This window comes from Glycocaulis albus, assembly GCF_014639075.1.
Lineage (GTDB): Bacteria > Pseudomonadota > Alphaproteobacteria > Caulobacterales > Maricaulaceae > Glycocaulis > Glycocaulis albus.
Window position 1 is genome coordinate 1 of record NZ_BMFS01000008.1, and the last position, 52229, is coordinate 52229.

The window sequence follows — 52229 nt, forward strand, 5'->3', positions numbered from 1 at the left end:
GACTGGTCGGCCAGAGCATTGAAAACATTCACCCATACCCCCGCCTTGGCCCACCGGTTGAAGCGGTTATAGACCGTCGTGTACGGGCCGTAGCGCTCCGGCAGATCGCGCCAGGGCGATCCCGTCCGCAAAATATAGAAAATCCCGTTCAGCACACGCCGGTCGTCCGTGCGCGGCACGCCGCGCGGCTTGTTCGGCAGGAGCGGCATGATGATCGACCACTCCGCATCACTCAAATCAAATCGGGCCATGATCAAACTCCCTTCAAGGAGCTTGAATCACGACCCAGCTGATTTGGGAATCCCGTTTATGGGTACAGAACCTAGACGCGCTCCGCAGCGCCGAAGGCCAGCAGGCGCTCGACCGCCTCGCGGGCCTTGTCCTTGCCCAGGGCGGCGAAATCGGCCTGCGAGACGCTCTGCCCGTCGATGAACGCCTCGAGCGCGGACAGGGCCGGCTCATCAAAGCTGATATCTCCGCCTGCCATGACCAGCGCAATGTGATGGCCGTCAGCGGCCAGGCGCATGGGCGTCAGTGCCCGGCGGCGGATCTGCGTTTCAGCGGTCACGGGCGCTCCGGCGATGCCGCCTGAAAGGTCCGGCTGGCGGGTGCGCAGGAAAGTGTCGATGAAGAGGTCCAGCACGCTGTCGAGATCGGCCTTCTGCCGGGCTTCGTCCATGGCGGTGTCGAACAGGGCTCGCAGGCCTTCCCGGTCGAAATCATCGCGGTGAAAGCCTGGCGGCATGGAGCGCCGCAAATGCGGGGAGTGCAGGCTGGCCTCGGCCACAGCTTCCAGCAGGAAGTCGGCCAGCGTCTTCACGATAATGCCGGTGGTGATGTGCAGGGAATGCGAGCCCGCTTCGCTGACCGCATCGTGCATCAGACCGCGCGGCACGTAGAGCATGTCGCCCGGTTCCAGAACGAACTCGGCCACCGGTTCACCGGCGGCAAACTTGCCGGGCGTGAACTGCTCGCCCCGGAAGGGCGTTCCGGCGGGCGTGTCGTAAAGGCGCCAGCGCTTGCGCCCCTCCACCTGGCAGACGAAGACGCAATGATTGTCGTAATGGGTGTGAAAGCCCTGCGCGCCAGCGGGCGTCAGATAGATATTTGTCTGCACATGGGCGGAAAACACGCCTTCCAGCTGGCGGCAGAATTGCGCCAGCGGCGTGTGGCGGCGTTCCAGATGCGGCAGGATGATGGTGGCGCCCTGTTGCCAGAGGCGCATCACTGCGCCGCGGTCGATCTCGCCATTGTCCAACACATAATCGCCCGGCGGGATGCGGGGCTCGGAGCGTGCCAGTGACAGCTCACCTTCGCGGAAGCGCTGACCGGAGATGATGGCGTCTATGGCGGGCGAGGACAGCAGCGGCGCGAAGCGGTCCTGTCCTCCTGCCCCTTTCGCCCTGCAATGCAGGGTCTTGCGTTCCCAGTATTCACGCAGGAAACGGTCTTCACCCACCGGCGCGGTGAGCTGATCGAGTGACAGGCGGCCCGGCAATTGTGTGTCTAGCACCGGCGGCCCTGATAGGCCGGGTCGGCGTAAGGTCCGCTATCGGAATCCGAGCAGGCACGGGGCCCGCCGCGCCCGCCGCCTACCGGATCGGCGTATGGGCCGGTGTCATTGTCGGTATAGCCAGTCTGCGGGCGTCCGCCCCGGCCGTTACCGGCGGGGTCGGCGTAGGGCCCGCGATCATTGTCTGTGTAGCCGGACTGCGGAGGGCGCCCGCCGCCACGTCCGCCGCCCACCGGGTCCGCGTAGGGGCCTGTATCACTGTCGGTATAACCGGACTGCGGAGGACGCCCGCCCCCGCGTCCACCGCCCACCGGGTCGGCATAGGCACCGGTATCGTTGTCGGTATAGCCAGTCTGGTGCTGGCAGGAGCGGCCCTGATTGGCCGGATCGGCATAGGGGCCTGCATCGGAGTCGGTGCAGCCGCGATAGCCGCCGCGCACGCCGTAACCGGCTGCGTCGGCATACATGCCAGCATCGGTATCGGTCACGCCGGTATAGACTGCGCCGGCAGTTGCGCACCCGCCAACCCCCAGTATCGTCGCGCCCCCGGCAACTTGCGCCAGGAAGGACCGCCGCGAAAGCGGGCGCAGGCCCTTTTTCGGTTTGCCGGAATTATCGTCGGACATTGGCGCTACCTCCCCAGGCTGCCAATCCTCATGTGCGTATGACGATATTAAGTAAATTGCTCTCCCGCCAGCGAAAAATGGTAACTGGCCGGCAGTTCGTGCCGACGGGTACTGAACCGCGATGGGGGCGTGCAGGCTTTGCCCAAGCAGGGCTATGCTCTCGCGATGAGCCAGACGATTCGCATTCTAGGGATTGATCCGGGCCTTGCCGCGACGGGCTGGGGCGTGATCGACCAGACCGGCACGCGCCTGTCTCTGGTTGCCCACGGCGTCATCAAGGCGCCCGCCAAAGCACCCCTGCCGGAGCGTCTGGAAGCCATCTTTGCTGCCGTGGAGGCGCTGTTGGGAGAATACGGGCCTCATGAAGCGGCGGTCGAAGACCAGTTCGTCAGCGCGAATGCCGGTACGGCTCTTAAACTCGGGCAGGCGCGCGCTGCCGCCATCCTGCCTGCCGCACGGGCAGGTCTTAGCGTTGCCGAATACGCGCCGCGTCTGGTGAAGAAGTCCGTGGTCGGTACCGGTGCGGCGGAGAAGGGACAGGTGGCGGCCATGATCGCCGTCATCCTGCCGGGCAGCCGCGCGACGGCGGACGCTGCTGACGCGCTGGCGGTGGCAGTCTGCCACGCGCATCATCGCGGCATCAGAACAAGGCTCAGCGCATGATCGGGATGCTCAAAGGTGTGGTCGTGGCGCTGGGCGATGAGGACGCCGTCATCGATGTGGGCGGGGTGGGCTATCTGGTCTCGCTCGGCACGCGCGCGCGTTCGCGGCTCGAAATCGGCACCGGCATTACCCTGCATATCGAGACCTATGTGCGCGAAGATGCGTTTCGCCTGTTCGGTTTCCTCACCGAAGCCGAGCGGGCCTGGTTTGTCCGCCTGCAGGGTGTGCAGGGCGTGGGCGCAAAGCACGCCCTGGCCCTTCTGGACGCGGTTTCGGCTTCGGGGATCGAGACGGCAGCGGCGCTGGGCGATGCCTCGGCGTTCGAACGCGCCAAGGGGGTAGGCAGGAAGCTCGCTGAACGCATTGCGATGGAACTCAAAGGGAAGGCGCCCCCCGCGCGCCGGCGCTCCCAGAAGGGCTCTGAGAGCCTTGTGGAGGCCTTGTCGGATGGTGAGGCTCCGGCGGTGGTCAGCGCGCCTGTAGCCGCCCCTGAAACCGAAGGTGATGATGACGCCCGTGAGGTGGCGATAAGCGCCCTCATCAATCTCGGCTATGGCGAGAGCGAGGCGCGCCACGCGGTGGCGCTCGCCATCACCGCCAATCCGCAAGCTGGCGAGACCATGCTGATCCGCGCCGCGCTGAAGGAGCTGGCCCGGTGAGCGAAGCAGACCGCATCATCTCAACCGAACCCGTGGCCGGGGACGGGCGCGACAAGGCGCTGCGGCCCTTGAGCTTTGACGAGTTCGTCGGCCAGCGCGCGGCGATCGATAATCTCAAAGTCTTCGTCAGCGCCGCTGCCAGCCGGGGCGAAGCGCTCGATCACGTATTGCTCTCCGGCCCGCCGGGCCTTGGCAAGACCACGCTGGCGCAGATCGTGGCGCGCGAGCTCGGCGTGAATTTCCGCGCCACCTCCGGGCCTGTCATTGCCCGCGCGGGCGATCTGGCTGCGATCCTGACCAATCTCGAAGAGCGCGACGTGCTCTTCATCGACGAGATTCACCGCCTGCTGCCGGTGGTGGAGGAAATCCTCTATCCCGCCATGGAGGATTTCGCGCTCGATCTCGTGATCGGGGAGGGGCCGAGCGCGCGCACTGTGCGCATCGATCTGCCGCCCTTCACGCTCGTTGGCGCGACCACGCGGGCGGGCCTGCTGGCGACGCCCTTGCGCGACCGCTTCGGTGTGCCGGTTAGGCTGGAATTCTATGGCGAAAAGGAGCTGACCAGCATTGTTGCGCGCGCCGCCGGAAAGCTGGGCGCCGCCATAGAGCCTGATGGCGCGCGCGAGATTGCCCGCCGGGCGCGGGGCACGCCGCGCGTGGCAGGCCGCCTCCTGCGCCGGGTGCGCGATTTTGCCGAAGCCGATGGCGAGACAACGATTTCGGAACTGGTGGCTGACCGCGCGCTCAAGCGCCTTGAGGTGGACGAGGTGGGCCTCGACAGTCTCGACCGGCGATATTTGCGTGTCCTCATCGAGGGATTTGCCGGCGGGCCTGCGGGTGTCGAAACGCTGGCGGCTGCGTGCGCCGAGGCGCGCGATGCGCTCGAAGAGGTGGTGGAGCCCTTCCTGATCCAGCAGGGCTTCATTCAGCGCACGCCAAGAGGCCGCATTGCTGCCCCGCGCGCCTGGACGCATATGGGGCTGGAGCCGCCGCGCACCGGGCCGGACCTGTTTGGAGATGGTAAATGAGTGAGGCGCAGCCAGAGGCCGGACGCTGGCAGGGCGGGGCGCACCATCTGCCTGTACGGGTTTATTACGAGGACACGGACTTTACCGGCATCGTCTATTACGCGAACTATCTCAAATTCTTCGAGCGCGGACGGACGGATGCCCTGCGAACCGCGGGTCTCAGCCATGCAGAGCTCCTGAAGTCAGACCCGCCGCTGGGCTTTGCCGTGCGCAAGGTGACGGTGGAATACCACGCAGCCGCCCGCATCGATGACGCGCTGATGGTCGAGACCCGCTTCGCCAGCCTCTCCGGTGTGCGCATGCAGATCAAGCAGGCGATCACCCGCGATGGGGCCTTGCTCGCAAGCGCCGAGGTGGAGGCGGTCTGCATCGACATGGATGGCCGGCCCAAACGCCTGCCTTCGGGCCTGAAAGAGGCGTTGGGGAGGATGGCGGGACCTTTCTGATTGTCATAGTGCCGCTGTATATTTACCTTCGTTAACTGCAAGCATGCGGGGGTGGGGGGAGATGAACGCTGCAGACTTTCAGCCTGTGATTGAAGCTCTGACTTCTGAAGCCGCTATTCGGGTATATGTGCTGGTGGGCATTGCGGTCGCACTCTTTGCGTCGGGTTACAGCGCGTTCAGGTCCGCGTCCTCGTTGAGGGCTTTTCTCGCTACTGCCCCGGAATTCCATGTACATGGAAACGTCAGGAAGCGAGCCACGATAGAAGCTAAAATAAAAGAACTGGAATACCTGATAGAAAAGCGGCTGCACTCGTCGATAAAGCAGATTTTCTTGATTTCAACTTTTGCAGTTGTTGTTCCCGGCGCTATTTTGGTGTCGATGGTTTGCATGTCAGAATTCTTGTTTGCAGGTAGCCCGCCACCGCTGGAAATTGATCGGTCAGCGGCGCCTGGATTGAAGGAGCTCATAGTGTTTGTCGCGGATCAGGCATTGCGAGGTGGCCTGAGCGACACATTCGAGGTCTTTGACATCAGCGTGTCATCCGTGACCCACAACCCCGATAACGTGCTGTTCTCCCTGTCCCTGCTCGCTTACAGGACATTGTCGGGCATTGCGGGCGCGGCGATTGCTTTTGTCGCGCTCAGCTTCCTGTTCGGAGGTGGCGCCTTCAAAGACCTGAAAAGTGATCTGGAACGCCGGTTGGAAGCCGCCTGATCCGTGATTGCACTGACACCTGCACCATCCCGTCCACTGCAAATCCAAACGCGTCCTTAACCCTTCCTCCTTCAAATCGCCCCAATCGGATCAGAGAAAGCCTGCCGGGAACAGATGAGGGCGGGTTTTGAGTATGCCGGGCTTGGCGAGAGCGCAGCTCGCAGCTAAGCAACGCGCTCATCCGTTTGCCGGGAGTGTGAGGGAGCCGTCATGGACAGCGTTGCCGTAGAGCTGGCCCAGCCAGCGCAGGAACTGACAATTTTCTACCTTTTCATGCGCGCCGACATCATCGTGAAGGCGGTGATGGGCATCTTGCTGTTCATGTCGGTCTGGTCGTGGGCCGTAGCCATCGAGAAATTCCTGCAGTTCCGCAAGGCCGCCTCCCAGGCGGCCCGGTTCGAGGATGATTTCTGGGCCGGCGGTTCGATCGATGATCTTGCCAACCGCTATGCGCGCAACCCGAAGGATCCGTTCAGCCGGGTGCTGGCTGCTGCGCTGCGTGACTGGGACAGCTTCTCGGTCTCGCGTTCGGGCGGCGCCGAAGCCAACCGGGAGCTGACCCGCATGGAGCAGGGGCTGGGCATTCTGGCGATTGTGGGCTCATCTGCGCCCTTTATCGGTCTGTTCGGTACGGTCTGGGGGATCATGAACTCCTTCCGCTCTATCGCGGCGTCGCGCGACACCAATCTGGCCGTGGTGGCGCCGGGTATTGCCGAGGCGCTGTTTGCAACCGGTCTGGGCCTGGTCGCGGCCATTCCGGCGGTGATCTTCTTCAACGCCCTTTCTTCCCAGCTCGCCAAGTACGCGGTCCGGCTTGAAGGGTTTGTGGACGATCTTTCCGCGCTTGCTGCCCGGGAGGGTTAGATGGCCGGCAATGTGGACATGGGCGGCCGCAGGACCGGCCGCCGCTGGAAGCCCAAGGCCGAAATCAACATCGTTCCTTATGTGGACGTGATGCTGGTGCTGCTCATCGTGTTCATGGTGGCCGCGCCGCTGCTGACGGTCGGTGTGGACGTGAACCTGCCCGATACCGAGGCGCGGGCGATGACCACCTCGGAGGAACCGCTGACCATCACCATCCAGGCTGATGGCGCGATCTTCCTGCAGGAAACGCGCGTCAGCTTCGAGGAGCTGGTACCGCGTCTTGAGGCGATCTCGCGTACGGGATCCGAGGCACGCGTCTATATCCGCGCCGATGAGGCGGTGGGCTATGGCGAGGTCATGCGCGTGATGGCGCGGGTGTCATCGGCCGGTTATGCCAATATCGGTCTGGTGACCGATCCGTTGAACCAGTAGCAGGGAAACGGTCTTCAGCTCCATGCGCTCGTTTGCCAGCTTCATCCTATCGCTGGTACTGCACCTCTCGCTGTTTGCGAGTGCGTTCATCTATTTTCCGCGTTCTGCCAGCCAGCTCGACAGTGAAAGCGTGCTGGTCCCGATCGAGCTGGTCACGCTGGCCGACACCACCAATATCCGCGCCGCGGCGCCTGATCCGGTGCCAGAACCGGAACCTGAAGTGATCGAGCGTCCGCAGCCGGTAGCGCCGGAGCCGGAGCCCGAGCCGCAGGTTTCCGAACCTGAACCCATTCCGCTGCCGCCGTCCGAGGACAATCAGCCCGAACCAGAGCCTGAGCCCGAACCCGAGCCTGAACCCGATCCTGTCCCGCCACAGCCGGAACCCGAGCCCGAGCCGGAGCGCCCGCAGCCGCGTCCCCAGCCGCAACAGCAGCAGGGCCTGGATCTGGATGCGCTTTCCACGCTGGTCGACCGTTCGCGCCAGCAAAGCGCGCAGAATCGTCCCGCAGAGGAAGGCGAGACCCGTCAGGGCGCCGGGGCAGGCACGGCGATGACGGCGACGATGGCCGATCTGTTCCGCAGCCAGACCTCGCGCTGCTGGCGTGAACCGTCTGATGCGCCCGATCCGGCATCCTTGCGCGTCTCGGTAGAGGTGCAGCTGGAGCGTGATGGCAGTCTTAGTGCGCCGCCGCGTCTTGTTGACGCCAACCGCGTGCTGGGCTCGCCCAACCCTTATATGCGCCTTGCAGGCGAGCGCGCGGTGCGCGCCGTGATCGAATGCGCGCCCTATACCATGCCCGCTGGCCAGTATCAGCAATGGCGCCGCATTACGGTCAATTTCGAGCCGTCAAATCGATAGTGTGATACAACCCGCCTGAACGACAGGAGCATACAGATGCGTTTTCTGGCCCGCCTTGCCGCCATGTTCACCATGATAGCAGCGCTTGCGGCGCCTGCGCTTGCCCAGTCAGGCAGCCCGCTCGTGGTTACCGTCACGGACGGCAATGTCGATCCGTTCCCGATAGCGATCACCGACTTCATTGCCGAGGATGCGCAAAGCGCCGAGACGGGCGCCGATATCGCCCGGGTGGTGACGAATAATCTGGCCAATTCCGGCCTCTTCGCGCCGGTCTCCCAGGATGCCTTCATCGAGGATATCACCAATATCGATCTGCGCCCCCGGTTTGCCGACTGGCGTATCATCAACGCGTCGGCCCTTCTGGTGGGCCGGGTCAGCATTGACGAGCAGGGCCGGCTGCTGGTCGCGTTCCGCCTGTGGGATACGGCCGCAGAGCAGCAGCTTCTGGGCATGCAGTTCACGTCCGTGCCGGAGAACTGGCGCCGTCTGGCCCACAAGGTCTCTGATGCGATCTATGAGCGGCTGACAGGCGAGAGCGGGTTTTTTGATACACGCATAGTGTATGTGTCGGAGGGTGAGGGCCCCAATGGCGAGCCGACGCGCCGTCTGGTCATCATGGACCAGGATGGTGCGAACCCCTCCTTCCTGACCGACCGTTCCTACATGGCGCTTCTGCCGAACTATTCGCCGACGAACCAGCAGATCACCTATGTCTCGTTCCGCGACCTGCAGGCGACCAGCTATCTCTACGATCTGCAGACGGGACGCCAGGAAGCGCTGTTTGACAGCAGCAACGCCGCGATCACCGGCGGCGGGCAGTCTCTCTCGGCGCGCTTCCATCCCAATGGACGCGAGCTGGTGATGTCGGTAGAGCGGCGCGGGCGCCACGATCTCTACGGATTTGACCTGCGAACGCGCGCATTGCGCCAGCTGACCAGTAATCCGTCCGACGATACCGAGCCGACCTATTCGCCGGATGGCCGCCAGATCGCCTTCGCGTCCAACCGTTCCGGACAGCCGCAGATTTACGTGATGAATGCCGACGGCACGGACCAGCGCCGGATCAGCTTCGGTCCCGGCCGCTATACCAGCCCGGTCTGGTCACCGCGTGGCGATCTCATCGCCTTCATCAAGCAGCAGGGCTCGATGTTCTCGCTGGGCGTGATGCGCGCTGACGGCACCGGCGAGGAACGAATTCTCTATGACGGGTATTTTGTAGATACACCGGCCTGGTCCCCGAACGGGCGCATGTTGCTGTTCACACGGGGAGACTATTCCGCCACGGGCACGCGCTACTCGATCTGGAGCGTGGATCTGGGCGGGTTCAATTTGCGCCGCCTGCCGACTCAGGGCGCCGCGTCCGACGCTGCATGGTCGCCTCTTCTGGACTGAAGCAGTGACGGAAAATAGTTCGCGCACCCATATCGATTCACCGTCGAATGTGGTGTATGGAGAAGCGGGCCGTGCAGGCGTGCTGCGCGGCTATTATTGAGGGACTTTGCTCCGATGAAACTAGCTCCGTTCGCTGCCCTGGCAGCGTGCAGCCTTCTCGTAACCGCCTGCGCCAGCCGCCCGGATGAAACTCCGGTCGTTCAGGAAACGCGCACGGATAATGTCGTAACCGATACCCGCCCGACAGGTCCGGTTCCCGGTTCGATTGCAGACTTCGAACAAAATGCGGGCGACCGCGTTTTCTTCGGTCTGGACCGCTTCGATCTGGACAACGCGTCGCGCGAAACCCTGCGCCGTCAGGCCGCCTGGCTCGCCCAGTATCCCGGCACGCGCATCCTGATCGCCGGCAATGCCGACGAGCGTGGCACCCGTGAATACAACCTGGCGCTCGGTGCGCGCCGCGCAAACTCGGTGCGGGACTTCCTGGTCAGCCAGGGTGTTGATGCCTCGCGCATCTCGACCGTCTCCTACGGCAAAGAGCGTCCGACCTGCACCCAGTCCACGGAATCGTGCTGGGCCCAGAACCGGAACGGCATCACTGTCGTGACGTCTGGCGCGGTTTCCTAGTCAACGGGCTTTCCCGTTGCTACTGCGGAGCTTGAAGGCTCGCCGGCATGATCATCTGGTCGTGCCGGCGAGCCTTTGTTTTTTCCGGGCCGGCGATACGGCGGGGGCGTAGACGGCGATGGCCTGCAAGTGCTGCCGCAATTTCGCCCCTTGCGTTCGCCACGCTCGCCCCTTGACCGCGCGCGGCGGACGCGCGATCCCGGTTGCTACAGGTTTTTTTGTTTTCAGAGGTGATGGCATGCGCTGGCTCGTTTCTCTCCTGATAGGCCTTGGTCTGCTGGCTGGGACCGCCCAGGCCCAGTCCAGCCGCGCACTGACAATGCGCATGGATGCCATAGAGGCACGCCTTAACCAGATGGAGCAGCAATCGCTGGCGGGCGACCCGGTGGCCGAGAGCCTGCTGATGCGGGTCGAGGCGCTGGAGCGCGAGCAGCGCGCCCTGACGGGCGAGCTTGAAACGCTGACCTTCGAGAACCGCCGCCTGCGCCAGGAAATCGACCGCCTGAATACCGCCATGCGGCGCGTGCTGGCGGGCGAGGCGGGCAATCTGGCAGTGACAGATCCTGACGACCCTCACGCCGACGCCCGTGCTGCGGCAACGCGGCCAATGAGCCTGCAGGGCAATAATCTGCCGACCGAACCGCTGGACGGGGACGGCGGCGGTGGTGCCGGTACATCCGCTTCGTCAGGCAGCGCAGGCGCGGCATCGGCGCCGTCCGATCCCGATGAGGCGTTTGCCAGCGCGCGCGCGCGGCTGCTGGACGGTGATTTTGCCGGGGCGCAGGAACGCTTTGCCGGTTTTGTGCAGACCCATGACGGCCATCCGATGACGGGCCAGGCCTGGTACTGGCTTGGTGAAACCCATTTCGCGCAAGGCAATTACCAGGATGCGGCCGATGCGTATATGGCGTCCTTGCGTGCCGACCGGCGCGGTGAGCGCGGGCCGGACGCATTGGTGCGCTTGGGCGCCTCGCTGTATGCGATGGAACAGGGTGCCGCAGCGTGCAATGTGCTGGGCTCGTTCGGTCAGGAATACCCCAATGCCAGCGCCGAGGCTCGCCAGCGTGCCGAGCGTGAGCGCAGCCGTGCCGGGTGCCGCTAGATCCTGATCTGGCAGCCGCCGCACGGGCGGCCGGGCGCCTGTGCCCGTCCGGACCGCTGGTTCTGGCGCTGTCGGGCGGCGGCGATTCCATGGCTCTTGCCTGCCTTCTCGCCGATGAGGCAGCGCGTACGGGGCGGCCCCTGCACACCCTGATAGTCGATCATCGCCTGCGCCCGGAAAGTGCAAGCGAGGCTGATCTTACAGCCCGACGCGCCGAAGCGCTGGGCGCCAGGGCGCATATTCTTGTCTGGACATCGCCCGCGACAGGGCAGGCCGCGGCCCGGCGCGCACGCCATGCCCTTCTCGCCGATGCCGCGCGCGATCTGGGCGCGAACCGGCTGTTTCTGGCTCACACGGCCGATGATGTCATCGAAACCCTGCTGATGCGCCTGTCGCGCAAGGGCGCAAGCTGGCGCTCGCTCGCGGCGATGGGAGCGTTGAGCGCCAGCCCAGCCTGGCCGGAGGGACGTGGCATTGTGCTCGCGCGTCCGCTGGTGCGAGTGGCGCGCAGCGGGCTGAGGCAGTTCCTGCGCCAGCGCGGGCAGCGCTGGGTGGAGGATCGGTCCAACACCAACCGTGCCTTTGAACGTGTTCGGGTACGCTCTGGCGCGCCCGCACCCGCGAGCCGGACGGGCAGGCGCCTGCTGGCTCTCAATGATGCAGCATTGGCGGTGGATGACCGCGTGAGACAGCTGGCGCGCCTGAGGATCAGGGCGGGTGCGCAAATCCTGCCCTGGGGCGCAGTCCGCGTCGATGCCGCCGCGTTTGCCGGACGGTCACGCGAGGTGGGTATGCGGGCCTGCGAAGCACTGATGCTGGCGGTTGGCGGGGACGCTGCCCTGCCGGGGCCGGACAGTGTCTCCGCCCTGCATGATGCCCTGCTGGCAGGTATGCCGTTCAGCGCTGCCGGCGTGCTGCTGACGCGCGATGGCATTATCGGGCGTGATCCGGGTGCAGCGGCAGGCCGTGCTGACGGACATGGCGGTGTTGCTGAACTGCGCGTCGGGCCGGGTGACTGTGCCGTGTTTGATGGCCGGATGCTGATATGCGCAGGGTCAGAGCCGCTGACCGTGCAGCCCTTGCGCGTGCAGAACCGGCCAGTCCCCGAAGTGCCTGCCCGATTGCGGCCATCTCTTGCGGTTATCAGCGGCGGTGGCCAAAGCGTGATTGCCGGACTGGATACGCCGCCGGGTGATGGCGCGGCTGGCGCGCTCATTGCAGAACGCCTCGATGGATTGCTGGGTGTGTCCGCATACGGCACGGCGGGCGAAAACACTGTATGATGTGCGGCAGCTGGCCGCGCAGGGCTGGCGAAACGGCGTGCGCCGTCCAATATTGAAGACGAGGTTGCCTGCCCGATGCCGAATAGCCGAGGGCCGGGGCTGACAGGACTTGAAGCGGGTGTGTTAGCCCGGCGGAAGGATAAGTAGATGAATTTGCGTAATATTCTGGTCTGGGCAATCCTTCTGGTGCTGCTGGCTGCCCTGTTCAACATCCTCCAGGGTCCGCGCCCGGCGGCGCAGACCAACGAGATGACCTACACGCAGTTCATGGACAATGTGGAGGCGGGGCGCGTCAGCGAAGTGACGATTGAGGGCCAGTCCATCACCGGCGAGCTCAGCGGTGGGCAGGCTTTCCGCACCGAGGTTCCGGCTGATGCGCGCGTTACCGACGCGCTGCGCGAGAATAATGTACAGATCACCGCGCGCGCGCCGTCGGAAGGCGGGATGAATCTGTTTGGCATTCTGCTCAGCTGGTTCCCGATGCTGCTGCTGATCGGTGTGTGGATTTTCTTCATGCGCCAGATGCAGGGCGGCGGCAAAGGCGCGATGGGCTTTGGCAAGTCCAAGGCCAAGCTGCTGACCGAAAAGACAGGCCGCGTCACGTTTGACGATGTGGCCGGGATCGACGAGGCCAAGGAAGAGCTTTCCGAGATTGTCGAGTTCCTCAAAGACCCCTCCAAGTTCCAGCGTCTGGGCGGCAAGATTCCCAAAGGCGCGCTGCTGATCGGCCCTCCCGGTACGGGTAAGACGCTGACCGCGCGCGCCGTGGCGGGTGAGGCGGGCGTGCCCTTCTTCACCATTTCCGGTTCGGACTTTGTGGAGATGTTCGTCGGCGTCGGTGCGAGCCGCGTGCGCGACATGTTCGAGCAGGCCAAGAAGAATGCGCCCTGCATCATCTTTATCGACGAGATCGATGCGGTGGGCCGTTCGCGCGGTGCCGGCCTTGGCGGCGGCAATGATGAGCGCGAGCAGACACTGAACCAGCTCCTCGTGGAGATGGACGGGTTCGAGGCCAATGAGGGCATCATCCTCATCGCGGCCACCAACCGGCCGGACGTTCTGGACCCGGCGCTGCTGCGTCCGGGCCGGTTCGACCGTCAGGTTGTTGTGCCGAACCCGGATATCACGGGCCGCGAGAAAATCCTTAAAGTGCATATGCGCAACGTGCCGCTGGCCGCTGATGTGGACCCGAAGGTCATCGCGCGCGGCACGCCGGGCTTTTCCGGCGCGGACCTGGCCAACCTGGTCAATGAGGCAGCCCTGCTGGCGGCGCGCCGCAATCGCCGCCTTGTCTCAATGGCCGAGTTTGAAGAGGCCAAGGACAAGGTGATGATGGGGCCGGAGCGCCGCTCCATGGTCATGGGCGAGAAGGAAAAGACGCTGACCGCCTATCACGAGGCGGGTCACGCCATCGTGGCGCTGAAAGTGCCGGCGGCTGACCCGGTCCACAAGGCGACGATCATTCCGCGCGGCCGTGCGCTCGGCATGGTCATGCAGCTGCCTGAAGGCGACAAGCTGTCCATGACCCATCAGGAGATGACGAGCCGGCTTGCCATCATGATGGGCGGACGCGTTGCCGAGGAGATCAAGTTCGGCAAGGAGAATGTCACCTCCGGGGCTGCCAGCGACATCCAGCAGGCCACGCGTCTTGCGCGCGCCATGGTGACGCAATGGGGCTTCTCCGAGGAGCTTGGCCCCATCGACTATGCGGACAATCAGGGCGATGTGTTCCTCGGCCAGCAACTGGTGCAGCAATCGCGCACCGTGTCAGCCGAGACCGCGGCCAAGATCGAGCGCGAAGTGAAAGGTCTGGTGGAAGGTGGCCTCAACGAGGCGCGCCGCATCCTCACCGACTACAACAAGGACTGGGAAGCCATTGCACAGGGGCTTCTCGAGTATGAAACCCTGTCGGGCGAGGAGATCACCGATCTGCTCAATGGCAAGCCGCCAGTGCGCAATACCGACATCCCTGCCAAGGGAGAAGGCCCGTCATCGCCGGATAGCGCCGTGCCGGTCATCGATGACGAGGATGAGGACGAGGTGACCGCGCCCGGCGGGATGGAGCCAAAGCCCGGCCCGGCCTGAGGCTCTTGACCGCGAACTGGATAAGTGACGAAGGCGAAGGAGCGATCCTTCGCCTTCGTGTTACGCCCAAAGCCTCAGTCGATGCCGTCGAAGGCGTGGAAACCGGCGCTGACGGGCTGGCCCACCTTAAAATCCGCGTGCGGGCCGTGCCGGACAAGGGAGCGGCCAATGCCGCCGTTCTGAAACTGCTGGCAAAAGCGCTGGGCGTGCCGAAATCGGCGCTGGAACTGGTGTCAGGGCAGACCTCACGGGTGAAGATGGTGCGCATTGCCGGTCTTTCCGGCGGCGAGGTTGGCAAGCGGCTCGGCCTCATGCCCTGACGGTCAGATGCGGGCTGTGTAGCGCTCACCAATCCGTTTGCATTGCCGGCGCGTATAGAGCGCATGACATCCTCTCATAGCCGGGAATAGCCCATGCCCGATATGTCCTTGCCCTGGATGCTGGCTGCAACTGCCTCTGCAATCGGCGCCCTGATGGGGCTGATGAGTCTCGCCGTGCCACGCTGGGGCGCGAACGTCGTCCGCCTCGCACCCGCACCGGACATGAAGGGGGGGTGGGCGGAGTTCCGCTCCAGTTATGGCGGCGCTTTGGTGCTTGCCCATGGCGCGGTGCTCCTGACCCTTTCCATGAGCGGTCAGGCCGGGTCCGGCGCGGTGATGGGCGCAAGCTTTGCTGTCGGGCTTTATTGGCTGGGCATGGCGATAGGCCGGGCCATCTCGATGGCGGCCGATGCCGATCGGGGCACGCGCACGCGCTATAACGCTGCCGCGATCGGGTTTGAAACGCTGTTGGGGCTAGCGCTGTGTGCGCCCTTCATCGCCCATCTGGGCGGATAGGGTTCAGGCGCTCTGATTGACCGCGATCGCACCGATCTGTGTCGAGCGGGCCGATTGCGGGCCATAGCCTGCACTCTGCGCCTTCTGGCGGACGGCCTCGTCGGCGATAGACTTGACCAGCCCTTCGGTAATGTCCTTAAGCGCCTCGACGACGACACCATTGCGCTGCACGGCAGCGTCCAGCTTTTCGACATTTGCCCGCAAGGACGCCTTCACGGATGGCTCCAGCCCTGCCAGCCGTTCCGGGTCGGCAGCGGCGAGCTGCGTCTCGCGCCGGTAGATATTGGCCAGCTGCATCTTTTCGTCCTGCAGGTCGAAGGCCTTGTGCGGCTGGCGGGCCTCGAAATGCACGGTTTCGGTGTCGAACAGCTGGGTCAGACGCGCGGTCAGGCGTATCAACGCGGCGGCGCGTTCAGCGGGAGTTTTCGCTGCCAGTTCACTCATGAACGCTCAGCTCCCTCCTGCATGCGCAGGATTTCGCGGGCCAGATCATCGGCGAGGCCAATACCCCCTGCGCGCGCCATCACCTTGGCGTACTCCTCATTGAGCATGCCCCGGAAGGCGCTTTCGCCGGGACCGCCGCCGAACATCTCGCTCTGCGTGGTCTCGCCCATCATCTGTTCCATCAGCTGGGCAAGGAATACCGCCTCGAATTCCTCGGCGACGCGGCGCGCCTGTTCGGCATTGGTTACATTGCCTGCGCCGGGCAGGGCGGGCTCGCGGGTCCGGAAGGCGTTCTGGACCTGGCTGGCCAGGATATCATCCATCACAGCACCTCGATCTCGGCCTGCAGCGCACCGGCTGCCTTGATGGTCTGGAGAATGGTGATCATGTCGCGCGGAGAGACGCCCAGCGCGTTGAGCCCGTCGACCAGCTCGCGCAAGGAGACCGTTCCCTGAAGCACGCCCAGCTGCATGGCGTCCTCCTCGGCGGTGACCTGGGTGCGTGGCAGCACGACCGTCTCGCCCTCCGAAAAGGCGCCGGGCTGGCTGGCGATCGGGGTCTCGCTGACCGTGATGGTGAGATTACCTTGCGCGATCGCTACCGTGGACACGCGCACATTCTCGCCCATCACGATGGTGCCTGTGCTTTCATCGATCACTACGCGGGCGCGCATGTCGGCAGCAACGCGCAGCTGTTCCACGTCGGCGACAAGGCTGACCATGTCGCCGGCAAAGCTGGCAGGGCGGCTGACGACGACTGTTGCCGGGTCGCTGGCATGGGCGGTGCCGGTGCCGATATAGGCGTTGATGGCATCGGCCATGCGCCGCGCTGTGGTAAAGTCCGGATTGCGCAGGGCCAGACGGATCTCGTCTCGGCTGGCGAGGTCAAAGCGCAGCTCGCGCTCGATGATCGCGCCATTCGAGATACGGCCATTCGTCGGCACGCCGCGCGTGATGCTGGCGCCCGCGCCCTGGGCGGAAAACCCGCCAACCGCGATGGAGCCTTGCGCGACAGCGTAGACCTGCCCGTCCGCGCCCATGAGCGGTGTGGCGATCAATACCCCGCCCTGCAGGCTGCTGGCATCGCCCATGGCCGACACGGTGACATCCATGCGCGAGCCTTGCGTGGCGAAAGGCGGCAGGTGTGCGGTGACCAGCACGGCCGCGACATTCCCGGTGCGCAGATCGGCATCGCGGATATTGACGTTGAAGCGCTCCATGAGCGAGTTCAGGGACTGGCGGGTAAAGGCAGAATTGCGCAGCGTGTCGCCAGAACCGTCGAGACCCACCACAAGGCCGTAGCCAACCAGCTGGTTGTCCCGGACGCCCTCAATGTCGGCGATGTCCTTGATGCGCGGATTGGCATGAGCGGGCGCCATAAGCGCCAGACACAAGGCGGTGGCAATCAAAATCCGGATCAGCATTGCGCGCGGTTCTCCGCATGAGGGTGTGTTCGCCCGTTAACCATGCGAATTTCATGCCAATGAGGTCTGCTCTAACTTATTGATAAATATGAAAGCGGCAGTGCGAGCCTGACGGCAAAACACGCGCTCGGCGCGTGCTGCCGGGAAGATTTTGCCGGGGCGGCGAAGCGGTTTAAGGCTCTGTTAAGCAAGCTTAAGCACTTTGCATTCCATCAACCTGTCGAAGAGGCACGACCGATGAAGATCACCGGTCCTGGCGGCACCCAGAGCACCAGCGCTCCCAAACGTACCAGCCGCACCACCAGTGGCTCGGGCAGCTTTGCGCCCGCCTCACCGCCGTCTGCTCCGGCGTCGTCCAGCGTTGCCGGCGCAGGCCCGGTTGCATCGGTCGGCTCGGTCGAGGCGCTGCTGGCGCTGCAGGGTGATTATGACGAGGCAGGTGCCCGCCAGCGCGCTACGCAGCGCGCCTTTACCCTGCTTGATGTGCTCGACGATCTGAAGATTGCGCTTCTGGAGGGCGGTGTTCCGCGCTCCAAGCTGGTCCGCCTCATGGACGTGCTGAAGGCCCGGCGCGAATCTGTATCGGACCCGCGTCTGGAAGCGATGCTGGACGAAGTTGAGACGCGCGCGGCGGTCGAACTGGCCAAATATGACGCCTGAATGACGAAAGGGTATCTGTCTACCCCTTGAAAGTCTTGATCTAATCGAATTGGCATCAAACTTGCGCCATAACGGTCATGCGTCGTTGACTTGATGAGTTGCGCCGATATTCTCCGCCGCGCTCATGGGCAGGGGCGTGAGCGTCATGGAGGCGGTCGTATGAGCGCATTTGAATCCAAGATCGAGCTGCCTGAGGGGTATCGTCCCAGCGAGGACGAGGACTTTATGAATCCGCGGCAGAAAGAGTATTTCCGCCGCAAGCTGCTTGCCTGGAAAGACGAGATTCTGCGTGAGAGCAAGACCACGCTCTACGCCCTGCAGGAAGATATCGGCGCGCTGCCGGATTTGGCTGACCGCGCTTCCACCGAAACGGATCGTTCCCTGGAGCTTCGCGCCCGCGACCGCCAGCGCAAGCTGATCTCCAAGATCGAGTCGGCGCTGCGCCGGATCGAGGAAGACACCTACGGCTATTGCGACGAGACAGGCGAGCCGATTTCGCTGGCCCGTCTTGATGCCCGGCCGGTGGCGACTCTCAGCCTCGAAGCCCAGGAGCGCCACGAGCGTTCCGAGCGCGTGCACCGCGACGACTGATTATCAGGCGATGCCGCGCGCGAAGCGCTCCGCATCGTCCCAGTTGCCAAACGCGCGTGCCTGAAAGCCCGCCTTGAACAGCATTTTCGTCATGTAGGCGGCGTGCATCATGTTGGATGGGCCGTAGACATAGCTCATGCGCACGTGCACCGGCATGTGGCGGGCGAAAACCTCTCCCACCTTCATGAATTCTTCCAGCTTGTGTTCCAGCTTGCACTGGCTGTAGTCGAGAATGATCGCGTCTCGCTCTTCGCGGACTACGCGCTCAGCCAGGCGCTCGGCGTTCGCAAGACTGTCCTTGACACGGTTGATGCCGATCAGCCGGGCGCAGAACACGTTTGCGCCTTCAAGCTCGAACTTCTCGACGATCAGATCAGGACTGTCAGGCGCTGCGGGCATGGATATTCAGGCCTTCGCGGCGGGCATCGGCGGCCAGCTGGGCCACGGCGATCTGTTGGCGTGCCCAAGCAATGGCCGGGCGGTGGGTCGCGAAGGGCTCGGTGATGATGCCCTTGCGTGTGAGAGTGCGCATCAGGGTCACGACGAAGCCTGCATGCTGCCGGGTGAGCACGTAGGCCACCGGGAAACCCGCTGGCAGGCGGCTGGCCACCCGGCCCGCGAGCGTGCCGATCTGAAAGGTGTCGTGTGTGTAGAGCATGCGCCGGTAATCGAAGATCACGGCGTTGATGCCGCCTTTTGCCACCCGGTCGAGCAACATGCCGCCGCGGTCCCGGCTGAGGTCAGGCCGGCTCACGCCAAAGACGCGCACATACATCACGCCTTCGGGCTGCAGGATGCGTGTAATGTATGAGAAACGCCCGGTCATTCAGCCCCCTTCGAGCTCGCGCCCGGACGTTATCCTAGGGGCTGAATGATGAGCAAAGCGTTAGCGCGTGACCTTTAGAACGGCCACAAAAGGTTGTAGATTTCCTGGCCGACCGGCGGGCGCTGCATTTCGGAAATGTGGCCGCGGCCACCATAGGAAATGCGGGCTTCGGCAATCTTCGTGTGGTCGATCGTGTTGTCCGAGGCAATGTCCTGCGGGCGCACTATGCCGGAGATGAGAAGTTCGCGCACCTCGTTGTTGATGCGCACTTCCTGGCGGCCGTGCACGATCATGTTCCCGTTCCACAGCACGTCCACCACGATGGCCGCGGCGGTCAGGCGGATGGTCTCGGAACGATTGACCGAGCCATTGCCGCGCGTGGAGCTGTTGGACCCCATGTTCACAAGGTTTTCCGGGTCAACGGCATCATTGAAGAAATTGCCGAGTGCTGCCTCGCCGCCGAAGAAATTGGGTATGCCGGTGCTTTCGGATGTCACACGGGAGCGGTTGGTCTGGTTATTCACCTGGGCACGGTCGGCGATATTGATGTTGACGGTGAGAATGTCACCGACGCGCGCCGCGCGCGGATCACCAAAAAAGGTGGATGAATTGGACCGCCAGAGCGAGTTCAGATTGCCGGAGTCGTTCTGACGCGCGGCGATTGCCGCCTGCAGGGCCTCCATCTGGCGCTCGCCGGACGCGCCGTATTGTTCGGTAATGCCGACACCGCGTATCGCAGCGTCTGCAGAGATCGGCGACAGGGGCGGCGGCTGGCCGATATAGCTGGCGCGGTCACGTACCGCGCACGCGCTCATCGCCGTCAGGGCCAGCGCACAGACGCCAAGGCGGGCAAGGCGTGTCAGGTGTGAATGAGGCATGGTCGTCATCTCCTGGCGGTTAGAAGATACGGCTAAAAGATATTGCTGGTGGCGCCGGTTACGCGTGCGCGGCCCGGTCCCTCGACCACACCTTCGACGGTGCGGTTCGATTGCAGGTTTACAAAGCGGGTGGTCTGACCCAGCGCGGCGTTCTCAAGGGCACGGGCGCGGGCGGTGAGTGTCAGCGGGCCGGACTGGAAGACCAGCGCTACCGTTTCGCCGCGGGTTATCGCGGCCGGCTCACGCAGATCGTAGCCGCGAAGCGCCTCGCCTGAACGCAGGGAACGGCGGGCTTCCTGACCGATAAGCGCTGTCTCGCTGGTGATGGCATCGGCCCGGATGCGGTCGGCGCGCATGCGGACCCATTCGATATCGCCAGCTTCGATGATCTCGCCGCGCGCCATCGGACGGGCAAGGACCGGGACGTCCAGCACGGGGTCGGCGCGTCCGGTGACGGTTACAGCATCACCGCCGTCATGGGTACGGATATCAGCGCGGAACGGGCCGGTGCGGCCATCCAGCTCCAGACGGACGATTTCCGGCGAGCCGGATGCGTCGACCGGCGCGTGGATGGACAGCAGGCGGTTGGAGAGCGTGACCTCATGACTGCGCCCGGTTTCCCGGTACATGTGCGCGGCAATCATGTCGGCGATCTCGCCGGCTGACAGGCTTTGCGAGGCGCGTTCAACCGCCACGCGTTCAATGCCGGTCGCGTTCGCCCATTCCAGCCCGTTCCGGCTGGCCTGACGGCTGACCCAGGCCGGGTCCAGAAAGGTGCGCGAGCCCGGCTGCGGCGCGCGTGCGAGAGTCACGCTCGCGGCTTCGCCTTCCACGCCGTCGAAGAGATCGCCCAGCGTGACGGTGGCGCCCTCGACCACGACGTGCTCGCGCAGGAACACGCTCTGCTGGGCCGAGGCAAAGGCCGTACCGGCAAGGGCGAGGAGGGTGGCAGTGGCGATAACGCGCAGCATGTTGAAGACCCCTATCAGCGCAGATTGGCAGAAGCGGCGAGCATTTCGTCGGCGGCGCTGATGACGCGGGCATTCATCTCGTAGGCCCGCTGGGCACGGATCAGCGCCGTGATCTCGGTGACCGCATCGACATTGGAGGTTTCCACGAAACCCTGGCGGATAATGCCAAAGCCCGGCTGGCCGGGTACGCCGACATTGGCCGCTCCGGAGGCTGCCGTTTCGAGGTAGAGATTGTCGCCTGCCGCCTCGAGGCCAGCCTCGTTGGCGAAGGTGATGAGTTCCAGCTGGCCGAGAATTTGTGCTTCTGCATCACCATCAAGCTGGACCTGCACCTGGCCCTGCTGGTTCACCTCAACCCGGCGGGCCTCTTCAGGGATCGCAATGCCGGGCATGACCAGATAGCCGTCAGAGGTGACCAGCTGACCTTCGGGGCTGCGCGAGAAACTGCCGGCGCGGGTGTAGGCCTCGCCGCCATTGGGCAGTTCGATGCGGAAATAGCCGCGCCCCGAGATCGCCAGATCCAGCTCGTTGCCGGTCTGGGAAAGGCTTCCCTGATCGCCAATGCGGTAAACCGAGCCAGCCTGGACCCCGAGACCGATCTGCAGACCGGTGGGCACGATCGTGCCGGCGTCGGAGCTGGCTGCGCCGACCTGGCCCAGATTCTGGTAGAGCAGGTCCTGAAACTCCGCGCGCTGACGCTTGAACGCGGTCGTGTTCATGTTGGCGAGGTTGTGGGCGATTACCTCGACATTGAGCTGCTGGGCTTCCATTCCGGTGGCGGCGGTAGACAGTGCGCGCATCGAACAGGTTCCTTACTGGTTGTTTCTAGCCGGGCCGGCCAAGACGCTCGATAGCCTTGCGGCTGAGCTCGTCGGCCTGCTGGAGCATGCGGGTAACGGAGGCATAGGCGCGCGACACTTCCATCATCGAGGTGATCTCCATGATGGGGCGCACGTTGGAGCTTTCGACGAAGCCCTGGCGGATGACAGGTTCGAGGACGAGTTCACGCTCTGCATCGTCAGGGGCGGTGTAGAGATTGTCGCCGATCTTGGAGAGCACGCCCTGATCCTCGAAGCGGGTGACGGCTATACGCCCCGCGGCAAGGCCGTTCTGGCTGACCTCGCCATTGGCAAGGATGATGACAGGTCCTGCATCGGGGTCGATCGTGATCGGCGCGCCGTCTTCACCCAGAACAGGGGCGCCATTGGCCGTGACAAGCGTGCCGGCGGCATCCATGGCGAAGCGGCCGTCGCGCGTGAAGCGCTCGCCCTGCGGGGTATCGATCGTGAAGAAGCCCTCGCCGGTAATGGCAACATCCAGCGGCCGGCCGGTCTGCTCGAGCGAGCCTTGGGAGAAATCGCGGCCCATGCCCCATTCGGCAACATAGTTCAGCCGGGCAGGGCCGTCTTCCGCCCGGGCGCGGGTGTAGGGGTTTGCCTCCACGAGGAGCTGTTCGGCCTTGAAGCCGGCCGTGGAGACGTTCGCGATATTGTTGGCAGTGATGTCCATGGCCCGGCGCAGCGTCTGCTGCTGGCTCAGACCTATCATCATCATGTTGTCCATCGCGCCCTCCTCGCCCTTTCTGGCCGTGTGTGGCGTGCGGCCGGACTTTTGCCAGCCACGCAGGCACAGCCATCGCAAAGGGCGTGCCATGGTTAATGTCTATTAATTACAATATGTTGGCGTTTTCGCTCGCCGCTTGCGGCCTGCCGGCCCGGCAGGCAATGCAGCTTGATGCGGAAAAAACTGCCTATCGGGAGACTTTCCCAACGGATCGTTAACCGGGACGCCCCCTAATCCTTGCTGAAGCATGAATCAGTACGATCTGGCGGGATCATCATGGCCGAAGAGAACGACGAAAACGAAGACGGCGCCGAAGGCGAAAATGCCGAAGGCGAAGGCAAGTCCAAGCCTGATATCAAGAAGCTGGCGCTGTTCATCGGCCTGCCGGCTGTCATCCTCATTCTCGCGCTCGTCGCAGGCGGGCTGTTCCTGTTTGGCGGTGGCGGTGAGGACGAGGCAGCTATAGCCGAAGCGGAGGCGGCCGAGCAGGCGCTGGCCGAGGCCGGGCCGGAGATCCACAGCTTCGAGATTGAAGAGCCGCTGGTGGTGCAGATTTCGGGGTCAGGCAGTGTGCGCCCCATCCTGACGCTGAAGGTGAGCTTCGAGTTCAGTGACCCGGCCGTTGAGCCCGCCCTGCAGGCCGGAATGCAGCGCATTCTGGACCAGTATCAGGGCTTCTTGCGCGAGCTGACCCCTGACGATCTGGCCGGGTCTGCCGGGCAGCACCGCTTGAGGCTGGAACTGCTGCGCCGGACCAATCTGGCGATTGCGCCAGCCCAGGTGGACCGCGTGCTGCTCACAGAAATCCTGATAAGCCAGTCGTGATGACGGCGCTTTCGACCCGAGATGAAGACCGGATTGCCCCATGAGTGATGTAGATCAGGAAGCTCTTGCCGCCGAATGGGAAGCGGCCGCCAGCGCCGACCAGCCGGACTTTGATGCGGCCGGCTCTGACGCGCTTGCGTCCGAATGGGAGGCGATGGTTGGCGCCGATGGGGAGACCTTCCTGCCCCAGCAGGGCGCGCAAGGCCCGGAGCGTATCCTCAACCAGGACGAGATCGACAGCCTTCTGGGCTTTTCCGTCTCCGACGAGGACGGTGCCGAGCGTTCCGGTATCCGCGCGATCATCAATTCCGCGCTGGTCTCCTATGAGCGCCTGCCCATGCTTGAGATCGTCTTTGACCGCCTGGTGCGGCTGATGACGACCTCCTTGCGCAATTTCACCTCCGACAACGTGGAGGTCAGCCTCGACAATATTTCCTCCATCCGGTTTGGCGACTATCTGAACTCCATCCCGCTGCCTGCCATCCTGTCGGTGTTCCGCGCGCAGCAGCTGGACAATTACGGCCTGCTGACGGTTGATTCCAACCTCATCTACTCGGTGGTGGACGTGCTGCTGGGCGGGCGGCGCGGCACCAGCGCCATGCGTATTGAAGGCCGGCCCTACACCACGATCGAGCGTACGCTGGTCCAGCGCATGATCGAAGTGGTGCTGGCCGATGCCAAGCAGGCCTTTGCGCCGCTGACGGAAGTGGACTTCACCCTCGACCGGGTGGAGACCAATCCGCGCTTTGCCGCCATCGCCCGGCCTGCCAATGCGGCGATCCTTGTCAAGCTGCGCATTGATATGGAGGACCGGGGAGGGCGAATCGAGCTTCTTCTGCCCTATGCGACGCTTGAGCCCATCCGCAAAATGCTTCTCCAGCAGTTCATGGGAGAGAAATTCGGGCGGGACAATATCTGGGAAAGCCACCTCGCCACCGAGCTGTGGTCCACGCAGATGGAGGTTCATGCCGTTGTTGACGAGTTGCAGCGGCCACTGGGCGAGATCATGAGGCTGAAAGTTGGTGACACGATCATGCTGGATGCCGGACCGGACAGCCCGGTGGAGCTGCGTTGCGGCACCATTCCTCTGACGCGCGGACGGATGGGCCGACTGAACCATAATGTCGCTGTCCGGCTGGACGCTCCGCTAACCCCCGCCGCACGGCGCACCCTGACGAGGTTCTCATGAGCATGGCGGCCTTTCTGTTTGAAGCCCTGATCGGGGTTCTTCTTGTGGGCGCTGCCATCATGTGCTGGCGCGTGGACCGGCGCCTGAAGGCCCTGCGCGACGGGCAGGACGGGCTGAAGGAGACAGTGGCCGCGCTCAACGACGCCGTTGACCGGGCACGCGCGGGCCTGGCTTCGCTCGACCGCGCGTCGAAGGAAACCGGAGAGGCTCTTGACCAGCGCACACGCGAAGCGCGGGCTCTCGCAGATGAGCTACGCCTTCTGACCAGTGCTGGCGAGACGCGTCTTGAGCGGTTCGAGCGCGCCCGCCGCCCGCAACCGGCCAGCGAGCTGCCCCGTGAACGTGAAGGCATGCATAGCCCGCGTGAGCGCGAGCATCTCAAGACGTTGCGCTAGGAGAGGATTGTCCCATGCCCGGCCTTCGTCCCCTCGCCGTTATCGCCATTCTGCTGGCCGCGATGTTCGCGCTGAAATCGGTATCGCTTGCCGATAGCGCTGTGGCGCTTCTGGGCGCGCAGGATGAGGGTGAACCGCAGGTTCTGGTGCCTCCGGCGGAGACGGTTGAGGAGGCCAGCGTGCCTGCCCGTGCAGCGGTAACGCCAGCACCCGCCCTCGAGCCGGAACCCGATGAGTTCAATGTGACGCGCTCCCAGTTCCAGCTTTGCGAGCTGGTGGAAAACCGGCGCGTCGAGCTGGATATGCGCGAGGAGGAGCTGGATACCCGCGCGGCCCTGCTGGAAGTGGCCGAGCAGCGCATAGAGGCGCGTATCGCCCGCATGGAAGCGCTGGAGACCAGCCTTGAAACGCTTCTGGGTACGCTGGAAACCGAGCGCGAGCGCCGCGTTGGCGAGATCGTCTCGGTCTATGCCCAGCTGGAACCGGAAAACGCGGCTGCCATCATGTCGCGCATGGACGAGGACACGCTGGTTCTGCTGGCGGAATCCCTGCAGCGCGATCAGGCCCGGCGCTATGCGGCGATCCTGGCGGAGATGGATCCCGGTTTTGCCGCCGAGCTGACCTTGCGGCTGCGCGCGCGCGCCAATCCGCCGGAGACCCAGACCGAGGTGGAGGCCCGCCTTGCCGGCCGGGACAGCTAGGCTCGCCATCCTTGCGGTGGCGTTGCTCCTTGCGGGGCTGACCCCTGCTGCCTGGGCGCAGGTGACCGGCAGCGTTGTTGTCGAGCGGAGTACCGCCAGCACGCGCCTGGTCATCACCTATCCTGAATCCATGGGCGGCGAACTGTCTGCAGAGGCAGAAATTGCGGCCGGTGCGGTGCTGGTCGCGCGCTTTTCCGCGCCGGTCTATTTTGACGCCGTCTCCATCCCTGCCCAGACAGGCGGACTGGCCGCGATGGCCCGCCTGGACGAGGATGGGCGGGCCTTGCGTGTCGCCCTGAACCGCCAGGCCGAGCCGCATGTCAGCGTTTCGCACAATGTCATCGCCATTGACCTGACGCCGCCCGGCGCAGCAGCGCCCGCGCCCGTCGTGTCCGAGTTTGAGCAAAACCGCCGCGCCGAGGCACTTGCCGCTGCCGAGCGGGCAGCAGCGGCCAATATTCCACCGCCCCCTGCCAGTGTGGCCGTGCGGTCCGGCGAAGCGGCGGAATACACCCGCATCGAGTTCCTGTGGCCGTCGCGCACGGGCTACGCGCTGGAAAGCGGTAATCGCCGCGCCGTGCTGCGGTTTGATGCGCCAGGCGAGGTGGACATGCGCGCCCTGACGGCCAGTCCGCCGCGCCTGATAGAGACATTGCGTGCCACGAATGAAGACGGCCGCCTGACGGTCACCCTTGTGCCCGAGGGCGGGGCCACCGCGCGTGCCTGGGACGATGAGGAGGGCCGGCGCATCGTGCTGGACGTGCTGCCCGAGGGCCATGTCTCGCCGGACGCCATGCTGGCGGCGCTTGCCGGTCTGACGGACGGGGACGCGGCTGAACCCGCGCCGGCCGAGCCCGTGCCGGAGGCCTCGGTTGAAGCCGAGGCAAGGCCCGATCCTGTACCCGAAAGCGGCATTGTCCGGGTCCGGCTGACGCGCAGCGGCAATGATGCGCTGTTGCACTTTGAGTGGGCGCACCTGCCAGGCCTTGCAGTCTTCCGGCGCTCCGATGCAGTTTGGCTGGTCTTTGACGCGGCTGCAGAGCTTGACCTGTCAGAGCTAGCCGAGGCACCGCGCCGCCATGTGCACGGGTATCAGATAGTGGCTGGCGATGACCATACCGCGCTGCGTATCGACTCGCCCGAGGCGACCCTGCCCGATCCGGTTGCCGCCGGTGCCACATGGACGGTGGGGCTGCGCGACAGTGTAGACCAGCCGCCGCGTCCGGTCGTGCTGATGCGCGAGACGCCGCCCGGCCAGCCTGCGCGTCTGCGGATCGGTCAGGAGGGGGCGCGCTCGGTCGTCAGGGTGGATGATCCCGTGCTGGGCGACAGTCTTCTGGTGCTGACAGCCGATGGGGCCAAGAGCGGTGTGCTTCTTCCCTACCGGATGGTGGAGGCGAATATCTTGCCGTCTGTGCACGGCGTTGCGGTTCAGCCGCTGGCCGATGATCTTGAGCTTGTCTTGCGCGACGGCGGCGCGGAGCTGAGCCGGCCGGGCGGTATGGCGCTGTCGCGCTCTGGCGGCCCGGCTTCGCTGGCCAGTGCGGTGATGCCAACCTCACCGGGCTTTGCCGACCTTGTGGCCTGGCGCGGCGGGGATGATTATCAGGCTGGCCTTACCCGCGCGCTGCAACGCGCTTCTGGCGGCGAACCGCAAGACCTGCTTGGCCTCGCCCGCTTCTATCTGGCGTGGGAGCTCGCGCCCGAAGCCCTGAGTGCTGCCCGTCTGGCGGCGCAGGCTGATGGCGAACTTGGCGACAGCGCGGAGCTGCGCGTGGTCAACGGCATTGCCATGTTGATGATGGGGCGGCTGGCCCGCGCCGAAGTATTGCTATCAGGCTCTGCGCTTAATGAAGACGAGGCAGCGCAACCCTGGCGCGGGCTGGTCGCCGCGCGCCGCTCTGACTGGGCCGAGGCCCGCCGGCGCTTTGATGCGGCGGACGGCACGAGTTATTTCCTCGATCCGCTCTGGCGCGCGCGTGTGCAGGCGGCCCATGCCCGGGCAGCGGCCGAGACCGGCGATGTCGGTGCCGCCTTGCGTGTGCTCGAGGGCATGGACCCGGAGGTCACAGATCCGCAGGCGCGGGCCGAAGCCGAGTTTGCCGCCGCGCGGGTGGCTGCCCTGTCGGGGCGTGATGATGAGGCGATCCGGCGGTTCGCGGCTCTGGCGGACGATCCGTGGCTGCCAATCCAGGCGGTTTCGCTGCTCAATCAGGTGCGCCTTGAGCTTGAGGGGGGCCAGATAGCGCCCACGCAGGCGGCTGACACGCTCGCCAGTATCGCCTTGCGCTGGCGCGGCGATGATACAGAGCTGGAGGCCGCCCGCCAGCTGGGTGAGCTTTACGCCGAGGCAGGACGCTATGGCGATGCGCTCGATGTGATGAGCCAGGCCCGCTTGCGCCAGCCGGGCAGTACGGCGGCCCGGGCCATCGCAAGTGACATGGACGCCCTTTTCCGCAGGCTTTTCCTTGAGGATGAGGCCGCACGCATGTCGCCTCTGGAAGCGCTATCCCTGTTCAACGAATATGCATCACTGACCCCGCAAGGAGCTGATGGTGACCGGATGGTGCGGCGCGTGGCCGAGCGGCTGGTGGCCGTTGATCTGCTTGATCCGGCAGCCCAGCTGCTCCAGCATCAGGTCGACAACCGCTCCATGCCCGCCCAGGCGCGCGCTGCCATCGCGTCCGATCTCGCCGTGATCTATCTGATGGGGCGGCGCCACGAGGAAGCGCTGCGCACCTTGCGGGCAACGCGGGTGACCGGACTGGCATCGTCCCTGGTTACAGAGCGCCGCCTTCTGGAAGCGCGGGCTATGGCAGGCATCGGCCGCGCCGATCATGCCCTTGAAATGATTGGTGATGATGACAGTCCGCAGGCGCGGCGCCTCAGGGCCGATATCGCGTGGGAACAGCGCGACTGGGCCAATGCAGCGCGCGGGCTGGAAGCGGTGCTGGGCGCACGCTGGCGCGAGGATGCGCCACTGAACGACACGGAATCGCGCGACGTGATGCGCGCGGCTATTGCCTATGCGCTTGCCGGAGACAGTGGCTCTCTGGAACGGATTGCGGCCCGCTATGGCGATGCCATGGCGGTCACGCGCCATCGCGGCGGGTTCAGCCTGGTCACGACCGAGCTGCCCGCGCCGGGCGACCGGCGCCTGACCGAGCTTGTCTCCGGTCTGGCGAGCCGGGGAACCATGGATGCGTTTCTGGCCGGATTTGCGCGCCGCTTCGAAGCGGGCGAGGGGCAGGGCCCGTCCTGAGGCTTGAGGGACGCCATGCCCTAGATCGGCATGCGCAGAATTTCCTGATACGCCCGGATCACCTGATCACGCACCGCGATGACGGTTTCCAGCTGAACCTCGGCTGCCGCCATGGCGGTTACGACATCCACCAGCTCGGCCTGGCCGGCGGCATTCTGCGCGGTCAGTGTCTCGGAGGCCTGCATGACGGCCTGCGTCTCGTTAAGAGCGTTGGTCACAAGCTCGCCAAATCCGCCCGCCACCGGATTGCCTGCACCCGCGGCGCTGGCGGCATTCGGGTCGGCTACCTGGCGGGCGGCCTGTGCATAGGCACGGATGGCTGCGAGATCCATCGTCTAGTCTCCGACTTTTCTAGCGGCGCAGAAGGTCCAGCGTGCGCTCCATCATGCGCCGCGTACCCTCCACCATGTTCATGTTTGCCTCGTAGGAGCGCTGTGCCTCGCGCATATCCATCAGCTCGATAAGGCTGGAGACATTGGGGTAGCGCACATAGCCCTCGCCGTTGGCGGCCGGGTGGCCCGGCTCATAGACCATACGGAACTCCGATTCGTCTGCGCGCACGTCGGTCATGCGCACCAGATGGGCGCCGGTGACCCGGTCCAGCTCGGCGCGGAAAACCGGCATCTGGCGCTGATAGGGATCTTCGTCGGGCGTGCGCCCGGTGGATGACGCGTTGGCGAGGTTCTCTGCGATGATACGCATGCGCGCGGACTGGGCGCGAAGGCCCGCCGCCGCGATCTGCAAGGTATCTGATGCGTTGTTGGACATGGCTTTCGTCTACCTCTTGCCTTACGCGCCCGGCCCGCGGGCTGCCATGCGGATGAGCGACAGGCTCTTCTGATAGAGGCCGAGAGCGGTTTCAAAGCGCATGCGGTTCTCGCCCGAGCGCACCATCTGCTCTTCGAGTACGACCGCATTGCCGTTGATCGTGGTTTCACTGTCCGGCGCTGCCATGGCCCGCCACGCGCCCGATCCGCCGGAATTGACCCGCCCCTGAATGTGGCCCGATTCGGTCGCGTTCAACGTGACGCGGCGGGTGGTCTGCGCCCCTGACAGGGCGCGCTCGAATTCGCTTTGCGGAATATCATCAGGCACATAGCCGGGCGTATTGGCGTTGGCGACGTTCTCGGCAATCACGCGCTGGCGGTCGGAATGATAGCCGAGCGCCTGGCGCAGTATGCCAAGGACAGGAATGTCATCCGGACGCATGCGTTTCGCTTCCCTTTTGGGCGCAGCCATTCTGGCGCGCAAGGCTCCATTCCCACCTTCATGCTGATGCGGTTAAGAGTGGCTTAACCAAAGGCGCGACTCCCGCTAGCGGTTGAAGTCTGCAAAAACGGATGGGTGCCGAGGGGACAGGCGCCTTCCGCCGGGGAGCGCCGCCCATGGATACCGTGAACTTATTCCAGTATTTCGCCGGACTCCTGCTGGTTCTCGGCCTGCTTGGCGGGCTGGCGCTGCTGGCACGCTGGGCAGGGCTTGCCCATTTCCTCCCCAATGTTCAGCGTGCAGGCGCCCCGCGCCGTATGGAAGTGGCCTCCACCCTGATGCTTGATCCGCGCCGCCGGGTGGTGCTGGTGCGTGTGGACGATGAGGAGCATGTGATCCTGCTGGGCCTGGCCGGCGAGACGGTCCTCGACCGCCGCCCGGCGCCGCCCCGCTTTGAACCGGTGGAGCCGGATACGGGCGATGAAACTGCGCCGGAGGGTCAGTCCTGATGGCGTGGTTGCGTTCCAGATCAGCGCTTTTCTGGAGCCTCGCGCTTGGACTGCTGCTGGCCGGGCTGGCGTTTGGCGGCATGGCCGAGGCGCAATCGGTCAGTATCGATGTGGGTGAAGAGGATGGGCTGACCGAGCGGGTGATCCAGCTCGTCATCCTGTTGACGGTGCTGTCACTGGCGCCGTCCATCCTCATCATGACGACCAGCTTTGTACGCATCATCGTGGTGCTGTCCCTGCTGCGCACCGCGGTCGGCCTGCAGCAAAGCCCGCCCAATGCGGTGCTGGTTTCGCTCGCCCTGTTCCTGACCGCCTTCATCATGGCGCCTGTGTTCACACAAGCCTATGGCGAGGGCATCCAGCCCTATCTGGACGGCCAAATTGAGACCGAAGAAGCCTTCGAGCGCACCACCTCGCCGGTGAAGATGTTCATGCTGGCCCATACCCGCGAGGACGATCTGGCGCTGTTCTTCGACATAGCGCAGGTCGAGGTGGAAACGCCCGAGGCCACGCCCCTGCATGTCGTTGCGCCGGCCTTCATGATCTCCGAACTGCGCCGCGCCTTCGAGATCGGCTTCCTCCTGTTCATCCCCTTCCTGATTATCGATCTGGTGGTCGCCTCCATATTGATGTCGATGGGGATGATGATGCTGCCGCCGGTGATCATCTCGCTGCCCTTCAAGCTGATATTCTTCGTGCTGGTGGATGGCTGGCGTCTCGTTACCGGCTCGCTGGTGGAAAGTTTCCAGACCGGCGTGCCGGGCGGGTAGCGGCGTATGGCCGCTATTGCCGGGCGGTCATTAGCGGGTAAGACCAGCCGGTGATGAGTACGCCCGAACCCCGTTCAGCATCCAGACCGCGCCGCAGGGGCGCGTCCCGCGCGATACGCCTGTTCCGGCTGCGTCTGATACGCGCGGCGCGGGGCAAGTGGGCCGTGCCGGCGCTGTTTATCGGCTCTTTCATCGATTCGACGGTTTTTCCGTGGCCAGTCGCCCTGCCGCTGGCCGCGCAGATGCTGCGCGGGCGGCGCCACGTGTTTCCGGCGGCGGCAGCTGCCGCTCTGGGGTCTGTTCTTGGCGGGTTGCTGGTGTTTGTCCTGGCGCGGCTGGCTTTCGAGGCCATTGCGCCCATGGTCGTCGATGACAGCGATGCGGCGGCGCGCCTTGCCGAGGTGCGCGCGCGTATCGAGACCGGCGGCGCGGTGGCGGTCTTTGCCGCCATGCTGACCCCTGTTCCCGTGCAGCTGACCAGTCTCGCGGCAGGGCTGGCCGGTGTAGGCGGGGTCTGGTTTGCGCTTGCGATCACGCTGGGGCGGGGGCTGCGCTATTTCGCGATGGGGCTGGTGCTCTATGCGGTGGGGGACCAGATTGTGGCCGGATGGCTATGGCTGCCGCGCTGGGGACGATGGCTGGTCATCTGCCTTTTCGCCGCGCTGTTTATCTGGCTGATCGCACTGTCTTTCTAGAAGGTCCGCACGCGCTGCCCGGTTTCAATGCCCGCAAAGCTGAGCAGATGGGCCAGCAAGAGCAGCATGAAAACGGCCAGGGCGATGCATATGAGGGTCCAGGGAATCAGCCTTGGGCCGCGTACCGGGTCTGAGGGCCGGCCGCTGCGCCATGCGCTGAACGCGAACAGGGCGAGCGCCGCCATCATCAGGATGAGCGTGAGGGTGAGGCTCATCAGGGGTCATCCTGTGCTGGGCGGTGACGCCGTGTGCAGTCTTCGCCCACACATAGGGTTGGCTGGCGATCTCGCGCAAGCCCCGGATGGCCGCAGGTGTCTGCAACAGCCAGTAGACCGGAAGCATTGCCAGATCGGTGGCGCGCGGCCTGAACCCGGCGCGGCGGGCGCCTCGGGCGGCGGCCAGGATCGCTGCGCCATAACCGGTCAGCACCGGCACTATGATCCAGGGCAGCTGCCCGGCGGCGAGATGGCTGGCAACCACCCACATCACGAACAGAGCGGCCGGTCCGTGCATGAGCGCGCTCAGCACGTTCATGCCCAGCGATGCCTGCAGGGATGCCATTGCGCCAAGGCCGCTCTCGGTAACCAGGCCGCCGGGATGGCGCATATGCACGCACCAGCTGATCGCGTGGCCTTTCAGCCACCGGCTGCGCTGGGCAATCCAGGCCTGGCGACTGACAGGCGCTTCCTCCAGCGTGCCGTGGTCGATCATCCCGGTCTTCCAGCCATGGCGCGCCAGCCGGAAGCCCAGATCGGCATCCTCGGTCACATTGTGGGAATCCCAGCCTCCGCAAGCTACCAGAGCATCGCGCGCGAACACATTGCTGGTGCCGCCCAGCGGCAGCGGCCATCCCATCCTCAGGAAGAGCGGGAGCATGACGTGGAATTGTGCCGCATACTCCAGCGCGAACAGGCGCGTCAGCCAGTTCTCCGACCGGTTGTACCATCCGAGAGGAGCCTGAACGCAGCCCATCGCCGGGTCGGCGGCAAAGGCCTCGGCCGCGGCACGCAATTGCTGCGGGGCAGGGGCGTCTTCTGCGTCATAGACCGCAACAAGGTCTCCGGTGGTGCGCTGTAGCGCGAAATTGAGAGCCTTGGGCTTGGTACGCGGCCCTACCGGCGGCACGGCCATCACCCGGACCGGAAGGCGCCCGGCATTGGCTTTTGCGGCCGTGTGGGCAGCGCGCAACGTGTCCCAGTCATCGGCTTCGATAACCAGCGCGACATCCATCCGGTCACGCGGATAATCCATCTGCGCCAGATGCTGCACCAGGCCGGCAACCACGGGCGCCTCGTCATGAAGCGCCGCAATGATCGTTACCGACGGCAGGGCGTGGGAGAACAGCGTGCGGCGCGGGCTGGCGCAGGCAGGCAGCACTGCTGCGGCAAAACGCAGGCCCGCCATACCCAGAAACAGGATGGCCGCCAGCATGCCGAGACATGTAAGGCCGAGGCCGGGACTCACCAGCTCCAGCACGAGGATAAATCCGGCAGGTCCGGCCCAAAGGGTATGAGGCACGCCCAGCGGATGGGCTGCGCTGGCGGCAGGGTTTTCATCTGCAAGCCCAAAGGCCGCGCGATGGGCTTGCGCCTGGCTGCGCGTAGCCTTGAACGAACCCGATACAGGCTCTGCCGCCACCGGCGCGCGGCGCATCCTCTGCCCGGAAAACTGCCCCATAACCGCCCCTTCCCTGCGGAAAGGCGGATATGGTTAATGCAAATTAACGTTTAGGGCGAATCGTTTCGAATCACGCTTTCGGATTGAAGAGAAAGGTGCGCGAAGGCCGCATCAGGCTGTCATCGGCCAGATCAAAGGCGATGGCGGCGCTCGTCGGCCAGCCATAGGGCACGCCCTCCATGGCATCGGCGCGCGCAGCCAGGGCGTGTGCAAATTCGCCTATGCCGGGATTATGCCCGACCATCACGATGGCGTCTGCGCCACTTTCCAGCGCCTCGGTGACAGCGCGCTCAAGCATTTCCTGGGAGGCGTGGTAGAGCGCCATCGGGTCTTCGATTGCCGCATCGGGGAAGACGGAGCTCAGCGCCTTGAAGGTTTCGCGCGTGCGCCGGGCGGGCGAGACCAGTGCCAGTTCAGCCTTCAGCCCCGCGCTCTTCATAGCGTCTGCGGCGCGGGCGGCGTCCGCGTGCCCGCGCGGGGTCAGGCCGCGATCAAAATCGTCCTCGGCCTGCATCCGGTCGACGGCTTTGGCATGGCGCATGATGATCAGGCTGGGCATAGTGGGTCCGCCAGTGAATCTGAAGGAGGGGTGGAGGCGCGATGACCTTACATCGCCCGAGCCCGCTCCCTAAGTAAAGCGCATATCACCCTGACAGCCGACAAACGGAGCCTGCAAACCATGTCCCTCCTCCTTGGCGATACCGCCCCTGACTTCACCGCCGACACCACCGAAGGCCCGATCCGTTTCCATGACTGGATCGGCGACAAATGGGTGGTGTTTTTCTCCCACCCGGCCGATTTCACGCCGGTGTGCACGACAGAGCTCGGCTTTACCGCGAAGCTGAAGGACGAGTTTGCCAAGAGGAACGCCAAGGCCATCGCGCTCTCGGTCGATCCGCTCGACCAGCACAAGGCCTGGATCAAGGATATCGAGGAGACGCAAGGCACGGCGATGAACTTCCCGATCATTGCGGACGTCAACAAGGAGGTCTCCGGCCTCTACTCGATGATCCACCCCAAGGCCGACCCCAAGGTCACCGTGCGGGCGGTCTATGTGATCGATCCGAACAAGAAAATCCGCGCCACCTTCACCTATCCGCCCAGCGCGGGGCGCAATTTCAATGAGGTGCTGCGCCTGATCGACTCGCTGCAGCTGACCGATGGCTACAAGGTGGCAACGCCCGTGAACTGGACTGATGGCGAGGATGTGATCGTGGTGCCGAGCCTGTCGGATGAAGACGCCGACAAGCTTTTCCCCAAGGGCTACAAGAAGGTGAAGCCGTACCTGCGTATCACCCCGCAACCGAACAAATAGGCGCATTCATCGCAGGAATGCCGGAAATGCCGGGCTCCGGAAGGGGCCCGGCTTTCGCTTATCTGATCCAGCCATCGGTGGAGCTGACGGCTCTTAAACGTTGCCGCCACCAATATCCCGGCTGGCGTGGAGTATCCGTTCAATCCGAACGCTGTTCTGATCCGTCCTGTAAAAGACCAAGTATTGCCCGAACGGCCGCATCCGCAAGCCGGGCAGAAGATCGGACCGTTCTGGCCAAGCGAGGGGATTGGATTTAATGTCCGCCGCTGTCTGCCGAAGCTCTGCGATGAAGCTCAGCGCCCGCCTCGGATTGTCCTGCGCAATATAGTCAGCAATCTCTTCCAGATCGCGTTCCGCTGCGGGCGAAAAGCGCAAACTCACTCTGCAGCGCCTTGCGCCATCGCGCGGTACTTCGCTTCCAACCGGTCAAACACCGCATCCGCGTCAATGCCGGGGCCGCTATTGGCGCCTTCTGCTATGGCCGTGCGTAAGGCTTCAAGCCGCGCCTGCCGCAGCGCTTCGCGATCTTCGAGCAGGCGCAGCCCGTCCCGGATGATCTCACTCTTCGAGTTGTAGCGGCCGGATGCGATCAGCTCGTCCATCAGGCTTTCGAAATGTCCGCCAAGGGCGTAGCTGCTGGGCATGGGTGTCTCCATCACCTCAAACTTATGATAACTATTATCATAAACGGCTTAAAATGCCAGCTCCTGCGTTCCCTGAAAATTTTTGTAAAGCGCCCTTGACGTAAAGCGAGCTTGACGCTACATCGTAAAGCACGCTTTACAAAGGGAGCAGGATATGACTTTCTCAAAGAAACTTCGCATCGGTCTGATTGTGCTGGCAGGTTCGGCAACATTGCTGGCGTGGACGGGTGCGGGAGCCGCGTATTTTTTGGACGCGCCGCGGGCGGTCTTTGTGGTTGCGCTGATTGCAGCGGCACTGGCGACCGAGGCGCTTTTCTGGCTGACCATGTTCGTTCTGGGCTGGACAGCTTTTGCCAACCGCCACTGGCTGGTACGCCTGTTTACTGGCGCCCGGAAGCGTGGTGAGGCGCATCAGGCCTGAAGGATGCCATGATCAATCTCGTACCGGAAACCTACTCCGCTCCGCCTGCCGCCCGCCGCCGCTATATCTGGCGAACCATGGCCATGCTGGCCGCCCTGCTGGCGCTGTTCGCCGGGTATTACGCGCTCGGTGGCGGTGCCGGCACACACAGCCTGAATATAGCCATGCTGGCGATAAGTATCGTCTTTGTGGCGGGTGCGACGTACGAGATTGTCATCCTCATCCGGGCTCTCGATGAGCTGCAGCAGCGCATTCACATTCTCGCCTGGGCCATTGGCGGCTGTCTGGCCGTGACAGTTATGTTCCTGTGGGGTGTGGCAACGGTTCTGGTAGGCGCGCCAGTCTTCGAGCCGGTCATGTCGGTCGTGATGGCGACGCTTGGATACTACATCTCACTGTTTCTGCTTGGGCAGCGCTACTCATGAATAACCGGCTGAAGGAATTGCGCGGGGAGCGCGGCTGGAGTCAGGCGCATCTGGCCGAGCAGCTGGATGTGTCGCGCCAGACCGTGATCTCGCTGGAGAATGGCAAGTACGACCCGTCCTTGCCTCTGGCGTTCAAGATCGCACGCCTGTTCGGCCAGCCTATCGAAGCGATTTTTGATGATGGCCACGAGGCCGCCTGACGCCCCCGCTCATTGACGGGTGCGCTTGCGAGGTCTACCTGCCAGCCCATCCTTCAACGACAGACAGGACGCCCGCCCCATGAGTGAGTATTCCGCCCTTGCCGCCAACGCCAAAGCCTGGCCGTTCGAGCTCGCGCGGGAACTCCTCAAACGCGTGGAAAAGCGTGGCGACAGTACAAAGCCCGTGGTCTTCGAGACCGGCTATGGCCCGTCCGGCCTTCCCCATATCGGCACGTTCGGCGAGGTGGTGCGCACCACCATGGTCCGCCATGCGTTTGAAGCGCTCACGGACGGCAAAATCCCGACCCGGCTGATCTGCGTCTCCGACGATATGGACGGGATGCGCAAGGTGCCGGGGAATGTCCCCAACCCGCAGAGCCTCGAAGCGCATCTGCAGCGCCCGCTGACCGATGTGCCGGATCCGTTCGGTACCCATGAGAGCTTTGGCCACCACAATAATGCCCGCCTGCGCGCGTTTCTGGACGGGTTCGGGTTTGAGTACGAGTTTCTGTCCGCGACCGAGCTTTATCGTTCGGGCGCGTATGACCAGATGCTGCTCACCGCGCTTCAACGCTATGACGACATCATGAAGGTGATGCTTCCCACTCTCGGTGAGGAGCGCCGCGCCACCTACAGCCCCTTCCTGCCGATCAGCCCCAAGACGGGGCGCGTGCTCTACGTGCCGATGAGAGCCATCGATGCAGATGCAGGCACGATTACCTTCGATGACGAGGACGGCGAGGAGCTGACCCTGCCGGTCACGGGCGGCAACACCAAGCTGCAATGGAAGCCGGATTTCGGCGCGCGCTGGGCGGCGCTGGGCGTGGATTTCGAGATGTATGGCAAGGACCACCAGGTCAATGGCGCCATCTATTCGCGCATTTGCCGCATTATCGGCGCCGAGCCGCCGGTGCAGTTTTGCTACGAGCTCTTCCTCGATCAGGTGGGCGAGAAAATCTCCAAGACCAAGGGCAACGGGATAGCTGTGGAGGACTGGCTGCGCTATGCGCCGGCCGAGAGCCTGTCGCTCTACATGTTCCAGAAGCCCAAGACGGCCAAGCGGCTCTATTTCGACGTCATTCCCAAAGCCGTGGACGAGTATCGCCAGCATCTTGCCGCCTATCAGGGGCAGGAGCCGGCCCAGCGCATCGAGAACCCGGTCTGGCACATCCATTCGGGCAATCCGCCAGCGCCGGGCGCGGACATCTCGTTCGCGCTGATGCTCAATCTCGTTTCGGCGGCCAATGCGTCGAGCAAGGAGACACTGTGGGGCTTTATCGGCCGCTATGCGCCCGGCACCAGCCCGGCAAGCGAACCTTTCCTCGACCGGCTGGCTGACTACGCGGTTCGCTATTACGAGGATTTCGTGAAGCCTGCCAAAACCTATCGCGCACCGTCGGATCAGGAGCGGGCGGGCCTCGAAGGCCTGCTCGCGCGCCTGGGCGCTCTGTCGCCGGGTGAGCGTGACGCCGAGCTGATCCAGACGGAGGTTTATTCCGCCGGCAAGGATGCAGGCTTTGAGCAGCTGCGTGACTGGTTCCAGGCGCTCTACGAGGTGCTGCTGGGGCAATCGCAAGGCCCGCGCTTTGGCGGGTTCGCCGCGATCTACGGCCTGCCGCGCACGATTGCCCTCATCCGGCGCGCCCTTGCAGGCGAGGATCTGAGCCAGGGCTAGGCGGCGGGCCTTCAACTTGCCACGAAGCGCGCTAATCTTTCACCGTGAGGCGGTGGAGGACGGCGCATTGGCGGGTTTACGGGGCTTGGCGGAATTGCTGTGCGCGCTGGCCTTGTCGGCTCCGGCCATGGCCGATCTGCCGACAGCGCGCGAGGCCTATGCGGCGGGGGATTTTGCCCGCGCTGAAACGCTCGCCAGTGCAGACCCGTCCGCTGAGGCGCAGGCCTTTGCCGCCGGGGCCGCGCTGGCGCTTCTGATGGCGGATCAGACCTCTGACAGACGCTCAACAGCAGGGCGTCTTCTCACCCATGCCCGTGGCGCGGTAACTGCCGATGATACGCTGGCCGATGCCCATTTGCGCATGGCGGCAGCAATAGGGTTCGAGGGGCGCTATGTGGGCACGTTGCGTGCCTTCATGCGCCGCCTGCCCCAGCAGGGCCACAGCCATATCCAGCAGGCCATGACGCTCGATGGTGATGATCCCTGGGGTGTGGCCATGCTGGGCGCCTGGCATTTCGAAGTGGTGCGCCGCGGCGGCGGACGGGCGCTCGGCGCATCATTGGCAGAGGGCATGGCCGCCTATGGCGAGGCCATCGCGCGCGCTCCCGATGATCCCGTGATCGCCTATTTCTTCGCCGTGGCGCTGCTGGCCAGTGGAGAGGCGGCCTATATGGATGCGGCCCGCGCGCAGCTTGCCCGTTCGGCTGAGCTGCCACCGCGCGAGGGTCTTGATGCTGCGCTCGATACCGCGATCAGTACCCGCGCCCGCATGCTGCTGCGTGCGTTCGAGGATGATCCCGCCCATGCCGCCCGCCTAGCTGTTGTGGAAATGGAGCGCTAGGGCTTAACGCCAGCTTGTACGAAAAACTTGACATGCCAGCCTCGTGATCCTACACATCGGCGTGTAAGGTAAATCATACTTGCTGGTGGAGTTTTTTGACATGTCGTTTCACGAGAAAAGCAATGCCCTGATGCTGGGCGCAATCGTGCTGGTTTACGGGGCCTATTTCCTCATCGTGTTGGGATTGCCGGTGATGAGCGGCACCGATATTGACGTCAACGCCAGGCTCGTCATGTCCAACGGGCTGATGCTGGGCAGCGTGGTGGCTCTCGTCGCGATTGCCATTATTGGCCATATCCTCATCACCGTGCTGGCGCCGAAAGACGCCGACAAGCATGACGAACGTGACAGGCTGATCGAGATGCGCGGCGATCAGCGCGGCGGGTTCGTGATGGCGTTTGGCGCGCTGTGCGGGATGGGCCTTGCCATGCTGGCCATGCCGCATTTCTGGATTGTCAACGCGATCCTGGCCGGGCTGGTGCTGGGCGAGATCGTCAAGGCCGTCTCGAAGCTCATCGACTATCGCCGGGGCGTGTGACGATGGGAAAGGGCAAGACACGCATTGCCAACACGATCCGCGAGCAACGCTTTCATGCCGGCGAGATGACGCAGGCTGAACTCGCCGATGCGGTGGGCATTACCCGGCAGACCGTCATCGCCATGGAGCAGGGGCGTTACTCACCCTCGCTGGAAGTGGCATTCCGCGTGGCCCGCGTCTTTGGCAAGCCGCTCGAAGAGGTGTTTTCTTACGAGGATTGAGGGGCTTTTTAGCTCCGCAACGCATTCCCCGCCTGCGCGGGGACAGGCCGCGTTGCGATGTTCCGCGAAAAGTCGCGGGCGGCCTTTGGCCTTGCGGACGGCGGAACGCCGTCCGAGAGCGCGACGCACGGCTTCCCGCCCGAAGGCGGGGGTGTGCGGAGCATCACTGAGTTTATTGGCTGGCCCAGACGATGCGCGCCATCCAGACCAGTTCGGACGCGTCCAGCACACGGGTCTCAAACTCGGTATTGAGCGATACCAGCTCCACCGTACGTGCCGTGGTGCGGCCCAGCTCCTTGGCCATCACCTCGCCGGAGCGGAGCTTGGCCACCACCCGGTCCCCCCGGCGAAGCTGGGCATGGGGCGCGACCACGATCCGGTCGCCGGGCCGGTAGACCGGCAGCATGGATTCGCCGGAGATTTCCAGCGCATAGCATGCCTCGTCATCAAGGCCGGGGAAGATCACTTCCTCCCAGCCGGCGCCCACCGGAAAGCCGGCATCATCAAAAAAGCCTTCATTACCCGCTTGCGCCATGCCAATCAGCGGTACCGAGCGTCCTGCAATCGTGTCGGTAGCGAGGCCCGCAAACTCGGCAAAGCTGACCTTGGCCGCGTCCAGCGCCTTGGCAAGGCTTTCGGTGGAGGGCCAGCGCGGCTTGCTGTCTGATGAGGCGACGCGCTTTGACGGGTTGAATGTCGTCGGGTCGAGCCCTGCCTGCCGGGCGAGCCCCGATGGCGTGGTGCCTGCGCGCTGGGCGAGGCGGTCAATACCGCGCCAGACCTGGGCGTGGGTGAGCATGGCCGCGCCTCCTTCGTTAATGATAAGGAATTTATTCCTTTGCCGGGGAAGAATGTCAAGCCTTCTGCCCCGCACTTGCGGGACCTGCGCCCCCGGTCTAGAGCGATGCCATGACCGATGATGTGATTTACCGCTTTGCCGACCCCGCCGCGCTGGGTGCTGCCGCGCTCTCGGGCGCTTATGAGGGCGAGGCGCATGACCGCGCTGATGGCTTCATCCATTGCTCGGCCCGCGATCAGCTTGAAGGTACGCTCGCAGCCCATTTCGCCGATGTGGAGCGCATTGCGCTGGCCGTGATCGACGCAAACGCGCTGGGTGGCATTCTGAAATGGGAAAAGTCGCGTGGCGGGGAGCTCTTCCCGCACCTTTACGGCGCCCTGCCATTCGCGGCGATCATGTCTGTGCATATTCTGCGGCGTGATGAGGCGGGCGGCTGGCGCCTGCCGGAGGACTTGTAATGGCGCTTGCTGATCTCGCCGCAAAAAGCCTCTCCCTCCTGCCGCCTGAAACCGCTCACCGGGTCAGCCTGAAGGCGCTGGCGTCCGGGCTTGGCCCCAGATTGCCTGCAAAGGCGGACCCGGTGCTGGCGACCTCGATAGCGGGGATCGAGCTGGCGCATCCGGTGGGCCTGGCGGCCGGGTATGACAAGAACGGCGAAGCACCTGATGCGCTGCTGGCGGCGGGTTTTGCGTTTGTGGAGCTGGGGGCCGTCACACCCCGCCCGCAGGCCGGCAATCCGCAGCCCCGGCTTTTCCGCTTGCGCGGCGACCGCGCCGTCATCAACCGGATGGGCTTCAACAATGAAGGGCTGGACGCGCTTAAAAGACGGCTGGAGGCGCGCGCCGGCAAGCCGGGCGTTGTCGGCATCAATCTGGGTGCCAACAAGGATAGCGAGGACCGAGCGGGTGACTATGTGATGCTGGTGAAGGCCCTGAAAGGCCTCGCGAGCTTCTTTACGGTCAACATCTCCTCGCCCAATACGCCGGGCCTGCGTGACATGCAGGGCGAGGCGGCGCTGGGTGCGCTGCTGGGCCGGGTCAATGACGCCCGCTGGACCGAGCCGGTCTTCCTCAAAGTCGCGCCTGATCTCGATGCAGCAGGCATTGAGTCCATTGTGCGCGTGGCCATGGCGAACCGCATTTCCGGGCTGATCGTGTCGAACACCACGCTGGCCCGGCCCGACAGCCTGAAAAGCCGCCACAAGGCCGAGGCGGGTGGCCTCTCCGGTGCGCCGCTGACTGAAGCCTCAACCGAGGTGCTGCGTCAGGTGCGTAAAGCTGCCGGGCCGGACCTGCCGCTGATCGGGGTTGGCGGGGTGAACTCGGTAGAAACCGCCTATGCGAAGATCCGTGCCGGGGCCAGCGCGATCCAGCTCTACACCGCGCTGGTCTATGAAGGCCCGGGTCTTGTCGGCCGTCTGCGCGACGGCCTCGCCGCGCGCATCAGGGCCGATGGCTATACATCTCTGGCCGAAGCGGTGGGCGTGGACGCCTGAGCGAGCACGTCGCGCTTGAGGCCTGAAAGGCCGAGGCTGAGCGTGCCTGCCCGCGCCACGTAATAGCCCAGAAACGCCAGCCACAGACCCGTCCCGCCAAAGGCCGGGCGCAGGGCAAAATCCAGCGCCAGATAGATCAATAGCGCGGCGATCATCGCATTGCGCATGAGCGGGCCTCTGGTCGTGCCGATCATCAGCCCGTCGAGCTGCCAGCTGGCAAAGCCCATCAGCGGTACCAGTGCGCAAAAAGGCAGGAAGCCAAGCGCAGTCGCGCGCGTTGCCGGATCGGTGGTGATGAGGCCGATCAGCGCTTCGCCGCCGACAAGCAGGGCAAGGCTTGCCGCAAGCGCAAAACCGGCGGCCTGCTCCGTGGTCAGGCGCAGTGCGCGTTTAAGCCCCTTCCAGTCGCCCCGGCCCGCCGCCTTGCCCGTCACGGTTTCGGTGACGTGAGCAAAGGCATCCAGGAAGTAGGCGATGATGGAGATGAATTGCAGAAGGACTGCATTGCCGGCCATCACATCGGTGCCCTCGCGCAGGCTTGCCTCGTTGAACCAGGCAAAGCCTGCCAGCAAGGCCAGCGTGCGCAGGAAAATATCGCGGTTCACGCCCAGCAGGCGCCGGATGGCGGCCGGCGCGAGGATGAGTGCCAGCGGAACCGCTACCGCAATCCGCCCGCGCAGTATCCACACCACAATGGCTATGCCCGGCAGCAGGTGCAGCCAGAGGGCCAGCGTGCTCGCCCAGGCAACACCTGCCACGCCCCAGCCAAACCCGGCCACGAACAGAATGGAGGCACCCGCATTGATGAGGTTCAAAGCCGCCTGTAGCGCCAGTGCGAGGCCGGTTCGCCCCAGCCCGATCAGCCAGCCATAGAGCGCAAATCCGGCCAGAGCCGCCGGCGCGCTCCAGATGCGCGCATCGAAATAGGTGCGTCCCGCCGCCTCCACACCCGATTCAGCGGAAAACAGGGTGAAGGCGAGTTCGCGCAATGGCCATTGGGCGAAAAGCAGGGCAGTGCCGATGACCAGCCCCGTCATGATCCCGCGTAAGAGGCTGGCGCGCACTTCGGCCTCGTCGCCGCGCCCGTCGGCCTGTGCGGTCAGGCCCGTCATACCCATGCGCAGAAAGCCGAAGGCCCAGAAAACAAAATTGAAGATCAGCGCGCCGAGTGCCACGGCGGCTATCTCGGCGGTGGTGCCAGTGCGGCCAATAACGGCGATATCAACAAGCCCGACGAGCGGGGTTGCGATGTTCGCCGCCATGATCGGCAGGGCGAGAGCCAGAACCTTCTGGCGGGTGAGGAGCGGTGCAGCAGCCATGTGCGCCGCATAAATCCAAACCCGTGCCCTCGCAAACGGCAAGTGTTCACATTAACTTACGCAAAGCGACAAAGTCTTGCGCCAGCCATTGGAGAAATTTGTCATGATCCGTGCCTATGCCGCGAAGGAACGCGCCGGAAAGTTTGAACAGATCAGCTTTGATCCCGGTCCGCTGGGCGATGACGAGGTGGAGTTGAAGGTTGAGGCTTGCGGGCTTTGCCATTCAGACCTGTCCCTGCTGGACGAGGAGTGGGGCGAGACGCAGTTTCCGTTGGTGCCCGGCCACGAGGTGGTCGGTACGGTCTCGGCGGTGGGCCGGTCGGTGACCCATCTCAAATCCGGCGACCGTGTAGGCGCGGGCTGGATGGCGCGCTCCTGCCTGACCTGCCACAACTGCATGAGCGGGGACCATAATCTATGTCCGGATTCGCAAGGCATTGCGCTGGGCCGCCATGGCGGGTTTGCGGACGCAGTACGCCTGCAGGCGGCGTGGGCGGTGAAACTGCCCGAGGGGCTGGATGCGCGCAGTGCCGGGCCGCTGTTCTGCGGAGGGATTACGGTATTCTCACCCATTCTGGAATTTGGTGTGAAGCCGACAGACAAAGTGGGCGTGATTGGCATTGGCGGGCTGGGCCATCTCGCCGTCCAGTTCCTCAAAGCCTGGGGCTGCGAGGTGACGGCTTTCACGTCCACCGGGTCCAAGGCCGAGGAGGCGCGCGCGCTCGGTGCGCACCGCGTGGTGGACAGCCGCTCGAAGGATGCGCTCAAAGCCGAGGCCGGGCGCCATGATTTCATCCTTTCCACCGTGGCCGTGCCGCTGGACTGGAACCGCTATATCGCCGCGCTCGCGCCCAAGGGGCGCCTGCACACGGTCGGCGTGGTTTCAGAACCTATTGCCGTTCCGGCCTTCGGCCTTATCGGGGGTCAGAAATCGGTGTCCGGCTCGCCGGTCGGCAGCCCGGCGGTGATGGCGAAAATGCTGGAATTCTGCGCGCGCCATTCAATCGCGCCCTATGTCGAATACATGCCGATGAGCCAGATTGACGACGCATTCCAGCGTTTGCGCGAGGGCAAGCCGCGCTACCGTATCGTGCTGGAAAACGACTTTACTGCCTGATGAAAAATGGCCCCCGCACCAATCGGGTGCGAGGGCCAGTGACTGCCGCGGCAAAAGGGAATAAGCCGGGCAAACGGGTGCTGGCGGGCTAGCGGGACGTGCTGGTCAGCACGATGCGCGCTTCCCGCGTGGTTGCCGGGGCGCGGGCTGCGATATGGCCACTGGCATGAAGCTCGCCGAGCGCGTCCTGCAGTGCCGCCTCACGGCAACGCGCCTCGCTGGCCTGGCGGGCCAGCCCGCGCAGGCCCGGCTCCCGGCAGACTTGCCGGGCCGCATTGGCCAGCCGCTCTTCGATGGCCTGGCGGCCGCTTTCAGAATTGAGTTCGGCAGGCCTGAAATCGACCGTGCGCGAGGGCGTGTCCGCGGCCATGACGGGCGCAGCGATGCTGATAGCTGCCATGGCAGCGAGCATGAGGGGGAGGGCTTTCATGGGATGTGTTTCCTTGTTCCTTGAGTGACGAGCCAACCTTGCCCGGAGGTGCCGTGATCTGGTGTCGCGGTCATATCCGTCCGTGCGATTGCCACTCTGGGTCAGGAAAGATTGCGCCGCGATGGCGCGCGCATGAATGTCTTTTAAGGTGCAGCGCTGCGCCGCGCTTTCCTCGCTTCGCCTGCGCAGCGTTTCGAGCAGTAGCGAACCTCGTCCCACACCCGCTCCCATTTCTTGCGCCAGGTGAAGGGGCGCCCGCAGCTTGCGCAGGTCTTTTGCGGCAAATCCGCTTTGCGCCTCATCTTATGCACCGCCGAAATCAAGGCTGCCCTGCCGCGGATCGGGTGTATTCCGCCTGGCGGGACGGGGATGCTGGCCCGTCTGTTTCATACCCGATTTGCGGCTGCCATGACGGGCATTGATTGCGCGCGCTGTATCGCGGAAACCGGCGCTGGCGCGGATCGCGCTCATCCGGGCGCGTGCCTTGCGCGCGGCGGCGGCATGATCGACAACCGGCAGCGGGTAGGTGTCGCCAAGGCGCACTTTTGCCCGTTCGAGGTCTGCCGGGGAGGCGAGCCATGGCGCGTGCAGTGCGGTCACCGGCAGGCCGGACAGCTCAGGGATCCAGCGCCGTATGAACACTCCCTCAGGATCCTGATCGTGCGATTGCTTCACCGGGTTGTATATGCGCGGCGTATTGATGCCGGTCGTTCCTGATTGCATCTGGAACTGGGGGAAATGGATGCCGGGCTCGTAGTCGGTGAAGCGGGCGGCAAGGCGTTTGGCCGGTTCACGCCAGTCCTGCCAGAGGTGATAGCTGGAAAAGGCTGCGGCCATGGCACGCATGCGGAAATTCAGCCATCCGGTGGCGTTGAGTGCGCGCATGCAGGCGTCCAGAAACGGAAAGCCGGTCTCGCCATTGATCCAGGCCTGTATGTTCGACGCATCACCTTCCGGGCGGGCATTGTGCCATGCGGGATGCATCTCCTGGTACTCCAGTGCGGTCTCGTCCTCGAACTTCTGGATGAAGTGGCAGTGCCAGTGCAGCCGGGCGATGAAGCTGTCGAGCGAACGGGCATAGGTGTTGTTGCCGGCAAACCGGTACTGATCACGGGCCCGCACGGCCCGTTGTGCCGTCTCACGCAAGGACAAGGTCCCGAACGCGAGATGGGCCGATGCCCGTGAACACGCATCGAAGGCCGTGACGGGCGAGGACATGGCACGGCGATAGCCGTGACCCCGGCTTTCGAGAAAGCTCGCCAGATCGTCCAGTGCTGCTTGCCGCCCGCCGGTCTGGCGTGAGGGGCAAGGGTCCGGGAGCAGGCCCAGGACTGCGGGAGCAGGCGGATCTTCGCGTGTCAGAGAGGGGCCGCGTAGCGGCCCGGGCGCAGGCAATACCGGCTGTGCCATGAAACGGTCCCAGCGCTGCGCCCAGCCATTACGGCTGCGTAGGCTCCTTATGACGCCATGCTGGCGGTGTTCGTTAAAGGCGATCCCGCGTGAACGGGCCCAGCCCGCCACCGCACGATCGCGTTCCCATGTGGCTGTAACACCGGTTTCCTCGTGCGCGTCGATATGCGTGAAGGGGTGAGTGTCATGAAGCTGCGCCATGACTTCCACCGCCTCACCGGTGCGGATGGTCAGAGGTATGCCAAGGCCTTCCAAGGACTGGGCGAGTTCGGACAGGCAATCGAGCAGAAAGGCATACTGGCGGCCGGAATAGTCTGGGCGCGCCCAAAGCGAGGGCTCTACAATGTAGAGCGCAATGACGGGTCCCCGGCTTGCGGCGGCATGCAGAGGCGCATGGTCCTCCACGCGCAGATCACGCTTGAACCATACAAGGCTCGTCATCGTGCGAACCTGCGCCAAAGGCGCTGCAGTGCCGGGCGCACCGGCAGGAAAAGCCGGTAGGCAAGCTCCAGCACCCAGATAAGCGGCGGCGCAGCGGCGATCCGGCCCAGCCAGCGCCAGCCCGGCGTGACTTTCCACAGCTCGGCGAAAGCCCGCGCGCCGCTGACAATTTCGCCGGAAGGGGTGCGGACATGAAAGCGGGCCATTGCCGCGTCTGGGCTCAGCCCTTCTGGAAGACCGTCCGGCGAAGTGTGAACATCGTGAAAGGCGGCGCCTGCTCCCCGTCGCCGGTAATAGCCGATCTCGGCGCGGCACATCGGGCAGCTGCCGTCGAAAAACACATCACACGCACCATATTCAGATGCGTTTGCAGTGTGTTGATCTTGTGTTTGGGTTTTGCGGGTCATTTAGGCTTCAATCTAGGCGGAGACGGGAGCAGGAAAAGGGGACATGGCGAGACGTCGCATTGCCATTATCGGCGCCGGGCTTGCCGGCGCGGCCTGTGCCGGTGTCCTCACGCAGGCCGGACACAGCTGCCGGCTTTTCGACAAGGGGCGTGGGCCGGGCGGGCGCCTGTCGACGCGGCGGGTGGAAACACCTCTGGGCGAAGTGAGCTTCGATCACGGCGCACAGTTCATCACGGCGCGCGGTGCGGCGTTCTCGGCCTTCATGCAGCGGGCGCGGGATGCGGGTGCTGCGGCCGTCTGGGATGCGCGGCTGGTCTCGATCGACCGCCGGGGCAATGTTGAACCCTTGCGCCAGGAAGACCGCTGGATCGGCGTGCCGGGCATGAATGCGCTGGTAAAACATGCGCTGGACGGTCTGGATGTCAGATTTGGCGCGCGGGTGACCGGCCTCAAGGGCGGGGCGGGCGCATGGACGCTTGTATTGGAAGACGGCGGACGTGAAGGTCCGTTCGACGCGGTTGCGGTCACCATTCCGCCCGAACAGATGATTGATCTGCTGGCGCGTACCGATGGCGATTTTTCCACCCAGATAGCACAGGCCAACGGGGCGCGGATCGGTCCGTGTCAGGCTGTGATGACGGTGCTCGATGCGCCATTTGATCCCGGCTTTGACGGCGCCAAGCTCTATGGCGGTGCGCTGGCCTGGATGGCACGCATGGGATCACGTCCGGGGCGGACCGTGCCGGAGGCGTGGATACTGCATGCAACCACCGGCTGGTCACGGGCGAACCTGGAAGCGCACGGCGATGACGTGATACGTGCGCTGATCGAAGAGGCGCATATCCGTTTCGGATTTCCGGCGCGTCCGGTCTGGAGCGCGGCCCATCGCTGGCGCTATGCGCTCAGCGAGCAGGCACCGGGCAGCGCCTTTGCCCTTGATGAAACCGGCACGCTTGGCTGCGCAGGCGACTGGCGCCTGGGAGGCCGGGCGGAGCTGGCGTGGGATAGTGGCGCGGCGTTGGGCGAGGCGCTGGCGAAAGCCTAGAGCGGAATACGCTCTAGCTCTCACCCTCCGGCTTGATCAGGAAATGGCCGTGCAGGGCCGCTACGGGCGCGGCGCGGCGGTCCTGCCAGGCTTCCACGCGCACATTGGCCACGCGTGCGCCCTGACGGGTGATAATGCCGCGGGCGTAAACATCCTGCGGCCTTGCCGGTCGCAGATAATCCACTGACACATCAATGGGCTTGGGCAAGGCCGCCAGCCGCGTGCCGGCCAGCAGGGCCGCCGAGGCGGTGATTTCCATGAAAGCCCCGATCGCTCCGCCATGCAGGGCCGGGATAAGCGGATTTCCGACCAGCGTATCCGCGTAGGGCAGGATGGCGGTCAGCTCGTCACCATGGCCGTCAAAATGCACGCGCATCATCTGCACGTACGGGCTTGAAAGCAGGGGGTCCAGCGGGCTCATTCTTCTTCCACCTTGCTTATCGGCGTGGCGGATTTGCCAAACGCGCGCCGCGCCTTTTCGGCGGCTTCCTGGCTGACCCGGCTGACCATGAAGGCTGCGGCAGCGGTGGCAACAGGATCGCTCTCATCGCCGTCATGGGCGATGGCGCTGACAAAGGCGAACAGGCCCGACGCGCGGATGCAGCGGGCTATGGCCACCACATCGCGCCCCGGTTCGGCCGGGCGCATATAGTCAAGCCGGAGATCGAGCGTCGCGGTGGCATCCCTGCCGCCCAGCCCTGCAAAGGCGGCCAGTCCGCAGGCATGGTCCAGGAGCGCCGCGACCACGCCGCCATGAAGGACGCGGGTATCAGGATCACCGATCAGGTCATCGCGGTAGGGCGCGCGCATCTCGGCCATGCCCGGCTCTATACGCTCCAGCCTGAAGCCCAGCGCTACTGCGTGGGGCGAGCCCTCCACCAGTAGCGGGGCCAGCGAGTCCAGAAGGGTTTGCAAATCGTCTGCCATGCCTGCCCTTTAACGGGCACAGAACGATTAGGCCAGAGGTGCGTTCAGGGGGGCGATGTCAGGCGGCAAGCCTGCGGGCGGTGATTTCTTCCAGTCCGTTTACCAGCTCGTTGCGGTGCGCGTCCGGCGCATTGTCGAATTCCTGCAGGCGGCGCAGGGCCGAGCGGTGCAGGGTGATGATCTCGGTCTCGCGCGGGCCCACATCGCGAACGGTTTCCAGATACTGGCGCAAGGAGCGGCCCACGCGCGCGGCAATCATGTCGCCCTGACGCATCATGGCTTCGGCCATGGCATCGGCCTGGGCGAGGGCGGCTTCCAGAGGCGTGGCCAGGCCTGCTTTCACATCCACGCCGCGCTTCCAGGCGATGCGGCCATTCTGGTTGGGGCGTGTGCGCCGGTCCGGCCCGGCAAAAGTCTCCGTTTCCACATAGGGCCGCGGGCGGCTGGTGGTCTCTTCCAGCCGGGCAAACAGAGCGGCAGGCGAGACAGGGCGCAGCAGGAAGGCGTTCACGCCTGCATCACGCGCGCGCTCAATCTCGCGCATCTGGCTGTTATTGCCGAGCGCGATGACCGGTGCGCGGCGCACGGGCAGGTGCTTGCGGCGCAGTGCGCGCGTCAGGGCCGGGCCCGGCGATGTCTTGCCGGACCAGTCGGAAATGATGATCGGTCGGGCGTAGGTGGTGGCGGCTGACAGGCCGGTATCTTCACTGGCAAAGGTGAACACATGGTCGGCGCCAGCATGGCGCAGCACATCGGCGATCAGCCGGCGCAGGAAGTTGGACGGGTCGACGATAAGGATGGGGCGGTCCTGCCAGCGGCTGGACACGGGCACGCGCACGGGCGTGCTTGTCTCGATATCATCAAGCTTCATTGTGTCCCCGCCGGCGCACCACTTCCCAGGAAAGGCAAGCTAGCAGCAGGCATTGCCCATTGCCCGCGCAAACCGTGGACAGGGTTAATGCGGGGTAAGCCCGTTCAGGTGCGGCGCCCCGCAGCGGAAATGACCCGCCAGATGATCCAGATCGGCACCACGAGAACCGCGCCCAGAAGGAAGTAGCGCACCGACCAGCCCAGCGATTCGGTGATGATCAGGAAGAAGCGGTCCCAGGCGCGGGCAATCGTGCCGAAGAAGTCGACCCAGAGCTCTGCCGGATCGACATTGAACAGCGCCAGCACCACGCCGGCGAGCACGCACAGCAAAAACAGGACAAGCAAATCCTTCAGCCGCACCGCTATGACGCGTTGCAGGAAGGTCTTGCGGGGGGCTTGTGTATCGCTCATGACCGCCACAGTAACGCAAAGATTGCGGCACGTGTGAGGCGAAAAGCGCGCTTAACCCTGTTTGTTGATATGCACCTGATGCGGATAGGGAATTTCGATGTCTTCAGCATCAAATGCCAGCTTCATCTGGCGTGTCTTTTCCCAGAAGTACGGCCAGTAGTCGGCGCTGTTGACCCAGGCCCGGGCCGTGTAGTCGATGGATGATGCGCCGTGGGCGGCGACCTCCACCACCACTTCGGGCATGGGCAGGACGCGTTCATCATCCTCCAGAACCCGGCGGATGACACTGCGTACCTTCTCGATATCGGTGTCGTAGGAGGCGCTGAACATGAAGTCCACGCGCCGGGTGGAGTAGCCGGAAAAGTTCACGATCACCTGGCCCCAGGACTGGGCATTGGGAACGATGACCTGCCGGTTATCCGGCGTCGTCAGCTCGCTGTAGAACAAGGTGATGTCGCGCACAGTGCCGGAGGCTCCGCCAATATCGACGAAATCCCCGATCTTGTATGGGCGGAAGAAGACAATCATCACGCCCGCAGCCACGTTTGACAGTGTGCCCTGCAAGGCAAGGCCGATGGCGAGCGTCATGGCGCCCAGCGCGGCGACCAGCGAAGTCGTCTCCACGCCAAAGCGGGTCAGCACCGCGATGATGACCACCGCGATGATGAGATAGCGCACGACCGAGGCGAAGAAGACAGCCAGCGTGGTATCGATCTTGGGATGGTCCACTGCCCATTTGCGGACACGCCGGGAGATGAAGCCGGCCATGTAGAGACCGACGACCAGGATGATAGCGGCCAGTGCCACATTGGACAGCACCGCAACGCCGAGCGTGGCGAGATATTCCATCATCGTATTGATCTGCGTGTCGAACTCGCCGCCAAATTCCATGCCCGGATGTCCTTTTCCCAATGATTTCAGCAGGAGGCGGGCCTCTAGCACGGATTGGCGGCAAGGTCGAACCGTCCCCGTGTCCGGCGGAGAGGCCGGGTGGCCTCCACGGCAAAAGGTCTGCCACGAACGCAAGTGCAGGGTTCCCTAAACTGCCCGCGAATGCTTAACCTTGGCGCCTTGCGGGCGGGCATGACCGCTCCGTGTGGAGATAATGCGCGGCCGCTGGCTTGGCAGACGGTCCGCGCGCCAAGGGGGAAAGCACTATGGCAAAGGTAGACGCGCCCGCAGTAGAGGAGCGCCAGAAGGGAATTCTCGGCTGGATCGAGAAAACCGGGAACAAGCTGCCCGATCCGGTTATCATCTTCGCCTATCTGATCGGGATACTGATCGTTGTGTCGGTGATTACCGACTGGATGGGCGTGTCTGTTGAACACCCCGTGCGCGTGAACGAGGATGGCTCGCCGGTTGTCGAGCCGGCCCGCATGCTCTTCCGCTCGGAGCTGATCGAGCATCTTCTGGTGCGCATGCCGACGATTTTCACCTCCTTCCATCCGCTTGGCTATGTGCTGGTTGTGATGCTGGGCGCCGGTGTTGCTGAACGCGCAGGCCTGTTCGGCACAGCCATGCGCGCAGCCGTGCGTAACGCCCCGCGCTTCCTGCTGACCC

The 52229-nt window shown here is 64.4% G+C and carries 68 protein-coding genes (1 of these 68 running past the window's edge); 38 read left to right on the top strand and 30 right to left on the bottom strand.

All coding sequences use genetic code 11. The annotated features are described in order from the left end of the window. From IEV75_RS09330 to IEV75_RS09340, 3 genes are all read right to left on the bottom strand, one after another. The coding region (locus tag IEV75_RS09330) for an IS5 family transposase (protein WP_188452301.1) at positions 1–251 on the bottom strand (251 nt) is incomplete at its 3' end. Between the two features lie 71 nt (positions 252–322). Further along, positions 323–1513 carry a cupin domain-containing protein gene (locus IEV75_RS09335; protein ID WP_188452302.1) on the bottom strand — a complete coding sequence of 397 codons (1191 nt, stop codon included), beginning with the start codon at positions 1511–1513 and terminating at the stop codon, positions 323–325. Next, positions 1507–2139, bottom strand: coding sequence for a hypothetical protein (locus IEV75_RS09340; RefSeq protein WP_188452303.1), 633 nt, complete (start codon positions 2137–2139; stop codon positions 1507–1509). The genes IEV75_RS09335 and IEV75_RS09340 overlap by 7 nt, the downstream gene beginning before the upstream one ends. Positions 2140–2304: 165 nt before the next feature. Here IEV75_RS09340 and ruvC point away from each other — a divergent pair, with 165 nt between their 5' ends. The 15 genes from ruvC (at position 2305) to IEV75_RS09415 (ending at position 15130) form a co-directional block, all read left to right on the top strand. Continuing rightward, a complete protein-coding gene (ruvC, locus tag IEV75_RS09345) occupies positions 2305–2802 on the top strand; it encodes a crossover junction endodeoxyribonuclease RuvC (protein ID WP_188452304.1) in 498 nt (165 codons plus the stop codon). Continuing rightward, a complete protein-coding gene (gene ruvA / locus IEV75_RS09350) occupies positions 2799–3461 on the top strand; it encodes a Holliday junction branch migration protein RuvA (protein WP_188452305.1) in 663 nt (220 codons plus the stop codon). The genes ruvC and ruvA overlap by 4 nt, the downstream gene beginning before the upstream one ends. After that, on the top strand, positions 3458–4489 hold the full coding sequence (ruvB, locus tag IEV75_RS09355) for a Holliday junction branch migration DNA helicase RuvB (RefSeq protein WP_188452306.1): 1032 nt from the start codon (positions 3458–3460) through the stop codon (positions 4487–4489). Before ruvA ends, ruvB begins: the two co-directional genes overlap by 4 nt. Beyond that, positions 4486–4935 (top strand): tol-pal system-associated acyl-CoA thioesterase, encoded by a 450-nt coding sequence (gene ybgC / locus IEV75_RS09360; RefSeq protein ID WP_188452307.1) that lies wholly within the window; start codon positions 4486–4488, stop codon positions 4933–4935. The genes ruvB and ybgC overlap by 4 nt, the downstream gene beginning before the upstream one ends. Positions 4936–4996: 61 nt before the next feature. Then, positions 4997–5650, top strand: coding sequence for a hypothetical protein (locus IEV75_RS09365; protein ID WP_188452308.1), 654 nt, complete (start codon positions 4997–4999; stop codon positions 5648–5650). A gap of 210 nt (positions 5651–5860) precedes the next feature. Continuing rightward, positions 5861–6514, top strand: coding sequence for a MotA/TolQ/ExbB proton channel family protein (locus IEV75_RS09370; RefSeq protein ID WP_188452309.1), 654 nt, complete (start codon positions 5861–5863; stop codon positions 6512–6514). Continuing rightward, positions 6515–6946 carry a protein TolR gene (tolR, locus tag IEV75_RS09375; protein ID WP_188452310.1) on the top strand — a complete coding sequence of 144 codons (432 nt, stop codon included), beginning with the start codon at positions 6515–6517 and terminating at the stop codon, positions 6944–6946. A gap of 22 nt (positions 6947–6968) precedes the next feature. Continuing rightward, the gene (gene tolA / locus IEV75_RS09380) at positions 6969–7805 is read left to right on the top strand and encodes a cell envelope integrity protein TolA (protein ID WP_188452311.1); all 837 of its coding nucleotides are present in this window, start codon (positions 6969–6971) and stop codon (positions 7803–7805) included. 36 nt (positions 7806–7841) lie between these two features. Next, positions 7842–9197 carry a Tol-Pal system beta propeller repeat protein TolB gene (tolB, locus tag IEV75_RS09385; protein WP_188452312.1) on the top strand — a complete coding sequence of 452 codons (1356 nt, stop codon included), beginning with the start codon at positions 7842–7844 and terminating at the stop codon, positions 9195–9197. A 114-nt stretch (positions 9198–9311) separates the two neighbouring features. Further along, the gene (gene pal, locus IEV75_RS09390) at positions 9312–9824 is read left to right on the top strand and encodes a peptidoglycan-associated lipoprotein Pal (protein ID WP_188452313.1); all 513 of its coding nucleotides are present in this window, start codon (positions 9312–9314) and stop codon (positions 9822–9824) included. Between the two features lie 238 nt (positions 9825–10062). Continuing rightward, positions 10063–10926 carry a tetratricopeptide repeat protein gene (locus tag IEV75_RS09395; RefSeq protein ID WP_188452314.1) on the top strand — a complete coding sequence of 288 codons (864 nt, stop codon included), beginning with the start codon at positions 10063–10065 and terminating at the stop codon, positions 10924–10926. After that, positions 10917–12209 carry a tRNA lysidine(34) synthetase TilS gene (gene tilS, locus IEV75_RS09400; protein WP_188452315.1) on the top strand — a complete coding sequence of 431 codons (1293 nt, stop codon included), beginning with the start codon at positions 10917–10919 and terminating at the stop codon, positions 12207–12209. The genes IEV75_RS09395 and tilS overlap by 10 nt, the downstream gene beginning before the upstream one ends. 147 nt (positions 12210–12356) lie before the next feature. Beyond that, a complete protein-coding gene (gene ftsH, locus IEV75_RS09405; protein WP_188452316.1) occupies positions 12357–14294 on the top strand; it encodes an ATP-dependent zinc metalloprotease FtsH in 1938 nt (645 codons plus the stop codon). A gap of 5 nt (positions 14295–14299) precedes the next feature. After that, on the top strand, positions 14300–14614 hold the full coding sequence (locus IEV75_RS09410) for a DUF167 domain-containing protein (protein ID WP_188452317.1): 315 nt from the start codon (positions 14300–14302) through the stop codon (positions 14612–14614). Positions 14615–14707: 93 nt separating this feature from the next. After that, complete coding sequence (locus IEV75_RS09415) at positions 14708–15130, top strand: hypothetical protein (RefSeq protein ID WP_188452318.1); 423 nt, start codon at positions 14708–14710, stop codon at positions 15128–15130. A 3-nt stretch (positions 15131–15133) separates the two neighbouring features. Here IEV75_RS09415 and IEV75_RS09420 read toward each other — a convergent pair whose 3' ends face one another. The 3 genes from IEV75_RS09420 to IEV75_RS09430 are packed head-to-tail and all read right to left on the bottom strand — an operon-like array spanning position 15134 to position 16997. Beyond that, positions 15134–15574, bottom strand: a complete 441-nt coding sequence (locus tag IEV75_RS09420) for a flagellar basal-body protein FlbY (protein ID WP_188452319.1) — start codon at positions 15572–15574, stop codon at positions 15134–15136. Next, positions 15571–15897, bottom strand: coding sequence for a rod-binding protein (locus tag IEV75_RS09425; protein WP_188452320.1), 327 nt, complete (start codon positions 15895–15897; stop codon positions 15571–15573). The genes IEV75_RS09420 and IEV75_RS09425 overlap by 4 nt, the downstream gene beginning before the upstream one ends. Further along, positions 15897–16997, bottom strand: a complete 1101-nt coding sequence (locus IEV75_RS09430; protein ID WP_188452321.1) for a flagellar basal body P-ring protein FlgI — start codon at positions 16995–16997, stop codon at positions 15897–15899. The genes IEV75_RS09425 and IEV75_RS09430 overlap by 1 nt, the downstream gene beginning before the upstream one ends. Positions 16998–17234: 237 nt before the next feature. Between IEV75_RS09430 and IEV75_RS09435 the strand changes: the two genes are divergently transcribed. Continuing rightward, complete coding sequence (locus IEV75_RS09435) at positions 17235–17657, top strand: flagellar assembly protein FliX (RefSeq protein WP_188452322.1); 423 nt, start codon at positions 17235–17237, stop codon at positions 17655–17657. Between the two features lie 159 nt (positions 17658–17816). Then, positions 17817–18248, top strand: coding sequence for an RNA polymerase-binding protein DksA (dksA, locus tag IEV75_RS09440; protein ID WP_188452323.1), 432 nt, complete (start codon positions 17817–17819; stop codon positions 18246–18248). A gap of 3 nt (positions 18249–18251) precedes the next feature. Here the strand turns inward: dksA and IEV75_RS09445 are convergent, their stop codons facing one another. From IEV75_RS09445 to flgF, 6 genes are all read right to left on the bottom strand, one after another. Further along, positions 18252–18647 (bottom strand): hypothetical protein, encoded by a 396-nt coding sequence (locus IEV75_RS09445; protein WP_188452324.1) that lies wholly within the window; start codon positions 18645–18647, stop codon positions 18252–18254. After that, entirely contained in the window at positions 18631–19074 is a 444-nt protein-coding gene (locus IEV75_RS09450; protein ID WP_188452325.1) for a hypothetical protein, read from the bottom strand. Before IEV75_RS09450 ends, IEV75_RS09445 begins: the two co-directional genes overlap by 17 nt. A gap of 74 nt (positions 19075–19148) precedes the next feature. Further along, positions 19149–19952, bottom strand: a complete 804-nt coding sequence (gene flgH / locus IEV75_RS09455; protein WP_188452326.1) for a flagellar basal body L-ring protein FlgH — start codon at positions 19950–19952, stop codon at positions 19149–19151. Between the two features lie 32 nt (positions 19953–19984). After that, complete coding sequence (flgA, locus tag IEV75_RS09460) at positions 19985–20923, bottom strand: flagellar basal body P-ring formation chaperone FlgA (RefSeq protein WP_188452327.1); 939 nt, start codon at positions 20921–20923, stop codon at positions 19985–19987. 14 nt (positions 20924–20937) lie between these two features. Further along, positions 20938–21723, bottom strand: coding sequence for a flagellar basal-body rod protein FlgG (gene flgG / locus IEV75_RS09465; protein WP_188452328.1), 786 nt, complete (start codon positions 21721–21723; stop codon positions 20938–20940). A gap of 25 nt (positions 21724–21748) precedes the next feature. Further along, positions 21749–22576, bottom strand: coding sequence for a flagellar basal-body rod protein FlgF (gene flgF, locus IEV75_RS09470; RefSeq protein ID WP_233351817.1), 828 nt, complete (start codon positions 22574–22576; stop codon positions 21749–21751). A gap of 186 nt (positions 22577–22762) precedes the next feature. On the opposite strand from flgF, the gene IEV75_RS09475 reads away from it, so the two are divergent. From IEV75_RS09475 to IEV75_RS09495, 5 genes are all read left to right on the top strand, one after another. Continuing rightward, positions 22763–23311, top strand: coding sequence for a flagellar basal body-associated FliL family protein (locus tag IEV75_RS09475; protein WP_188452329.1), 549 nt, complete (start codon positions 22763–22765; stop codon positions 23309–23311). Positions 23312–23465: 154 nt separating this feature from the next. Then, positions 23466–24500, top strand: a complete 1035-nt coding sequence (gene fliM / locus IEV75_RS09480) for a flagellar motor switch protein FliM (RefSeq protein ID WP_373290527.1) — start codon at positions 23466–23468, stop codon at positions 24498–24500. Beyond that, entirely contained in the window at positions 24497–24895 is a 399-nt protein-coding gene (locus IEV75_RS09485; protein ID WP_188452331.1) for a DUF6468 domain-containing protein, read from the top strand. The genes fliM and IEV75_RS09485 overlap by 4 nt, the downstream gene beginning before the upstream one ends. Before the next feature lie 14 nt (positions 24896–24909). Continuing rightward, positions 24910–25596 (top strand): MotE family protein, encoded by a 687-nt coding sequence (locus tag IEV75_RS09490; protein ID WP_188452332.1) that lies wholly within the window; start codon positions 24910–24912, stop codon positions 25594–25596. Continuing rightward, positions 25577–28858, top strand: a complete 3282-nt coding sequence (locus IEV75_RS09495; protein ID WP_188452333.1) for a tetratricopeptide repeat protein — start codon at positions 25577–25579, stop codon at positions 28856–28858. The genes IEV75_RS09490 and IEV75_RS09495 overlap by 20 nt, the downstream gene beginning before the upstream one ends. 20 nt (positions 28859–28878) lie before the next feature. Here IEV75_RS09495 and fliE read toward each other — a convergent pair whose 3' ends face one another. From fliE to flgB, 3 genes are read right to left on the bottom strand one after another with little or no spacing between them, the layout of a single operon-like run. Beyond that, entirely contained in the window at positions 28879–29190 is a 312-nt protein-coding gene (fliE, locus tag IEV75_RS09500) for a flagellar hook-basal body complex protein FliE (RefSeq protein ID WP_188452334.1), read from the bottom strand. A 19-nt stretch (positions 29191–29209) separates the two neighbouring features. Further along, positions 29210–29626 carry a flagellar basal body rod protein FlgC gene (gene flgC / locus IEV75_RS09505; RefSeq protein ID WP_188452335.1) on the bottom strand — a complete coding sequence of 139 codons (417 nt, stop codon included), beginning with the start codon at positions 29624–29626 and terminating at the stop codon, positions 29210–29212. Positions 29627–29647: 21 nt separating this feature from the next. Further along, positions 29648–30067 (bottom strand): flagellar basal body rod protein FlgB, encoded by a 420-nt coding sequence (flgB, locus tag IEV75_RS09510; RefSeq protein ID WP_188452336.1) that lies wholly within the window; start codon positions 30065–30067, stop codon positions 29648–29650. A gap of 176 nt (positions 30068–30243) precedes the next feature. Between flgB and IEV75_RS09515 the strand changes: the two genes are divergently transcribed. The 3 genes from IEV75_RS09515 to IEV75_RS09525 are packed head-to-tail and all read left to right on the top strand — an operon-like array spanning position 30244 to position 32041. After that, positions 30244–30576, top strand: coding sequence for a flagellar biosynthetic protein FliO (locus tag IEV75_RS09515; protein ID WP_188452337.1), 333 nt, complete (start codon positions 30244–30246; stop codon positions 30574–30576). Then, on the top strand, positions 30576–31346 hold the full coding sequence (gene fliP / locus IEV75_RS09520) for a flagellar type III secretion system pore protein FliP (RefSeq protein ID WP_188452338.1): 771 nt from the start codon (positions 30576–30578) through the stop codon (positions 31344–31346). Before IEV75_RS09515 ends, fliP begins: the two co-directional genes overlap by 1 nt. A gap of 53 nt (positions 31347–31399) precedes the next feature. Continuing rightward, entirely contained in the window at positions 31400–32041 is a 642-nt protein-coding gene (locus tag IEV75_RS09525) for a YqaA family protein (protein WP_188452339.1), read from the top strand. Positions 32042–32065: 24 nt separating this feature from the next. On the opposite strand, the gene IEV75_RS09530 is transcribed toward IEV75_RS09525, so the two are convergent. Then, positions 32066–33718, bottom strand: coding sequence for a glycosyltransferase (locus IEV75_RS09530; protein WP_188452340.1), 1653 nt, complete (start codon positions 33716–33718; stop codon positions 32066–32068). Between the two features lie 70 nt (positions 33719–33788). Continuing rightward, entirely contained in the window at positions 33789–34277 is a 489-nt protein-coding gene (locus IEV75_RS09535; RefSeq protein WP_188452341.1) for a SixA phosphatase family protein, read from the bottom strand. Between the two features lie 120 nt (positions 34278–34397). Here IEV75_RS09535 and IEV75_RS09540 point away from each other — a divergent pair, with 120 nt between their 5' ends. Next, positions 34398–35033: a peroxiredoxin gene (locus IEV75_RS09540; RefSeq protein WP_188452342.1), complete on the top strand. Its 636-nt coding sequence runs from the start codon at positions 34398–34400 to the stop codon at positions 35031–35033. A gap of 93 nt (positions 35034–35126) precedes the next feature. Here IEV75_RS09540 and IEV75_RS09545 read toward each other — a convergent pair whose 3' ends face one another. Both IEV75_RS09545 and IEV75_RS09550 read right to left on the bottom strand, forming a co-directional pair. Beyond that, a complete protein-coding gene (locus tag IEV75_RS09545) occupies positions 35127–35414 on the bottom strand; it encodes a type II toxin-antitoxin system RelE/ParE family toxin (protein ID WP_188452343.1) in 288 nt (95 codons plus the stop codon). Continuing rightward, positions 35411–35677 (bottom strand): type II toxin-antitoxin system ParD family antitoxin, encoded by a 267-nt coding sequence (locus IEV75_RS09550; RefSeq protein ID WP_188452344.1) that lies wholly within the window; start codon positions 35675–35677, stop codon positions 35411–35413. The genes IEV75_RS09545 and IEV75_RS09550 overlap by 4 nt, the downstream gene beginning before the upstream one ends. A 154-nt stretch (positions 35678–35831) precedes the next feature. On the opposite strand from IEV75_RS09550, the gene IEV75_RS09555 reads away from it, so the two are divergent. The 7 genes from IEV75_RS09555 to IEV75_RS09585 all read left to right on the top strand — a co-directional run bounded on the left by IEV75_RS09555 (position 35832) and on the right by IEV75_RS09585 (position 39998). Next, the gene (locus tag IEV75_RS09555; RefSeq protein WP_188452345.1) at positions 35832–36098 is read left to right on the top strand and encodes a hypothetical protein; all 267 of its coding nucleotides are present in this window, start codon (positions 35832–35834) and stop codon (positions 36096–36098) included. 8 nt (positions 36099–36106) lie between these two features. Next, positions 36107–36523, top strand: a complete 417-nt coding sequence (locus tag IEV75_RS09560) for a hypothetical protein (protein WP_188452346.1) — start codon at positions 36107–36109, stop codon at positions 36521–36523. Further along, on the top strand, positions 36520–36723 hold the full coding sequence (locus IEV75_RS09565) for a helix-turn-helix transcriptional regulator (RefSeq protein ID WP_188452347.1): 204 nt from the start codon (positions 36520–36522) through the stop codon (positions 36721–36723). Before IEV75_RS09560 ends, IEV75_RS09565 begins: the two co-directional genes overlap by 4 nt. 79 nt (positions 36724–36802) lie before the next feature. After that, positions 36803–38398: a lysine--tRNA ligase gene (locus IEV75_RS09570; protein ID WP_188452348.1), complete on the top strand. Its 1596-nt coding sequence runs from the start codon at positions 36803–36805 to the stop codon at positions 38396–38398. 67 nt (positions 38399–38465) lie between these two features. Next, positions 38466–39239, top strand: a complete 774-nt coding sequence (locus IEV75_RS09575; RefSeq protein WP_188452349.1) for a hypothetical protein — start codon at positions 38466–38468, stop codon at positions 39237–39239. A 100-nt stretch (positions 39240–39339) separates the two neighbouring features. After that, the gene (locus IEV75_RS09580; RefSeq protein WP_188452350.1) at positions 39340–39777 is read left to right on the top strand and encodes a hypothetical protein; all 438 of its coding nucleotides are present in this window, start codon (positions 39340–39342) and stop codon (positions 39775–39777) included. Between the two features lie 2 nt (positions 39778–39779). Continuing rightward, complete coding sequence (locus tag IEV75_RS09585) at positions 39780–39998, top strand: helix-turn-helix transcriptional regulator (protein ID WP_188452351.1); 219 nt, start codon at positions 39780–39782, stop codon at positions 39996–39998. A gap of 172 nt (positions 39999–40170) precedes the next feature. On the opposite strand, the gene IEV75_RS09590 is transcribed toward IEV75_RS09585, so the two are convergent. Further along, positions 40171–40797 carry a S24 family peptidase gene (locus tag IEV75_RS09590; RefSeq protein WP_188452352.1) on the bottom strand — a complete coding sequence of 209 codons (627 nt, stop codon included), beginning with the start codon at positions 40795–40797 and terminating at the stop codon, positions 40171–40173. Between the two features lie 110 nt (positions 40798–40907). Here IEV75_RS09590 and IEV75_RS09595 point away from each other — a divergent pair, with 110 nt between their 5' ends. Together IEV75_RS09595 and IEV75_RS09600 are read left to right on the top strand one after the other, a co-directional pair. After that, the gene (locus IEV75_RS09595; RefSeq protein ID WP_188452353.1) at positions 40908–41255 is read left to right on the top strand and encodes a DUF952 domain-containing protein; all 348 of its coding nucleotides are present in this window, start codon (positions 40908–40910) and stop codon (positions 41253–41255) included. After that, positions 41255–42292: a quinone-dependent dihydroorotate dehydrogenase gene (locus IEV75_RS09600; RefSeq protein ID WP_188452354.1), complete on the top strand. Its 1038-nt coding sequence runs from the start codon at positions 41255–41257 to the stop codon at positions 42290–42292. The genes IEV75_RS09595 and IEV75_RS09600 overlap by 1 nt, the downstream gene beginning before the upstream one ends. Here IEV75_RS09600 and IEV75_RS09605 read toward each other — a convergent pair. Continuing rightward, entirely contained in the window at positions 42253–43611 is a 1359-nt protein-coding gene (locus IEV75_RS09605) for an MATE family efflux transporter (protein ID WP_188452355.1), read from the bottom strand. The genes IEV75_RS09600 and IEV75_RS09605 overlap by 40 nt on opposite strands. A 103-nt stretch (positions 43612–43714) precedes the next feature. On the opposite strand from IEV75_RS09605, the gene ahr reads away from it, so the two are divergent. Continuing rightward, on the top strand, positions 43715–44728 hold the full coding sequence (gene ahr / locus IEV75_RS09610) for an NADPH-dependent aldehyde reductase Ahr (RefSeq protein ID WP_188452356.1): 1014 nt from the start codon (positions 43715–43717) through the stop codon (positions 44726–44728). Positions 44729–44816: 88 nt separating this feature from the next. Here the strand turns inward: ahr and IEV75_RS09615 are convergent, their stop codons facing one another. The 4 genes from IEV75_RS09615 to IEV75_RS09630 all read right to left on the bottom strand — a co-directional run bounded on the left by IEV75_RS09615 (position 44817) and on the right by IEV75_RS09630 (position 47416). Continuing rightward, a complete protein-coding gene (locus IEV75_RS09615) occupies positions 44817–45158 on the bottom strand; it encodes a UrcA family protein (RefSeq protein ID WP_188452357.1) in 342 nt (113 codons plus the stop codon). A 143-nt stretch (positions 45159–45301) separates the two neighbouring features. Continuing rightward, positions 45302–45460 (bottom strand): DUF2256 domain-containing protein, encoded by a 159-nt coding sequence (locus tag IEV75_RS13975; protein WP_267905775.1) that lies wholly within the window; start codon positions 45458–45460, stop codon positions 45302–45304. A 1-nt stretch (position 45461) separates the two neighbouring features. Further along, complete coding sequence (locus IEV75_RS09625; RefSeq protein ID WP_188452358.1) at positions 45462–47009, bottom strand: FAD-binding domain-containing protein; 1548 nt, start codon at positions 47007–47009, stop codon at positions 45462–45464. Continuing rightward, positions 47006–47416: a thiol-disulfide oxidoreductase DCC family protein gene (locus IEV75_RS09630; RefSeq protein WP_188452359.1), complete on the bottom strand. Its 411-nt coding sequence runs from the start codon at positions 47414–47416 to the stop codon at positions 47006–47008. Before IEV75_RS09630 ends, IEV75_RS09625 begins: the two co-directional genes overlap by 4 nt. Positions 47417–47459: 43 nt before the next feature. On the opposite strand from IEV75_RS09630, the gene IEV75_RS09635 reads away from it, so the two are divergent. Next, complete coding sequence (locus tag IEV75_RS09635; RefSeq protein ID WP_188452360.1) at positions 47460–48461, top strand: NAD(P)/FAD-dependent oxidoreductase; 1002 nt, start codon at positions 47460–47462, stop codon at positions 48459–48461. A 13-nt stretch (positions 48462–48474) separates the two neighbouring features. On the opposite strand, the gene IEV75_RS09640 is transcribed toward IEV75_RS09635, so the two are convergent. From IEV75_RS09640 to IEV75_RS09660, 5 genes are all read right to left on the bottom strand, one after another. After that, positions 48475–48882, bottom strand: coding sequence for a PaaI family thioesterase (locus tag IEV75_RS09640; RefSeq protein WP_188452361.1), 408 nt, complete (start codon positions 48880–48882; stop codon positions 48475–48477). Next, the gene (locus IEV75_RS09645; RefSeq protein WP_188452362.1) at positions 48879–49388 is read right to left on the bottom strand and encodes a PaaI family thioesterase; all 510 of its coding nucleotides are present in this window, start codon (positions 49386–49388) and stop codon (positions 48879–48881) included. Before IEV75_RS09645 ends, IEV75_RS09640 begins: the two co-directional genes overlap by 4 nt. A gap of 58 nt (positions 49389–49446) precedes the next feature. After that, positions 49447–50259, bottom strand: coding sequence for a response regulator (locus IEV75_RS09650; RefSeq protein ID WP_188452363.1), 813 nt, complete (start codon positions 50257–50259; stop codon positions 49447–49449). Between the two features lie 104 nt (positions 50260–50363). After that, positions 50364–50669 (bottom strand): DUF6460 domain-containing protein, encoded by a 306-nt coding sequence (locus IEV75_RS09655; protein ID WP_188452364.1) that lies wholly within the window; start codon positions 50667–50669, stop codon positions 50364–50366. A 51-nt stretch (positions 50670–50720) separates the two neighbouring features. Beyond that, positions 50721–51560 (bottom strand): mechanosensitive ion channel family protein, encoded by an 840-nt coding sequence (locus IEV75_RS09660; RefSeq protein WP_188452365.1) that lies wholly within the window; start codon positions 51558–51560, stop codon positions 50721–50723. A gap of 266 nt (positions 51561–51826) precedes the next feature. Here IEV75_RS09660 and IEV75_RS09665 point away from each other — a divergent pair, with 266 nt between their 5' ends. Beyond that, on the top strand, positions 51827–52229 hold the 5' end (the start) of the coding sequence (locus tag IEV75_RS09665; RefSeq protein ID WP_188452366.1) for an AbgT family transporter. The gene runs 1235 nt beyond the window's last position; the window shows 403 of its 1638 coding nt (coding positions 1–403); its start codon is at positions 51827–51829; the stop codon falls past the right edge of the window.

Bases quoted from the DNA above. Each gene is read 5' to 3' on its own strand.
- IEV75_RS09395 (WP_188452314.1), top strand. From the start codon at position 10,063: ATGCGCTGGCTCGTTTCTCTCCTGATAGGCCTTGGTCTGCTGGCTGGG.
- IEV75_RS09515 (WP_188452337.1), top strand. From the start codon at position 30,244: ATGGATACCGTGAACTTATTCCAGTATTTCGCCGGACTCCTGCTGGTT.
- IEV75_RS09525 (WP_188452339.1), top strand. From the start codon at position 31,400: ATGAGTACGCCCGAACCCCGTTCAGCATCCAGACCGCGCCGCAGGGGC.
- IEV75_RS09645 (WP_188452362.1), bottom strand. From the start codon at position 49,388: ATGGCAGACGATTTGCAAACCCTTCTGGACTCGCTGGCCCCGCTACTG.
- fliP (WP_188452338.1), top strand. From the start codon at position 30,576: ATGGCGTGGTTGCGTTCCAGATCAGCGCTTTTCTGGAGCCTCGCGCTT.
- IEV75_RS09535 (WP_188452341.1), bottom strand. From the start codon at position 34,277: ATGCCCAGCCTGATCATCATGCGCCATGCCAAAGCCGTCGACCGGATG.
- IEV75_RS09485 (WP_188452331.1), top strand. From the start codon at position 24,497: ATGAGCATGGCGGCCTTTCTGTTTGAAGCCCTGATCGGGGTTCTTCTT.
- flgF (WP_233351817.1), bottom strand. From the start codon at position 22,576: ATGGCACGCCCTTTGCGATGGCTGTGCCTGCGTGGCTGGCAAAAGTCC.
- IEV75_RS09530 (WP_188452340.1), bottom strand. From the start codon at position 33,718: ATGGGGCAGTTTTCCGGGCAGAGGATGCGCCGCGCGCCGGTGGCGGCA.
- IEV75_RS09430 (WP_188452321.1), bottom strand. From the start codon at position 16,997: ATGCTGATCCGGATTTTGATTGCCACCGCCTTGTGTCTGGCGCTTATG.
- IEV75_RS09595 (WP_188452353.1), top strand. From the start codon at position 40,908: ATGACCGATGATGTGATTTACCGCTTTGCCGACCCCGCCGCGCTGGGT.
- IEV75_RS09555 (WP_188452345.1), top strand. From the start codon at position 35,832: ATGACTTTCTCAAAGAAACTTCGCATCGGTCTGATTGTGCTGGCAGGT.
- IEV75_RS09590 (WP_188452352.1), bottom strand. From the start codon at position 40,797: ATGCTCACCCACGCCCAGGTCTGGCGCGGTATTGACCGCCTCGCCCAG.
- IEV75_RS09365 (WP_188452308.1), top strand. From the start codon at position 4,997: ATGAACGCTGCAGACTTTCAGCCTGTGATTGAAGCTCTGACTTCTGAA.
- IEV75_RS09425 (WP_188452320.1), bottom strand. From the start codon at position 15,897: ATGGATGATATCCTGGCCAGCCAGGTCCAGAACGCCTTCCGGACCCGC.
- IEV75_RS09565 (WP_188452347.1), top strand. From the start codon at position 36,520: ATGAATAACCGGCTGAAGGAATTGCGCGGGGAGCGCGGCTGGAGTCAG.
- ftsH (WP_188452316.1), top strand. From the start codon at position 12,357: ATGAATTTGCGTAATATTCTGGTCTGGGCAATCCTTCTGGTGCTGCTG.
- IEV75_RS09625 (WP_188452358.1), bottom strand. From the start codon at position 47,009: ATGACGAGCCTTGTATGGTTCAAGCGTGATCTGCGCGTGGAGGACCAT.
- ahr (WP_188452356.1), top strand. From the start codon at position 43,715: ATGATCCGTGCCTATGCCGCGAAGGAACGCGCCGGAAAGTTTGAACAG.
- IEV75_RS09420 (WP_188452319.1), bottom strand. From the start codon at position 15,574: ATGAGTGAACTGGCAGCGAAAACTCCCGCTGAACGCGCCGCCGCGTTG.
- IEV75_RS09340 (WP_188452303.1), bottom strand. From the start codon at position 2,139: ATGTCCGACGATAATTCCGGCAAACCGAAAAAGGGCCTGCGCCCGCTT.
- fliM (WP_373290527.1), top strand. From the start codon at position 23,466: ATGGTTGGCGCCGATGGGGAGACCTTCCTGCCCCAGCAGGGCGCGCAA.
- IEV75_RS09475 (WP_188452329.1), top strand. From the start codon at position 22,763: ATGGCCGAAGAGAACGACGAAAACGAAGACGGCGCCGAAGGCGAAAAT.
- ruvA (WP_188452305.1), top strand. From the start codon at position 2,799: ATGATCGGGATGCTCAAAGGTGTGGTCGTGGCGCTGGGCGATGAGGAC.
- IEV75_RS09600 (WP_188452354.1), top strand. From the start codon at position 41,255: ATGGCGCTTGCTGATCTCGCCGCAAAAAGCCTCTCCCTCCTGCCGCCT.
- IEV75_RS09615 (WP_188452357.1), bottom strand. From the start codon at position 45,158: ATGAAAGCCCTCCCCCTCATGCTCGCTGCCATGGCAGCTATCAGCATC.
- tolR (WP_188452310.1), top strand. From the start codon at position 6,515: ATGGCCGGCAATGTGGACATGGGCGGCCGCAGGACCGGCCGCCGCTGG.
- IEV75_RS09660 (WP_188452365.1), bottom strand. From the start codon at position 51,560: ATGGAATTTGGCGGCGAGTTCGACACGCAGATCAATACGATGATGGAA.
- IEV75_RS09580 (WP_188452350.1), top strand. From the start codon at position 39,340: ATGTCGTTTCACGAGAAAAGCAATGCCCTGATGCTGGGCGCAATCGTG.
- IEV75_RS09640 (WP_188452361.1), bottom strand. From the start codon at position 48,882: ATGAGCCCGCTGGACCCCCTGCTTTCAAGCCCGTACGTGCAGATGATG.
- ybgC (WP_188452307.1), top strand. From the start codon at position 4,486: ATGAGTGAGGCGCAGCCAGAGGCCGGACGCTGGCAGGGCGGGGCGCAC.
- tolB (WP_188452312.1), top strand. From the start codon at position 7,842: ATGCGTTTTCTGGCCCGCCTTGCCGCCATGTTCACCATGATAGCAGCG.
- IEV75_RS09370 (WP_188452309.1), top strand. From the start codon at position 5,861: ATGGACAGCGTTGCCGTAGAGCTGGCCCAGCCAGCGCAGGAACTGACA.
- IEV75_RS09630 (WP_188452359.1), bottom strand. From the start codon at position 47,416: ATGACCCGCAAAACCCAAACACAAGATCAACACACTGCAAACGCATCT.
- ruvC (WP_188452304.1), top strand. From the start codon at position 2,305: ATGAGCCAGACGATTCGCATTCTAGGGATTGATCCGGGCCTTGCCGCG.
- IEV75_RS09570 (WP_188452348.1), top strand. From the start codon at position 36,803: ATGAGTGAGTATTCCGCCCTTGCCGCCAACGCCAAAGCCTGGCCGTTC.
- IEV75_RS09450 (WP_188452325.1), bottom strand. From the start codon at position 19,074: ATGACCGGGCGTTTCTCATACATTACACGCATCCTGCAGCCCGAAGGC.
- IEV75_RS09445 (WP_188452324.1), bottom strand. From the start codon at position 18,647: ATGCCCGCAGCGCCTGACAGTCCTGATCTGATCGTCGAGAAGTTCGAG.
- IEV75_RS09550 (WP_188452344.1), bottom strand. From the start codon at position 35,677: ATGCCCAGCAGCTACGCCCTTGGCGGACATTTCGAAAGCCTGATGGAC.
- IEV75_RS09560 (WP_188452346.1), top strand. From the start codon at position 36,107: ATGATCAATCTCGTACCGGAAACCTACTCCGCTCCGCCTGCCGCCCGC.
- flgH (WP_188452326.1), bottom strand. From the start codon at position 19,952: ATGCCTCATTCACACCTGACACGCCTTGCCCGCCTTGGCGTCTGTGCG.
- IEV75_RS09655 (WP_188452364.1), bottom strand. From the start codon at position 50,669: ATGAGCGATACACAAGCCCCCCGCAAGACCTTCCTGCAACGCGTCATA.
- flgC (WP_188452335.1), bottom strand. From the start codon at position 29,626: ATGTCCAACAACGCATCAGATACCTTGCAGATCGCGGCGGCGGGCCTT.
- IEV75_RS09585 (WP_188452351.1), top strand. From the start codon at position 39,780: ATGGGAAAGGGCAAGACACGCATTGCCAACACGATCCGCGAGCAACGC.
- tolA (WP_188452311.1), top strand. From the start codon at position 6,969: ATGCGCTCGTTTGCCAGCTTCATCCTATCGCTGGTACTGCACCTCTCG.
- flgA (WP_188452327.1), bottom strand. From the start codon at position 20,923: ATGCTGCGCGTTATCGCCACTGCCACCCTCCTCGCCCTTGCCGGTACG.
- IEV75_RS09490 (WP_188452332.1), top strand. From the start codon at position 24,910: ATGCCCGGCCTTCGTCCCCTCGCCGTTATCGCCATTCTGCTGGCCGCG.
- IEV75_RS13975 (WP_267905775.1), bottom strand. From the start codon at position 45,460: ATGAGGCGCAAAGCGGATTTGCCGCAAAAGACCTGCGCAAGCTGCGGG.
- dksA (WP_188452323.1), top strand. From the start codon at position 17,817: ATGAGCGCATTTGAATCCAAGATCGAGCTGCCTGAGGGGTATCGTCCC.
- IEV75_RS09415 (WP_188452318.1), top strand. From the start codon at position 14,708: ATGCCCGATATGTCCTTGCCCTGGATGCTGGCTGCAACTGCCTCTGCA.
- flgG (WP_188452328.1), bottom strand. From the start codon at position 21,723: ATGCGCGCACTGTCTACCGCCGCCACCGGAATGGAAGCCCAGCAGCTC.
- IEV75_RS09650 (WP_188452363.1), bottom strand. From the start codon at position 50,259: ATGAAGCTTGATGATATCGAGACAAGCACGCCCGTGCGCGTGCCCGTG.
- IEV75_RS09540 (WP_188452342.1), top strand. From the start codon at position 34,398: ATGTCCCTCCTCCTTGGCGATACCGCCCCTGACTTCACCGCCGACACC.
- flgB (WP_188452336.1), bottom strand. From the start codon at position 30,067: ATGCGTCCGGATGACATTCCTGTCCTTGGCATACTGCGCCAGGCGCTC.
- IEV75_RS09635 (WP_188452360.1), top strand. From the start codon at position 47,460: ATGGCGAGACGTCGCATTGCCATTATCGGCGCCGGGCTTGCCGGCGCG.
- IEV75_RS09435 (WP_188452322.1), top strand. From the start codon at position 17,235: ATGAAGATCACCGGTCCTGGCGGCACCCAGAGCACCAGCGCTCCCAAA.
- fliE (WP_188452334.1), bottom strand. From the start codon at position 29,190: ATGGATCTCGCAGCCATCCGTGCCTATGCACAGGCCGCCCGCCAGGTA.
- pal (WP_188452313.1), top strand. From the start codon at position 9,312: ATGAAACTAGCTCCGTTCGCTGCCCTGGCAGCGTGCAGCCTTCTCGTA.
- IEV75_RS09605 (WP_188452355.1), bottom strand. From the start codon at position 43,611: ATGGCTGCTGCACCGCTCCTCACCCGCCAGAAGGTTCTGGCTCTCGCC.